Source organism: Streptomyces sp. NPDC030809 (assembly GCF_055572195.1).
The window spans coordinates 218546-263041 of the sequence record NZ_JBVIDV010000002.1 but is presented as its reverse complement, the minus strand read 5'-3'; the positions used below and the strand labels follow the sequence as shown (position 1 = coordinate 263041).

Sequence of the window (44496 nt, the reverse complement as noted above, 5' to 3'; positions counted from 1 at the left end):
GCCGTGGTGGTTGCCCCCTCCCCCAGGTCCTGTTCCCCCGGGGGGGGGGGGGGAGGGGGGGGGGGGGGGGGGGGGGGAGGGGGGGGGGGGGGGTCTTCCCCCCCCCCCCCCCCCTCCGGCGTCATTTCAGCGACGCGCCACCCGCAACCGCGTTACGGGGTCACGCTCTGGATCTGGACGCTGCCGTTGCCCGCCACCGTGCCGCGGGAGTTGACCAGCGAGACCTCGCCGAAGAACTGGCGGCCCTCGGGGGCCGCGCTGGCGACGAGGACGTTGGCGCCGACCGAGGCGGAGGCGCCGTTGGCCAGGTCCACCGTGGCGGCCTCGTCGACCTGGACGGTGCCCAGCGAGTCGGCGAAGTACACGTCGCGGTAGTCGTACGTGGTGCCGCCGGCGGCGACCGCGTAGCCGATGACCTTGATGGTGTAGGTGCCGGCGGCCGGGTTGGCCAGGCTCACGGCCTCCTCGGAGTCGCCGTCCGCGGAGGAGCCGACCTTCACGCCGTCCTTGTAGACCTCGAGGTCGAGGTCGGCACCCGCGTCGGACACGTTGCCGATCGCGACGTCCAGGCGCTTGGCGCCCGCACCGACGGTGACCTCGGTGGTCTGGGTCTCACCGTTGGCGATGGTGGGCTTGGCCACCTTCGCGGAGCCGAGCGGACCGCCCTTGAGCTTGCCCTGCAGGCCCGCCCAGTTGTTGGTGACGTTCCACTGGACCGGCGCCGGGGTGCCGATCTTCGCCTCGGGGATCACCTTGACCGCCGGGTCGAACGCGGCACCGAGGACCGAGATGTCCACGGTGTACGGGTTGTCGAGCAGCGGGGAGGTGCGGCGCGCCTCGACCTCGATCTCCCAGACGCCCGGCTGCGGGTTCGCGTACGAACGCAGGTCGGGGCGGCAGGTGTTGGCCGGGTTGTTGTAGTTCGGGTAGCAGTTGATCGTCGCGCTGTTCTCGACCGTGGTGCCGTACGGGTGGATCGAGATGAAGCGCGTCTGGCTGCCGGCCGCGAGACCGCCGAGGGCGACCTCGAGGGACTTCGCGCCCGCCGGGACGTTCACGAAGTACGACTTGTGGCTGTTGCGCTGGACCGAGGAGGTCTCGGAGAAGCCGAAGGACGGCTTCGCCAGCTGCTTGGCGACGACGACGGTGGAGAGGATCTGCTTGTCGATGCCCTCGGTGGTCGCGTCGTCCAGCTGCAGCAGGCCGCTGTGCACGCCGGCCGTGGCGGGCTTCGCCTCGACCTTGATGGTGACGGGCTTGTTCAGCGGCAGGGTGACGTAGTCGTAGCCGCCGACGACCTTGAAGGTGCCGTCGTTGTTCCGCCAGGACAGGTCGTGGCGGACGCCGTACTTCGGACCCGAGGTGCGGGTGACGACGACGTTGTAGACCTTCTTCTGGCCGGCCTTCAGGCCGCCCTCGCGGTCGTAGATGCCGGTGCCGAAGCCCGGCTCCTTCAGGAACTGGTCGAGCGCGGTGTCGACCGGCGCCTTCACGGTGAAGTCGTGGGCCTTCGCGCCGCGCTGGACGGAGTCCCAGGCCGCGTTCACGTCGATGAGGCCCGCGCCCTGCTCGTGCGCGCCGTAGCCCTTGATCTTCTTCGCCGTGCTGGTCAGCGCGGTGCGCAGGCCGGCCGGGGAGAGGGCGATCTTGGACTGCTTGGCGGCCGAGAGGAGCAGCGCGCCGACACCGGCGGCCTGCGGCGAGGACATCGAGGTGCCCTGCAGCATGCCGTAGCCGGCCGGGAGGGTGTAGCCGGACTCGGCGACGGGCGCACCCGGCATCCAGGTCTGGATGGTGTTGATCGAGGCACCCGGGGCGGTGATGACCGGCGCCTGGCCGCCGTCCTCACGCGGACCGCGCGAGGAGAACGGGAACATGGCGTACTTCTTGTCCACGCCGGAGCCGTAGTTGGCGGCCCAGGTCTCCTTGGAGACCGCGGCACCCACCGACAGGACCTTGTCGGCCAGGCCGGGGTCGCCGATGGTGTTGACGCCCGGGCCCGAGTTGCCGGCCGAGATGACCAGCTGGACGCCGTAGGTGTCGATGAGGCGGGTGTACAGCTGGGCGCGGGCGTTGTTGCCGTCGTTCAGCGCCGGCAGGCCGCCGATGGACATGTTGACGATGTCCACGCCGCGGTTGACGACCAGGTCGATCATGCCCTCGGTCAGCGCGACGTTGGTGCAGCCGCCGGACCAGGAGCAGGCGCGCGAGGAGACGAGCTTGGCGCCGGGCGCCTGGCCGTTCATCTTGCCGCCGAACAGGCTGTTGGCGGCGGTGATGCCGGCCACGTGGGTGCCGTGCTCGGACTCGATGATGCCGACGTTGACGAAGTCGACCTTCTTGCCGACCCAGTCACCGCCCAGCGGGTCCATCGGGACGTCCTTGCGGATCTCGATGACGAACGGGATCCGCTCGGCCACGTCGGTGGCCGGGTTGTCCGTGCCGAAGTAGCCGACCTGGTAGCCGTCCTTGTACGGCTTCATCGGCTCGTTGTCCGTGAAGTCGCCGTTCTGGTCGGTGTCCACGCGCACGGTGCCGGCGGCCGGGTCGTACAGCAGGCCGAACCTGTCGGTGGTGTCGCCGTCGCGGTTGACGTCTCCGGCCATGTCACCGGTGGCGGTGATCGACTCGGAGAAGCGGCTCCACTGGAAGTTGCCCTCCGGGGCCTTCCAGCTCTGGCCGCCCGCGGAGAAGGTGCCGCCGGCGACCGGGGTGATCTGCGCGCGCCACGTGGCGTCGGCGTCGGTCAGCGGGTCGGTCGCGGTCACCCAGTCGACGATCTTGCGCTCGCCGGTGGTGGTCTTCTGGAGCGCCGGGTGGCCGAGGTCCACACCGGAGTCCAGGATGCCGATGGTCACGCCGCGGCCGTCGGCCTGCGGGTGCGCCTTCACGAAGTCCACGGAACCGGTCTCGAAGGACGGGTTGTACGGGTTCTTCGCCGGGGTGTCCTTGCCGGGGCCCGGGTAGGCCGCGTCGGAGGTGCGCGCGACGGTGCCGTTCTCGCGCTTCGCGTCCGGACGCGGGTCCTCCAGCTTGATCTCCTGGCGCAGGTCGATGCCCGTCACGGAGGAGAGCTTGGCGGCCGCCTTGAGGGCGGCCTCCGCGCCGGCGGTCGGCAGGGTGGCGCGGACGTAGCCGAGCTCGTCGTACGTCTTGCCCACCGAGGCGCCGGCCACTGCGTCGAGCTGCCGGGCCACCTGCTCGGTGGCGCCGGGGGTGGTGGCGACCATCGCGGTGACGGTCTTCTCGCCCTTGGCCTCGGCGTCGGCGAGCAGCTTGGCGTCGTCCGAGCCGAGCTTCTCCTCGGCGGACTTCAGCGGAGCGGTGGCGGCCGGGTCGCCGGCCGTGATCGCGGCGAACGCGGGCACGGGGCCCGCCGCTGCGAGGGCGGCAACCAGGCCCGCCGCGGCCGCGACGCGCGCAGCACGTCTGGCCCCGGATATCGAACTGGGGGATTCGAGGGTCATCAGCATCCCTGATAAGTGAAAGAAACGGTCCGGATTTCGGTGCCGGATGACCGGTCAGCTTTCCGCACGTGACAGGGGTTTGGGGAGGCCTGCCGGAGACGGGTGCCCGTCATGGCGGACACCCGCCAGTGCATGGGATGCGTCAGCGGGAACGTACCGGGACGCACCGGTACGAGTCGCGGGTGTTGAAAGAGTGTCAGAAGTCGACTTGTCTACTCACTGGTCGTCGCGCGAACGGGCGTAGTGGCGCGAGGCTTTTGCCCGGTTTCCGCAGGCCGCCATCGAACACCAGCGCCGGGTCCCGTTCCGCGAGGTGTCGAAGAAGTGCAGGATGCAGGCCCCGTGCGCGCATGCGCGGATCCGGTCGGGCCCGGTGCGCAGCAGGCGCAGGTAGTCGTGGGCCGCGGTCCACGCGGGACCCCAGGCCCGGTCCTCGAACTCGGGCACCTCGCCCGGACCCTCGGCGGTCAGCGTCGGACGCAGCCGGCCGTGTCCGAGCACCTTGTCGACCAGGGCCAGGGCGGTGGGGTCGGCGGGCTCGGCGACCGCCCGGGCGAGGGCCTCGCGGGCGGTCAGCAGGTGGATGAGCGTCGGGGCGTCGGCGCGGAAGCGGTCCGCCAGTCCGGCGCTCTCCAGCCAGACGGCGAGGCCCTCCAGCCGGGTCAGCCCGGCGGCGCCCGCGAACAGGTCCTGGCGCTCGCCCTCGCGCATCCAGCGGGTGTTCAGCAGGTCCAGGGAGACGGGTTCCCCGGTCAGCGGGCGCGGGTCCCTCGTGGCGGCCATCCCGGTCTCCTGTCCGATCCTCCGACGCGGCTAACCACTCAAGCGTACGTGGCCGGTTGACGACTCGGAGACTAACCCCTAAAGTCATTTTCAGAGGTTAGAAAAAAAACCGCGGTTCGAGGCGTGCGGGACCCGCCCGTGCGCCCATCGGAGAGGGGAACCGGTCATGACGACCACCGGCACGCTGACCACCGGACACGTGGGCCTGAACGTCACCGATCTCGCACGCTCGCTCGACTTCTACCGGGAGGCCCTCGGGTTCGAGCTCCTCCGCGAGGGCAAGGAGGCCGGCCGCCGGTACGCCTTCCTCGGCCGGGACGGGACCCTCGTCCTGACCCTGTGGGAGCAGGCCGAGGGGGCCTTCTCCCCGGCCGCCGCGGGCCTGCACCACCTGGCCCTGTCCGCGGCCTCGATCGACGAGGTCCGGGCGTACGAGAGCCGGCTGCGCGCGCTGGACGTGAGGTTCGCCTACGAGGGGGTGGTGGCCCACGCCGAGGGGGCCGCCTCCGGCGGGATCTTCTTCCACGACCCCGACGGCACCCGCCTGGAGATCTCCGCCCCGGCGGGCGCCGAGGACGCGCCCGCCCCCACCGCGGGCGCCCCCACCTGCGGGTTCTTCTAAGCCGCAGCAGGCGCCCGGCAGCCGTTGCCGCCCGCCCGCACCGCACAGCCCGTGCGTGCAGCCCGTGCGCACGCAGTCCAGGCCGAGCAGAAGGAGACCGTCATGGCGGCCGCCGTCCAGTCCACCGGGCCCTACCACCAGGGCTCCCGCACCGTGCAGGACCGGGTCGGGGTCCGCGAGCTCGCCGACCACGTCGGCCGCTCGATCGGCCCGGGCATCCGGGACGTGGCCGCCGCCTTCCTCGCCGCCCGCCCGTTCCTCGTCGTCGGGGCCGCCGATGCGGCCGGCCCCGGCGGCCGGGTCTGGGCCTCCCTGCTGACCGCCGGTCCCGGCTTCGTCCGGGCCACCGGCCCGGACCGGATGTCCGTGGCCGGCGGACTCCCGGCGGGCGACCCGCTCGCCGCGGCCCTGGCCGCACCCGGCACCGCCGTCGGCACCATCGCACTCGATCCGGGCACCCGCCGCCGGATGCGCCTCAACGGAACCCTGGAGCCCACCCCGCGCGGGTTCGCGGTCACCGCGCGGCAGGTCTTCTCCAACTGCCCCAAGTACCTCCAGAAGCGGCAGCCGCTCGCCGTGGCGGAATCCGGTCCCGGCGTCGTCCGACGCGGCCGGGCCCTCACCCCGGACCAGGAGCGGGCCGTACGGGCCGCCGACACCTTCTTCATCGCGACCGCCGGACCCGACGGGGTGGACGCGAGCCACCGCGGGGGCAATCCCGGTTTCGTCGAGGTGCTCTCCCCGGCGGAGCTGGCCTGGCCTGACTACCCGGGCAACGCGATGTTCCTGACCCTCGGGAACCTGGCCGCCGACCCCCGCGCCGGACTCCTCTTCCCCGACTGGGAGACGGGCCGCACCCTCCAGCTCACCGGCCGCGCCCGCACCGCCTTCGCCCCCGACGGCTCACGCACCGTCCGCTTCACCGTCGAGGAGGCGGTGGAGGCCCTCCACCCCGGCCGGCTGCTGTGGAGCACCCCCGAGTACTCCCCGGCCAACCCCCCTGCCCACCCCCGGGCCGCCGCGCCCGCCGACCCCCGGGCCACCCCGCCTGCCAACCCCCCGGCCGAAGCCCTCTGAGCCCCCGGTCCGCCCCCGCCGCCCCTCCGGGACGGCTCACCGCGGCAGGACGACCAGGTACGCCGCCGGCTCGCGGTCGCCGGATGCGGTCAGCGCGGTCCGGATCACCGCGGCCTGCTGCTCGGCGTGGTCCCGCAGCTTGCGCGGGGTGATGTACACGACGGTCAGCCCCAGCCGCTCCAGGTGCTCCCGCTTGCGCGCGTACTCGCTCCACTGGTCGTCCCCGCCCTGCCGCGGGGCCCGCGTGTCCAGCTCCACCGCCACCGCCTGGTCCGGCCAGTACGCGTCCACCCCGCCCAGGTGCGGCCCGCCCGGCAGTCGCAGGTCCACGTTCCACAGCGGGTCCGGCAGTCCGAAGGTCCGCACCAGCTCGAACAGCCGGTCCTCGGCGATGGCGCGGCCCTCGGCCAGCAGCGAGTCCACCGCGTCCACCACGTGCGGCCGGTTCAGCAGCCGCGCCTGCGTCAGCTCGCGCACCACCGCGGCCGGCTCGCAGTGCCCGCCGCGCACCGCCTCGCTCAGCAGCCGCCGTACCGTGCCCGCGTCGTCCAGGTCGGCCACGGCATCGGCCAGCGCCCGGGCCACCGGGGCCACCGGCAGCCCGGTCACCTCCTGGGCGCGCGGCAGGGCGTGCGCCCGCACCAGGTGCACCCAGCCCACCGAGCGCAGCCGCCGGGTGCCGGGCACCAGGACGTCGATCCGGTCCAGGGCGAGCAGCGGGGGAGCGGAGGAGAACCCGTACAGGGCCAGCGCCGCCGCCCCGGTGATCATCGCCTCGCCGCCGCGGCGGGTGGCGTACAGCAGGGCCCCGTGCAGCCGCTCCTCGCTGGTGGGCACGCCCGGGTGCAGCAGGAACACCCCGGGCAGCACCTGCTGCCAGGGGCCGCCGGTCCGGCAGCGCTCGGCGGTGTCGGAGGGGGTGATGCCGTGCTGGCGCAGCTGGCTCACGCTCAGGATCCGCGGCTTGCTGCCGGTGAGGTGCTGGAGCGGGCGGGGGGCCGAAACACCCTGGAAGGTGGGGGAGTTGTGGTTCATGAATCGGAGATTCCCGTTCCCCCCGGGCCTCCTAACCGCTGTTACGCGCTCGTCGACAAATCCGGACAAGCCTGCACTAAAGTACGGGCGTTCGACTGCCGACACTGCGCAGCGGCCCGGTTCGCCGCGCACACGGGTGCGGGCGGGGCAGAGGCTTTCGCCCCCGCCCCGCCCGCACCCCTCACGGCACCCGGATCAGGCCGCGCCCCCGTCGCACGCCTGTGCGCGCAGGGCGCGGGCCAGGTCGTCGCGGGACTCCAGCACCAGGCGGCGCAGCGCCGGCGGGGCGTCCTCGTGCGCGGTCAGCCACGCGTCCGTCGCGTCCAGGGTGGCCTGACCGTCCTGGAGCGCCGGATACAGCCCGCGCACCACGTCCATGCCGATCTGGATGGAACGCTCGGCCCACACCCGCTCGATCGCCTCGAAGTACTTCGCGGCGTACGGCGCCAGCAGCTCCCGCTGCGTCGGCTGCGAGAAGCCCGCGATGGTGGCCTCCACCAGCGCGTTCGACAGCGCGTCCGACTCCACCACGCCGGCCCAGGCCTGCGCCTTCACGGCGGCCGAGGGCCGCGCGGCCAGGCAGCGCACCGAGTGCCGCTTGCCCGAGGCCGTGTCGTCGCGGGACAGCTCCTCCGCGATCCGCTCCGCGTCCGCGAGCCCGTGCGCCGCCAGCGGGGCCAGCATGTCCCAGCGCAGCTCCTGGTCCACGTCCAGCCCGTCGATCCGGGCCGAGCCGTCCAGCAGGCCCGCCAGCAGGCGGAAGTCCGCCTCCGTGGTCGCGCAGGCCGCGAAGAAGCGGGCCCACGTCAGCTGGTGCTCGGAGCCCGGCTCGGCCAGCCGCAGCTCGTGCAGCGCGCCCGCCGACAGCTCCCGGGCACCCTGCGGGCGCCACTCCGGCGCCGCGTAGTGGGTGACCGCCGTACCCGCCTGGGTGTGCAGCATCTGCAGCACGCCCACGTCGGACTCCCGGCCCGCGAAGGCCAGCACCAGCGAGACGAAGTCCCGGGCGGGCATCAGGCCGTCGCGGGTCATGTTCCACAGTGCCGACCAGCACAGCGCCCGCGCCAGCGGGTCCCGCAGGTCGCCCAGGTGCTTGCGCAGCGAGGCCAGCGAGCCCTCGTCGAAGCGGATCTTGCAGTAGGTCAGGTCCTCGTCGTTGACCAGGACCAGGTCGGGCCGCTCGGCACCCGCCAGGGCCCCTACCTCGGTGCGCGCCCCGGCCACGTCCACCTCGGCCTGCGCGTAGCGCACCAGCTCGCCCGCCTCGTGCCGGTACAGGCCCACCTGCACCCGGTGCGGGCGCAGCCGCTCGCCGTCCTGGAGCACGGCGAGCCCGGTGATCCGGCTGCCCTCGGCGTCGTACGCGACCACGGGGGTCAGCGAGTTGACCCCGGCCGTCTGGAGCCAGGCCGCCGACCACTCGGCCATGTCCCGGCCGGAGACCTCGGCCAGCACCGTCAGCAGGTCGTCCAGGGTGGTGTTCCCGTAGGCGTTGGCCTTGAAGTAGCGGCGCGCGCCCTCCAGGAAGGCGTCCCGGCCGACGTACGCGACGAGCTGCTTGAGGACGGCCGCGCCCTTGGCGTAGGTGATGCCGTCGAAGTTGAGCTTCGCGTCCTCCAGGTCGCGGATGTCGGCCGTGATCGGGTGCGTGGAGGGCAGCTGGTCGGCGCGGTAGGCCCAGGCCTTGCGGCTGTTCGCGAAGGTGACCCAGGCCTGGTCGAAGCGGGTGGCCTCGACCAGCGAGAAGGAGCCCATGAAGTCGGCGAAGGACTCCTTGAGCCACAGGTCGTCCCACCACTGCATGGTGACGAGGTCCCCGAACCACATGTGGGCCATCTCGTGCAGGATCGTGTTCGAGCGCCGCTCGTAGGAGGCCCGGGTGACCTTGCCGCGGAAGATGTACTCCTCGCGGAAGGTGACCATGCCGGGGTTCTCCATGGCGCCGAGGTTGTACTCGGGCACGAAGGCCTGGTCGTACTTCCCGAAGGGGTAGGGGAAGTCGAAGTTCTCGTGGAAGAAGTCGAACCCCTGCTTGGTGATCAGGAAGATGTCGTCCGCGTCGAAGTGCGGGGCGAGCCCCTTGCGGCACATGGCGCCCAGCGGGATCGTCAGGTCCCCGCGGGTGTAGGTGTCCGTCACGTAGTGGTACGGGCCGGCCACCACGCAGGTGATGTACGTGGAGATGGGCGCGGTCTCGGCGAACCGGCGGGTGTCGCCCTCGCGGGACTCCTCGGCGCCGTTGCTCCAGACGTGCCAGTCCGCCGGCGCGGCCACCTCGAAGCGGTAGGGGGCCTTGAGGTCCGGCTGCTCGAAGTTGGCGAAGACCCGGCGGGCGTCGGCCGGCTCGTACTGGGTGTAGAGGTAGACCTCGCCGTCCTCCGGGTCGACGAAGCGGTGCATGCCCTCGCCGGTGCGGCTGTACGCGCAGTTCGCGTCGACCACGAGGACGTTCTCGGCCGCCAGGCCGTCCAGCGCGATCCGGGCCCCGTCGAAGACGGCGGCCGGGTCCAGCTCCCGCCCGTTGAGGGTGACGGTGTTCACCGAGGGGGCCACCAGGTCCGCGAAGCTGGACGCCCCGGGCACGGCGGAGCGGAAGCGGATCGTGGTCACCGAGCGGAAGGTGCGCGGCCCGTCGGCCGGTTCGGACTCGTCCACCGCCGAACGGAGGTCGAGCGAGACCTCGTACGCGTCGACGGAGAGCAGCTCGGCCCGCTCGCGGGCTTCGTCGCGGGACAGATTCTCACCAGGCACGGGCACTCCTTCGTGCAAGTTCGCCTTCAAGGATTGATCGCCCAGATCCTCCCACGGGGAATGCGCCGGTCCTCGGGCCGGTTGGCCAGGGGGACGCCCATCCACGGCGTACGGGAACGAACACGCAGAGGAGAGACATGTCCGACACCCAGGTGCGCGAGAAGACCCCCGTCGACTTCTGGTTCGACCCGCTCTGCCCCTGGGCCTGGATGACCTCGCGCTGGATGCTGGAGGTCGAGAAGGTCCGCGACGTCGAGGTGCGCTGGCACGTGATGAGCCTCGCCGTCCTGAACGAGAACAAGCTCGACGAGCTCCCCGAGGTCTACCGCGACCTGCTCGGCGCCAAGGGCTGGGCCCCGGTCCGCGTGGTGACCGCCGCCCAGCAGAAGCACGGCGACGAGATCACCGGCAAGCTCTACACCGCCCTCGGCACGCGGATCCACAACGAGGGCCTCGGCCCGACCCGCGAGGTCATCGCCGCCGCCCTCGACGAGGTGGGCCTGCCGGCCGAGCTGCTCGCGTACGCCGACTCCGACGAGTACGACCTGGTGCTGCGCGAGTCGCACGCCGAGGGCATCGACCGGGTCGGCCAGGACGTGGGCACCCCGGTCATCTCCGTCCCCGGCTCGGACGGCAAGGACGTGGCCTTCTTCGGCCCGGTGGTCACCCCGACCCCGCGCGGCGAGGACGCGGCCCGGCTCTGGGACGGCACCCTGCTGGTCGCCGCCACCCCGGGCTTCTACGAGATCAAGCGCAGCCGCACGGCGGGCCCGTCGTTCGAGTAGGCGCGCCCGCAGTACGGGAAACCCCCCGCCGAGTCACGTCCTCGGCGGGGGGTTTCCTGTTACGCACGTCCGCCGGTGAAAGGTGAGAAGACGATCACGAGGCGGACGGTCCCGGGGGTGCGGCCGGTCAGCCCTTGGCGGGGATCAGCAGCGGGGTGTTGGCCTTGGCGTCGGCGTACCGCTTCGCCACGTCCTGCCAGTTGACGACGTTCCACATCGCCTCGATGAAGTCCACCTTCTGGTTCTTGTACTGGAGGTAGAAGGCGTGCTCCCAGGCGTCGAAGACCAGGATCGGGGTGCTGGCCACGCCCACGTTGCCCTGGTGGTCGTAGACCTGCTCGACGAGCAGGCGGCCGCTGACCGGCTCGTACGCGAGCACGCCCCAGCCGGAGCCCTGGGTGGCCGAGGAGGCGAAGGTGAGCTGCTTCTTGAAGGCGGCGAAGGAGCCGAAGGACTCGGTGATCGCGTCGGCGAGCTCGCCCACGCCGTCGGCCGCGGTGGGCTCGCCGCCGCCCTCGCCGGTCTTCGGGCTGGCCATGTTGTGCCAGTAGATGCTGTGCAGGATGTGGCCGGAGAGGTGGAAGGCCAGGTTCTTCTCCAGGCCGTTCAGCGCCGCCCAGTTCTCCTTGTCGCGGGCCTCGGCCAGCTGCTCCAGCGTGGTGTTGGCGCCGGCGACGTAGGCCGCGTGGTGCTTGTCGTGGTGCAGCTCGATGATCTGCGGGTTGATCACCGGCTCCAGCGCCGCGTAGTCGTACGGCAGTTCGGGAAGCGTGTAGATCGGCATACGTGAATCGGTCCCCTCGGCATGCTCACTGCTATTGCAATCAATGCGCAACTGCACGCTAGCAGTATCTATTCTGCTGATCATGTAAGGGTGACCTCACTCCGGCATGCCCGAAGGCCCCCGGCGCGGTGGCGCCGGGGGCCTTCGGGGGAGCGGGCGGGTTCGGGTTCAGCCGGCCGTGCGACGGGCCGCGGCCCGCTGGAGCGCGTACCCGGTGAGGGCCAGCGCGAGGGTCAGGCCGCCGGTGAAGACCACCTGCACCCGCGTGTCGGCGTCCCAGGCCATCAGGCCCAGCACCCCGGCCACCCCCGCCAGGGCCGCCCACGTCAGGTAGGGGAACCCCCACATGCGCACGACCAGCTTCTCGGGCGCCTCCCGCTCGGTCCGGCGGCGCAGCAGGAACTGGGAGACCGCGATGAACCCCCAGACGATCAGGATCACCCCGCCCACCATGTTCAGCAGCCAGGCGAACAGGGTGTCCGGGTACCAGTACGACAGCAGCACGGTGACGAAGCCGAAGCCGGAGGAGGCCAGCACCGCCCGGCGCGGGATCCCCCGCGGGGCGGCGGCCAGCGCCCGGGGCCCCTGGCCGCGGGCCACGAGCGAGTACGCCATCCGGGAGGAGCCGTAGATGTTCGCGTTCATCGCGGAGAGCAGTGCGGCCAGGATGACCACGTTCATGACCTGGGCCCCGCCCGGGACGCCCAGCCGGTCCAGGGCCGCCGCGTACGGGCCCTGCTCGGTGACGGCCGGGGAGTCCCACGGCACCAGGGTGACGACGACCAGCATCGAGCCGACGTAGACGACCGCGATCCGCCACATGGTGGTCCGCACGGCCTTGGCCACCCCGCGCACCGGGTCCTCGGACTCGGCCGCCGCGATGGTGACCGTCTCCAGCCCGCCGTAGGCGACCACCGAGGCGAGCAGTCCGACGAGCAGGCCGCCGACCCCGGTCGGCAGGAACCCGCCGTCGCCGAGCAGGTGGCTGGTGCCCGGGGCCTCGGTGCCCGGCAGCACGCCCAGCACGGCCAGCGCCCCCAGCCCCAGGAACAGGGCGATGGCCCCGATCTTCAGGGCGGCGAACCAGAACTCGAACTCGCCGAAATTGCGCACCGCGGCCAGGTTGCTGCCGCAGAAGAAGGCCATGAAGACCAGCACCCACAGCCAGGAGGGGGTGCCGGGCAGCCAGCCCTGCACGATGTGCGCCGCGCCGATCGCCTCGATGGCCACGCCCACGCACAGCAGGGTCCAGAACATCCAGCCGACGGTGAACCCGGCCCACGGTCCGATGGCCCGCTCGGCGTGCACCGAGAAGGAGCCCGAGGCGGGGTTGGCCGCGGACATCTCCCCGAGCATGCGCATCACGAACATGACGAGCAGCCCGGACGCCGCGTACGCGAGCACGATCGAGGGCCCGGCGGCCGCGATGCCGGCGCCGGAACCCACGAAGAGCCCGGCGCCGATGACCCCGCCGAGGGCGATCATCGAGAGGTGGCGCTGCTTGAGGCCGTTCGACAGCGGGGGGCCGGCGGCGGGGCCGGCCGGGGAGGCGCCGGGGGAGCCGGCCGCCGGGGCGGGGGCCGGCTTCCCCTCGGGGGGCGTGAGCGTGCTCTGGGGCATGGAGGTGCCTTGTCCGGTTGCGGTGGGACGGGGAGGTGATGCCCCAGTCTGCGCCGTGTCCGATCATCGGACGGATCTCGTCCGCTATTCGGACACCGGGATGACCGCACGTGATCGTTCCCGCACCCCGGAGCCGCCGCAGGCGCGCTCCGGACACGGCGATGCCCCCGTACCCGGCGGGTACGGGGGCATCGCACGTCAGGACGGGATGCGGGGAGTCCGCGAGCGGTCAGACCCGGCTGCTCTCGCGGGCCCCGCCGCTCTCCTCGCGGAGCCCGTGGCCCCGGTACTCCCGCCAGAACGCCACGGCCACCACCACGGCCGTCGCCCCGCCCGACCACAGCAGCTGCGGGCGGGCCGCGTCGTCGAAGAGCATCAGCACCAGCACCACGGCCATCGCCGCCAGCGCCGCCCAGGTCAGGTACGGGAACGCCCACATCCTCAGGACCAGCCGCTCGGGCGTCTCCCGCTCGATCCGGCGCCGCAGCATCAGCTGCGAGACCGCGATCAGCGCCCACACGAACAGCAGGACCGCGCCCACCGCGTTGAGCATGTAGAGGAACACCGACTTCGGCCACAGCAGGTTCAGCACTACGGACACGAAGCCGAAGGCCACCGACGCGAACACGGCCCGCCGCGGCACCCCGCCGCCCGACACCGCGAGCAGCGCCTTCGGCGCCTCCCCGCGCTCGGCCAGCGAGAAGATCATGCGCGAGGACCCGTACAGGTTGGCGTTGAGCGCCGACAGCAGGGCCACGAACACGACCACGTTCATGATCTGCCCGGCCGAGCCCACCCCGATCGAGTCGAGGACCGCCACGTACGGGCTGGAGTCCGGCTCCGCCGAGCGCCACGGCAGCAGGGTCACGATCACCAGCATCGAGCCCACGTAGAAGAAGAGGATGCGCCACACCGCACTGCGCACCGCGCGCGCCACCGAGCGCGCCGGGTCGTCCGACTCCGCGGCCGCGATGGTGACGACCTCCAGGCCGCCGAAGGCGAAGACCACGGCCAGCACCCCGGAGACCACCCCGGACCAGCCGTTCGGCAGGAAGCCGCCCTGCCCGGTGAGGTTCGCGAGGCCGACCGGGTCGGTGTCCGGCAGCACCCCGGCGATGGCCAGCGCGCCCAGCACCAGGAACAGCACGATCGCGCCCACCTTGAGGGCCGCGAACCAGAACTCGAACTCGCCGAAGTTCTTCACCGCGGCCAGGTTGCTGGCGGTGAAGAACACCATGAAGGCCAGCACCCAGGCCCACTGCGGGACCCCCGGCACCCAGCCGTGCGCGATCTTCGCCGCGCCGGTGGCCTCCACCGCGAGCACGACGACGAGCAGGAACCAGTACAGCCAGCCCACCGAGAACCCGGCCCAGCGGCCGAGCGCCCGCTCCGCGTGCACGGAGAAGGAGCCGGAGGCGGGCATCGCGGCGGACATCTCGCCCAGCATCCGCATCACCAGCATCGCCAGGGCGCCGGCGAGCAGATAGGACACGATGATCCCGGGGCCGGCCACGGAGATCCCGGCGCCGGAGCCGACGAACAGGCCGGCGCCGATCACCCCGCCCAGGCCGAGCATGGTCAGGTGGCGCTGTTTGAGGCCGTGGGACAGCGGCTCCGGGGGCAGCGGATCGTGCATGAAGGTGCTCGTACTCTCAGAAATGAGGCGGCTGTGGGGATCCGCACGATTGGCGGGATCCCACAGTCTCCCCGAGTGGTGGTCATGGACGCAAAACGGAAGTCTCACGCAACAGTGCTCGTGATGTGTATCACCCCTCCTCCGGCGTGGCGCCGCTGCTTTGTCAAATCCCCACCAACACCGGTGACCAGGCTTTGTGGCCGCGCGACGGTGATCGCCGCCGCGGGCCGCGGATAGCGTCGCGGTGTCCCTCCCCAAGCCCCTCACGCACCGGAGCACCCATGAGCACCGCTTCCGTTTCCTTCCGGCCCGGCGCCGTCCTCGCCGACCTGCTCCCCGCGAGCCGCACCCGCGAGGCCGCGCTGGTCCTCGGCGGCGCCGCGCTGATGGGCGCGGCCGCCCAGGTCTCCGTCCACGTGCCCGGGCTGATCGTGCCCGTCACCGGCCAGACCTTCGCCGCCCTGCTCGTGGGCACCGCCTTCGGCGCCCGCCGCGGCTTCCTGTCCCTGTCCCTCTACGTCCTCGCCGGGGCGGCCGGCCTGCCCTGGTTCGCGGGCGGCACCGCCGGCGCGGGCGGGGCCACCTTCGGCTACGTCCTCGGCATGCTGCTCGCCTCGGCGCTGGTCGGCGCGCTGGCCCGGCGCGGCGCCGACCGCTCCGTGCTGCGCACCGCCGGGGCGATGGCGGCCGGCTCGCTCGTCGTCTACGCCGTCGGCGTCCCCTACCTGGCGCTGGCCACGGGGATGCCCCTCGGCAAGGCCCTCGCCGTCGGCATGGTGCCCTTCCTGATCGGCGACGCCCTCAAGGCCGCCCTCGCGATGGGCCTCCTGCCCACCGCCTGGAAGCTGCTCGGCCGCCGCGGCTGACCGCCGCCCCGCCGCAACGCGAACGCCCCCGGACCACGCTGTCCGGGGGCGTTCGCGTACGTACTCACAGACCGGGAGGACCTCAGGAGGCCCGCCGGATCAGGGGTTCAGCGAGGTCTTGCGCCGGCGGTCCAGCACGAACCCGACGAGCACCACGGCGGCGGCGACCAGCGTCGAGAGGGTGACCACCTCGCGGTTCGCGTCGTCGAAGAACATGTAGCCGATCACGAAGGCGATCATCGCGGCGGTGGCCCAGGTCAGCCACGGGAACAGCCACATCTTGACGGTCAGCTTCTCCGGGGCCTCGGCCTGGAGGATCTTGCGCATGCGCAGCTGGGTCAGGCAGATGACCAGCCAGACGAAGAGCGCGATCGCACCCGAGGAGTTCAGCAGGAAGCTGAAGACCGTGTCCGGGTTGGTGTAGTTGAAGACCACCGCGACGAAGCCGAAGACCGTGGAGCCCAGGATGGCGGCCGTCGGCACGCCCCGCTTGCTCACCTTGGCGAAGGACTTGGGCGCGTCACCGCGCTCGCCCAGCGAGAAGGCCATGCGGGAGGCGGTGTAGAGGCCCGAGTTCAGGCAGGACAGCACCGCGGTCAGGACGATCACGTTCATGATCTGCCCGGCGGCCGGGATGCCGATGGAGTCGAGGGCGGCGACGTACGAGCCCTTCTCCGTGATCGACTTGTCGTTCCACGGCAGCAGGGTCAGGACCACGAAGATCGAGCCCAGGTAGAAGACGCCGATGCGCCAGATCACCGAGTTGGTGGCCTTGGTGACGGCGCGGCGCGGGTCCTCGGACTCGCCGGCGGCCAGGGTGACGATCTCGCTGCCCATGAAGGAGAAGACGACCATCAGCACACCGGTGAGGACGGAGCCCCAGCCGTTCGGCATGAAGCCGCCCGTGTCGGTGAGGTGCGCGAAGCCCGCGCCCGGGTTGTCCGAGCCCGGCAGCACGCCGAACACGGCCAGGACGCCGATGCCCACGAACGCGCCGATGGCGACGACCTTGATGCCCGCGAACCAGAACTCGAACTCGCCGTACGAGGCGACCGAGCCCAGGTTGGTGACCGTCAGGACGGCCATCACGATCAGGGCCCAGGCCCACTGCGGGACCGCCGGCACCCAGCCTTCGAGGATCACCGCACCCGCGGTGGCCTCCACGGCCAGCACGACGACCCAGAAGAACCAGTACAGCCAGCCGATGGAGAAGCCGGCCCAGCGGCCCAGCGCGCGGTCCGCGTACGCCGAGAAGGAGCCGGAGTTCGGGCTGGCCGCGGCCATCTCGCCCAGCATCCGCATGACGAAGACGACCATGGCGCCGACGAGGGCGTAGGAGATGAGGATCGCCGGGCCGGTCTTGGCGATGCCGCCGGAGGAGCCGACGAACAGGCCGGCGCCGATCACACCGCCGATCGCGATCATGGACAGGTGGCGGTTCTTGAGACCGGCCTTCAGACCGTCGGAAGACTGCGGGCCACCGGGTTCTCCGGCGTTTCCGTCTGTCTTCTGAAGGGTCGTCGTGGAGCTCATGGACGGATCCTTAAGTTCTCGGGTTGCGAGCCCCGGCATTCAATCCCGAGGGCGCGGCAGGTCGGAAGGCCCTAGTCCACTTCGTTATCCCGGGCGCAAAGGCCCGGACCTTCGCCCCAACCCTCCCCAACTGGGAACTTAGGGATTACTTGAGCTTTCCGCGTGACTTACGCGACACCCCCTGCACCCCCGCGGGGAGCGCCCGTGCCACACTCGGAGCCATGCGCGTGTACCTCGGATCCGACCATGCAGGCTTTGAGCTCAAGAACCACCTCGTGGACTGGCTCAAGAACAACGGCCACGAGCCCGTCGACTGCGGGCCCCACATCTACGACGCCGTCGACGACTACCCGCCGTTCTGCCTGCGCGCCGCGGAGAAGACCGCCGCGGACCCGGACAGCCTCGGCGTCGTGATCGGCGGCTCCGGCAACGGCGAGCAGATCGCCGCCAACAAGGTCAAGGGCGTCCGCGCCGTACTGGCCTGGAGCGTCGAGACCGCCAAGCTCGGCCGCGAGCACAACAACGCCAACGTGATCTCCGTCGGCGGCCGCATGCACACCGAGGAAGAGGCCACCGCCTTCGTCGAGGCCTTCCTCGCCACCCCGTACTCCGGCGAGGAGCGCCACACCCGCCGCATCGAGATGCTCTCCGCGTACGAGCAGACCGGCGAGCTCCCCCCGATCCCGGCCCACCACCCGCAGCAGGGCTGAGCCCCCAGCGCGAACCGTGCCACCGGCCCTCCGGCCGGTGGCACGGGCGTTCCACCCCCCGGCCGTGCCGTACAGGAGACCGCAGCCGTGCCCGAAGGCCACACCATCCACCGCCTCGCCCTGGACCACGCCGAGCGCTTCACCGGCCGCGCCGTGCGCGTCACCAGCCCCCAGGGCCGGTTCGCCGGCAGCGCCGCCCTGCTCGACGGCCGGGACCTGGCGGTCGCCGAGGCCCACGGCAAGCACCTCTTCCTCGGCTTCGGCGACCCCGCCGAGGACTGGGTCCACATCCACCTCGGCCTCTTCGGCAAGTACGGCTTCGGGCCCGCCCCCGCGCCCCCCGCGACCGACACCGTCCGCATGCGGCTCCTCAACGAGGACCACTACGCCGACCTGCGCGGCCCCACCACCTGCGCGCTGATCACCACGGCCGAGAAGAAGGCGATACACGAACGCCTCGGCCCGGACCCGCTGCGCCCCGGGGACGACCCCGACCGCGCCTGGGCCCGCATCTCCCGAAGCCGCACCACCGTCGCCGCCCTGCTCATGGACCAGAAGGTCGTCGCCGGCATCGGCAACGTCTACCGCGCCGAGGTGCTCTTCCGGCACCACATCGACCCCTACCGCGCCGGCAAGGACCTCGGCCGCGCCGAGTTCGACGCGATGTGGACCGACCTCGCCGCCCTGATGCGCGAGGGCGTCCGCAACAACCGCATCGACACCGTCCGCCCCGAGCACACGCCCGAGGCCATGGGCCGTCCGCCCCGCGTGGACGACCACGGCGGCGAGGTCTACGTCTACCGGCGCGCCGACCAGCCCTGCCACGTCTGCGGGGCCGGCATCCGCACCGCCGACCTGGCCGCCCGCAACCTCTTCTGGTGCCCGGACTGCCAGCAGCGCTGACCCCCGGCCGGCGCTGCCCTCCGGAAGCCGGTGCGCGGCCGCCGGCCTAGAACCCGTGCGGCAGCCAGGGCGCCACGTCCCCGGCGAAAGCCCGCGAGGCACGCCCCAGGGCGCCCGGGGACAGCTCCGCCACCCGCCCCGCCGCCGCCAGGGAGGCCAGCGTCACCCCGCCCAGGTACGCCGAGCCCAGCTCGCGCACCGACAGCGCCAGGTCCGCCGGGTCCGAGGTCCGCACACAGGAGGCGCCCGAGGCGTCGGCCGTGAGCCGCCACCGCCCCTCGTTCCAGGGACAGAACGCGTCCGCCACCTCGAAGACCACGTCCACCGGCACCTCGTACGCCCGCCCCGCCAGCGCCGCGCCCAGCTCCACCAGCCGCACGTGCAGCCCGTCCCGCACCCGCGGCTGCGCCCGCCGCACGTCCGTCACCAGGTGCAGCACCGGATCGTCCACCGGCCGCTTGTGCGCCCGCACCGTCCACGTCAGGTCGATCTCGAACACGTACCGCCACAGCGCCGCGTACGCCGCCGGGTCCAGCGCGTCCAGCTGGAGCACCTCCACCGACCCGGCCGAGCCCGACCACTCCCAGTCCGTCTTCACCTGGTAGCGGGCATAGCCCCGCACCCGCCCGTCCGGGCCCTCCGCGAGCACGCACGCCAGCGGCGACCGATTGCCCCGCTCCGACTCCGGATCCAGCAGCGCCTGCCGCTCCCAGCCCGGCTGCCGGGCCGGCATCCCCGGCCGCGCGGGCACCAGCGCCGCGTACACCCGTTCGCACTCCGGCAGCGCCTTCTCCGGGTCCGCCATCCGCACCCGGACCTCCTCGGCGCCCGGCGGCACCGACAGGCCCACCCGGGCCGTGTCGATCTCCACGGACAAGGCGTACGTGGCCGTCCCGTAGCCGAACCGCCCGTAGATCGCCGGATCCGAGGCCGTCAGCACGGCGAGCGGCTCACCACCCGCCCGGACGTCGTCCAGCTGGCGGCGCATCAGCGAGGTGAGCACCCCGCGCCGCCGGTGCGTGGGCGCCACGCCCACCATCGTCACCCCGGCCGCCGGCACGACCGCCCCGCCCGGCACCGACACCCGGAAGCTGAACGCCGAGGCCGAGCCCACGCACGCCTCCCCGTCCCACACCGCCAGCGAGCGCCCGGTCTCGGTCAGGTCCCGGTACAGCTCACGGCCCTCGGGGGCCTCCGGCGTCCCCCCGAACGCCACCTCCAGGTGCCGGAACCAGACGTCCCACTCCTCCGGCCGCAGCACCCGCATCTCATGTCCCATGCGCCATCCCTATCAGGGGCGATCCGCCCCCGGCGACCCGGTTTCGCCCCGTCTGCCCGCCCGGGTCGGGGGGTACCCCTGCGCACGCACAGCCAGGATGGATAGGGTCCCGAAGCAATGGCCGGAGCACGCGTGGAATCGTTCCCGGCCCGGATGCGCAAGGCTGCGCTCCGGGCCCGCACCGCCCTGCGCAAATCCGCCGTCGACTACTTCCGCGGCGACGCCTCCGACTGGCTGGCCCTCTGCGGACTGCTCGCCGCCGTCCCCGCGATCGCCTGCGGCACCCTCACCATGCCGGTCTGGTTCTCCCCCTCGGCCCTGGTCCTGCCCATCGTCGCGGGCGGCCTGCTGCTGCGGCCGGCCAGCCTCCTCGGGCTCTACGCGGCCGCGGCCGCCGCCCTGATCGTCGAGTCCGTGGTCCTCGGGCCGTACACCGGGGGACCCGGCCGGGTCACCCCCGGCACCGTGCTCGTCGTCGCCGCCTGCGGGTTCTTCGGACTGGTCATCGCCCAGTTCCGCAGCCGGGTCGGAGTGCCCTGGCGGCGCGGCGGGACCATGCTCTTCGACCTGCGCGAACGCATCCGCGTCCAGAGCAAGCTGCCCGCCCTGCCGCGCGGCTGGCACCGGGAGATGGCCCTGCGCCCGGCCGGCGGGCAGTCCTTCTCCGGGGACTTCGTCGTCGCCGCCCGCACCAACGGCGGCCGCACCCTGGAGGTCGTCCTCACCGACGTCTCCGGCAAGGGCATGGACGCCGGCTCCCGGGCCCTGCTGCTCTCCGGCGCCTTCGGCGGCCTCCTCGGCTCCCTCCCGCACCGCGACTTCCTGCCGGCCGCGAACGGCTACCTCCTGCGCCAGGACTGGGACGAGGGCTTCGCCACCTCCGTCCACCTCGTCCTCGACCTCCTGACCGGCGAGTACGAGCTCCTCTCCGCCGGCCACCTGCCCGCCCTCCAGCTCTCGGCCGGGACCGGGCGCTGGCGGGAGGTCTCGGGCGAGGGCCCGCTGCTCGGCGTCTACGACGGCGCGGAATTCGAACCCGCGACCGGCACGCTGCGGCCCGGGGACGTCCTCATGCTCTTCACGGACGGCCTGGTCGAAACCGCCGACCGCGACATCGCCGAGGGCATCGACCGCCTCACCGGGGAAGCGGACCGCTACGTCGCGTCCGGCTTCGAGGGTGCGGCCTGGCACCTGATCGAAAAAGTGGCAAAGGACGTCAACGACGACCGGGCCCTCCTCCTGATCCGCCGCTCGGCGGTCTGACCCCGGGGGCTCCCCCCCGCACCCCCGCCCCCCACGCCTCGAAACTCCCCCGGCCCAGGGGCACATCCGGCCCGTCCGGGGGGGGCACCCCCCAGCGGTAGCCGGGGGAGTTCGAGGACCGGGGTCCGGGGCGGAGCCCGAAAGCACGGGCCGGGCCACCCTTACCCGATTGGCCCGGTCGGACCACCCCCGCCGAGACCTACCGTGCCCCCATGGACCCCCAGCTCCACGCCGACCTCACCCGCCTCCCCGCCCTCCTGGACCTCGTACGCGACCACGCCGCAGGCGTACTCCGCACGGTGGACAGCCGTACCGTCGTACCCGCCCGCACCACCCCGCCCCCCGCCCCCGCTCCCCTCCCCGAGCACGGCGACGGCACCGAGGCCGCCCTGCGGGCTTTCGCCGAGCGCTGGGAGCCGCGGCTCTCCGCCAGCGCCGGCCCCCGCTACCTCGGCTTCGTGACCGGCGGGGCCACCCCCGCCGCCCTCGCCGGGGACTGGCTCACCGCCGCGCACGACCAGAACTCCAACTCCGCCCTCGACGCCGGCGGCCAGGACCTCGAACGCGAGACCGTCGGCTGGCTCCGTGAGCTCTTCGGCCTCCCCGAGGCCCACACCGGCACCTTCGTCAGCGGAGCCACCCTCTCCAACACCGCCGGCCTCGCCATCGCCCGCGAATGGCTCGGCGAGCGCCTAGGCGTGTCCCCCGCCGAGGACGGGGCCGGTGCGCTCGGCCGGGTCCGCGTGCTCTCCGGCGCCCCGCACTCCTCCATCGGCAAGGCCCTCGCGGTCCTCGGCCTCGGCCGCAGCTCCCTCGTCCCGGTCCCCACCCTCCCCGGCCGCGAGGCCGTGGACCCCGCCGCCCTGGAACGCGCGCTCGCCGACACCGCCGGCCCCTGCGTGGTCGTCGCCAACGCCGGCACCGTCAACACCGTCGACTTCGACGACCTCCGCGCCCTCGCCGCGCTCCGCCGCCGCCACGACTTCTGGCTGCACACCGACGCCGCCTTCGGCGCCTTCGCGGCCCTCTCGCCCGACCACGCCCACCTCACCGCCGGCCTCGGCGCGTCCGACTCGGTCTGCATCGACCTGCACAAGTGGCTGAACGTCCCCTACGACAGCGCCGTCCAGTTCACCCGCCGCCGCGACCTGCAGACCCGCGTCTTCCAGAACTCCGCCGCCTACCTCGGCCCGCTCGGCCCCGACCCCGACCTGGTCCACCTCACCCCGGAGAACTCCCACCGGCTGCGCGCACTCACCGCCTGGTTCACCCTCGCCGCCTACGGCCGCCGCGGCCACCGCGAGATCGTCGAACGCAACATCGAGGGGGCCCGCACCCTGGGCGCCGCCCTGGAGCGTGGAACCGCCTTCCGGCTGCTCGCCCCGGTCCGGCTCAACGTTGTCTGCTTCACCCTCGCCGGGGACCCGGCGCCGGAGCGGCTGGCCGCCCTGCGCGAGGCCGTCTCCGAGGAGGTCTTCCTCACCCCCACCGTGTACCGGGGAACCCCCGCCCTGCGCGCCGCGTTCTCCAACTGGCGGACCACGCCGGCCGATGCCGAGCGCGTGGCCGCAATCCTGCACCGGGAGGCGAAGTGACGGAAGCGGACCCGGCCCCGGCCCCGGGCCTGACCACGGCCGAGGTCGAGGCCCTGGCCCGGGCGGCCCACGCCGGGCAGACCGACAAGGCCGGCCGGCCGTACGAGGAGCACCTGAGGGCCGTGGCCGAGGGCGTGCGCGCCCGCGGGGGCACCGAGCGGCAGATCGCCGCCGCCTGGCTGCACGACTCCGTGGAGGACGCGGCCGTCGGGGAGGCCGAGCTCGCCGCGCTGGCCCTCCCGCAGGAGGTCAAGGACATGGTCCTCGCCCTCACCAAGAGGCCGGGGGAGCCGCCCGCGGAGTTCGCCGCCCGGATCCTGGCCACCCCCGGCGCCCTCCTCGTCAAGGAGGCCGATCTGGCCCACAACGCGGACCCGGCCCGGCTCGCCGTCCTCGACGCGCCCACCCGCGAGCGGCTCACCGCCAAGTACGCGGACATGCGCAGACGGCTGGGACTGGCCGCGCCCTGAGGCCCGAAATGTGCCGCGAAGTCTGCCGGTTGGCCTGAAACGCGTGTAGTCGATTCGTCACGAGGCGGATAGGCGGGGCCCGTTGGTGGCACGATGGTCCATGTGGGGGTGTGCGGGGAAGCGCACTCCCAGGCCGAGAAGGCCGATCAGGGGACGACCGAGGGTGTGATCAGTAGTGGCCATTTCGCTGTCTGTGGTGGTTCTTTTGGCCGTCATCTTGGTGGTGCTGATCCGCGGGAACCACATCAAGCCGGGTCCGGCCATCGTGGCCACCCTCTTCGGCTTCTTCCTGGCGTCCAGCTCGATCGCCCCGGACGTGAACCGGTTCCTCAAGTCGCTCAGCGACACGATCGCCAACATCAGCCTCTAGGCGGGCCGGCCCGCGCCGCCGCGGCCCTGCGCGGCGGCCCTGGGCGGACCTCGCGGCACCACGCGCAAGAGCCGGTCCCCGCTGGGCGGAGACCGGCTCTTCACGTCGTGGAGCGGGTGACGGGAATCGAACCCGCGTAGCTAGTTTGGAAGACTAGTGCTCTACCATTGAGCTACACCCGCACGCAGCACCGCAGGTCACAGGACCGCGGTACGGACAGCATCCTAGCGGGTCCCGGCGCCCGAGCGCACACCCCTTTCCCGGCCGTGCAACTCTTGCGCCCGCGCACCTCGCGGGCATGTACCCTACGTGTCGCACCGACGGGGTGTGGCGCAGCTTGGTAGCGCGTCCGCTTTGGGAGCGGAAGGTCGTCGGTTCGAATCCGGCCACCCCGACCAGCTCAGTCTCCGATGATCCGGATCATGCCCCTCCCCATGATCGCGTTGTGGGCGGCCGACCGCTTGCGGTTACTATGCAAGCTGCGTGCCCGTGTGTCTGATGTACCGGGCCCGATCCGCAGACCCGCTGAATTCGCAGCGGTCCGCAGAACCCCAGAAGTCAGCCACAAGGAGACCGAACCGTGAAGAGCGCCGTGGAGACCCTGAACCCGACCCGGGTTCGGCTCACTGTCGAGGTGCCCTTCGAGGAGCTCAAGGACAGCCTCGACGCGGCGTACAAGAAGATCAACCAGCAGGTCACGGTCAAGGGCTTCCGCAAGGGCAAGATCCCGAACCGGGTCATCGACCAGCGCTTCGGCCGCGGTGCGGTGCTGGAAGAGGCCGTCAACGACGCCCTCCCGAAGTTCTACACCGAGGCCGTGAACGAGGCCGAGGTCAACCCGCTGGGTCAGCCCGAGGTCGACATCACGGAGCTGAAGGACGGCGAGCTGCTGGCCTTCACCGCCGAGGTCGACGTCCGCCCGACCATCGAGATCCCGGACTACTCCGGCATCGAGGTCGAGGTCGACGCCGTCGAGGTCACCGACGAGGACGTCGAGAAGTCGGTCGAGCAGCTGCGCAACCGCTTCGCGTCCACCAACCCGGTCGAGCGTGCGGCCGAGGACGGCGACGTCGTGACCGTGGACCTCGAGGCCAAGGTCGACGGCGAGGTGCTCGAGGACGGCGTTGCCTCCGGCGTCTCCTACACCATCGGTTCGGGCGAGCTCCTCGACGGCATCGACGAGGCCGTCAAGGGCCTGGAGGCCGGCGGCGAGGCCACCTTCACCTCGCAGCTCAAGGGCGGCTCCGCCGAGGGCAAGGACGCCGAGATCACCGTCAAGGTGACCGCCGTGGCGGCCAAGGAGCTCCCGGAGCTCGACGACGAGTTCGCGCAGCTGGCGAGCGAGTTCGACACCCTCGACGAGCTGAAGGCCGACAGCCGCAAGCGCCTCGAGAACATGAAGCAGTTCGACCAGGCCACGCAGGCCCAGGAGCGCGTCCTGGAGAAGCTGCTGGAGCTCGTCGAGGTCCCGATCCCCGAGAAGCTCCTCGAGGACGAGATCAACACCCGCAAGCACAACCTGGAGCACCACCAGCTCGGCCAGATGGGCCTGACGCTGGAGAAGTACCTCGAGTTCCAGGGCAAGACCGTCGAGGAGTTCGACGCCGAGACCCGCGAGCAGGCGGTCAAGGGCATCAAGACGCAGTTCGTCCTGGACGAGCTCGTCAACAAGGAGAAGCTGAACGTCAACCAGGAAGAGCTCACCGAGCACCTCCTGCGCCGCGCGCAGTCCTCCGGCATGTCCCCCGACCAGTTCGCCCAGGCCGTCGTCGAGGGCGGCCAGGTCCCGATGCTCGTCGGCGAGGTCGCCCGCGGCAAGGCCCTCGCGGTCGTCGTCGAGGCCGCCAAGGTCGTCGACACCAAGGGTGAGGTCGTGGACCTCTCCGACGACGAGGACGAGGTCGAGGAGGCCGCCGCGGTCGTCGAGGCCGCCGTGGACGCCGACGCCGAGGCCGAGGCCAAGTAGGACCCCGCGGCCCCGGCCCAGGGCCAGGCCGTGACAAGGGCCCGGACGCACCGCGTCCGGGCCCTTCGGCGTCCCCTCGCGGAACGCTCGAAAGACCCCGCGTACCTTGCGCTCCCAGCGAACAGTTCGGGAAGCGGGATGGCGTTGTCCGACCTGCGCGTTAGGGTCCATGAATACGAGGGCACTGCCCTCTGAACGAGACGCTGAGACGGCAGGTGCCGTCGGAGACGAGCAGGTGGATACGTGACGAATCTGAAGCCTTACGCCGCGGGTGAGCCGTCCATCGGTGGCGGCCTCGGCGACCATGTCTACAACCGGCTGCTCGGCGAGCGCATCGTCTTCCTCGGCCAGCAGGTCGACGACGACATCGCCAACAAGATCACCGCGCAGCTCCTCCTCCTGGCCGCCGATCCGGAGAAGGACATCTACCTGTACATCAACAGCCCCGGCGGCTCGGTGACCGCAGGCATGGCGATCTACGACACCATGCAGTTCATCCCGAACGACGTCGTCACCATCGGCATGGGCATGGCCGCCTCCATGGGCCAGTTCCTGCTGACCGGCGGCACCGCGGGCAAGCGCTTCGCGCTCCCGAACACCGACATCCTGATGCACCAGGGCTCCGCCGGCATCGGCGGCACCGCGTCGGACATCAAGATCCAGGCCCAGTACCTGCTGCGCACCAAGCAGCGCATGGCCGAGATCACCGCCCACCACTCGGGCCAGACCGTCGAGGCGATCATCCGCGACGGCGACCGCGACCGCTGGTTCACCGCCGAGGAGGCCAAGGAGTACGGCCTCATCGACGACATCATCTCGGCCGCGTCCCTCGCTCCGGGCGGCGGCGGCACCGGGGCCTGACCCCGGCCGGTCCCGAACACGGAAAGCCCCAGCCCGCAGAACGCCACCAGGATGGTGAACACCCACATGCAGAACAACCTCTCCGCGAGCGGCCTCTACACCGGCGCGCAGGTGGACAACCGCTACGTCGTCCCGCGCTTCGTCGAGCGCACCTCGCAGGGCGTGCGCGAGTACGACCCGTACGCGAAGCTGTTCGAGGAGCGCGTGATCTTCCTCGGCGTGCAGATCGACGACGCCTCCGCCAACGACGTCATGGCGCAGCTGCTGTGCCTGGAGTCGATGGACCCGGACCGCGACATCTCGATCTACATCAACAGCCCCGGTGGTTCCTTCACCGCGCTGACGGCGATCTACGACACCATGCAGTTCGTGAAGCCGGACATCCAGACCGTCTGCATGGGCCAGGCGGCCTCCGCCGCCGCGGTCCTGCTGGCCGCCGGCACCCCCGGCAAGCGGATGGCCCTGCCCAACGCCCGCGTGCTGATCCACCAGCCGTCCGGCGGCACCGGCCGCGAGCAGCTCTCCGACCTGGAGATCGCGGCCAACGAGATCCTCCGCATGCGCGACCAGCTGGAGTCCATGCTGGCCAAGCACTCCTCCACGCCGATCGAGAAGATCCGCGAGGACATCGAGCGCGACAAGATCCTCACGGCCGAGGACGCGCTGGCCTACGGCCTGATCGACCAGATCGTCTCCACCCGGAAGATGAACAACGTCTGATCCTTGCGGCCCCTTGGCGTGGTCACATCGTCACGAACGGCGATGTGAACCGCGTCAAGGGGGCCCCGAGATGGGGGCCCGGCAAGGTACCGTCGGATATGAGGCACCAGGAGCGCTGAACCAAGCGTCTCCCAGGCGAAGGGGAAGCACCTCGTGGCACGCATCGGTGACGGCGGCGACCTGCTCAAGTGCTCGTTCTGCGGAAAGAGCCAGAAGCAGGTGAAGAAGCTCATCGCAGGACCCGGTGTGTACATCTGCGACGAGTGCATCGACCTCTGCAACGAGATCATCGAAGAGGAACTCGCGGAGACCTCGGAAGTGCGGTGGGAGGAACTCCCCAAGCCGCGCGAGATCTACGAGTTCCTGGAGAGCTACGTCGTCGGCCAGGAGCCGGCGAAGAAGGCGCTCTCCGTCGCTGTGTACAACCACTACAAGCGCGTCCAGGCCGGCGAGAACGGCGGCGCGCAGGGCCGTGACGACGCCATCGAGCTGGCGAAGTCCAACATCCTCCTGCTGGGTCCCACGGGCTCCGGCAAGACCCTGCTGGCCCAGACCCTGGCCCGCATGCTGAACGTCCCGTTCGCCATCGCCGACGCGACGGCGCTGACGGAGGCCGGCTATGTGGGCGAGGACGTCGAGAACATCCTGCTGAAGCTGATCCAGGCGGCCGACTACGACGTCAAGAAGGCCGAGACCGGGATCATCTACATCGACGAGATCGACAAGGTCGCGCGCAAGAGCGAGAACCCGTCGATCACGCGCGACGTGTCGGGCGAGGGCGTCCAGCAGGCCCTGCTGAAGATCCTGGAGGGCACCACCGCCTCCGTGCCTCCGCAGGGCGGCCGCAAGCACCCGCACCAGGAGTTCATCCAGATCGACACGACAAACGTGCTCTTCATCGTGGGCGGCGCCTTCGCCGGCCTGGAGAAGATCATCGAGTCGCGTGCGGGGGCCAAGGGCATCGGCTTCGGGGCGACGATCCGCTCGAAGCGGGAGATCGAGGCCAGCGACCAGTTCCAGGAGGTCATGCCGGAGGACCTGGTGAAGTTCGGGATGATCCCGGAGTTCATCGGCCGCCTGCCCGTCATCACCTCGGTCCACAACCTGGACCGCGAGGCCCTCCTCCAGATCCTCGTCGAGCCGCGCAACGCGCTGGTCAAGCAGTACCAGCGGCTGTTCGAACTCGACGGCGTCGAGCTGGACTTCGAGCGCGGCGCGCTGGAGGCCATCGCGGACCAGGCCATCCTCCGCCAGACCGGCGCGCGCGGCCTGCGCGCCATCATGGAAGAGGTCCTGATGTCGGTGATGTACGAGGTCCCGTCCCGCAAGGACGTGGCCCGCGTGGTCATCACGGGCGACGTGGTCCGCTCCAACGTCAACCCGACCCTCGTCCCGCGCATCGTCCCGAAGGACCAGGGCCCGCACGAGAAGTCGGCGTAACAACTCCAGACACCGAAGGGGCGCCCCACCAACCCGGTGGGGCGCCCCTTCGGTGCGTTCGCGGTGCTACTTCTTCACGCGGGCCGTGTTGTAGAGCTTCGCGGTGTAGTCCGCGGTCTGCTCGAGGGTGTAGCCCTTGCCGTTGCCCATCAGCGCCGAGAGGTCCATGGCCGCGACCATGCCCATGGTGCTGTAGTCGCCCCAGATGCAGATGGGCATCGTGAACTCCTTGGCCAGCGGCATGCCCGAGTCCTGCTTCTTCGGCTTCATCTTGATTTCCTGGCACTTCATGACGGCGCCGCTGAAGCCGGCCGGCGTCATCGCCTTGGGGCTGCCGACCAGCTCGGCCTCCATCTCGTCGTCCTTCGCCATCTTCACCTGGGCTGCGGCGAAGTTCGCGTCGACGCTCTTCTCGGGGTCGGCGAGCTCGCCGTAGAGGCCCGAGAAGGTCAGCCCCTTGGCCGTCAGCGGGTTGCCCTTGTCACCCGACTCGTACTGCTGGCTGGCCTGCTGGGGGTTCTTGACCCCGATCGCCTCGGCCTCCTTGCGGTCCTTCTCGCTGAACTCGTTGTCCGACTTCTTCTCGGCCTTCTTGAACTCGGCGACCGCCGGAGGCGGGACCAGCTTGTAGCCCTTGGTGGCGTCCGAGATGTTGCCGCTGCCGCTCTTGCCCATCAGGAAGAACGCGCCGCCGCCGACGATCGCCAGGCCGACGATCGCCGCGACCACGATCAGGCCCGTCTTCTTCTTGGCCGGGGGCTGCATCGGAGGCATCGGGCCGCCGTACGGGGGCGCGGGGGGCTGCTGGCCGTACGGGTTCGGCTGCGGGGGCATGCCCGGCTGCTGGGGGTAGCCGTAGCCCTGCGGCGGGACGCCCTGCGGGGCCTGCTGCGGGTAGCCGTAGCCGGGCTGCGGGGCCGGCTGGCCGTACGGGTTCGGCTGGGGCTGCCCGCCGTACGGGTTCGGCTGCGGCGGCTGCCCGCCGTACGGTCCGGGCTGCTGCGGCTGGCCGCCGTACGGTCCGGGCTGGTTGTAGCTCATTACCTCGTCCCCCTGTGCAGGATCCTTTATGTGTCCCGGACATCCTGGCGGAAGGCGGCCGGCCGGGCCGCCCCGGGGCACCGGATTACCGGTTTCATAGCTGGACTGTTACCGCTCTAAACTGTGGTCCGTGACCGAGAACACGCAGACACCCAGCAGCCCCAACTCCGAACTGCCGACCACCTACGCGCCGGCCGAGGTAGAGGGGAAGCTCTACGAGCGCTGGGTAGAGCGCGGTTACTTCGAGGCCGACGCGAAGAGCGAGAAGCCCGCGTACACCATCGTCATCCCGCCGCCGAACGTCACGGGCAGCCTGCACCTGGGCCACGCCTTCGAGCACACCCTGATCGACGCCCTCACCCGCCGCAAGCGCATGCAGGGCTTCGAGACCCTGTGGCAGCCCGGCATGGACCACGCCGGCATCGCCACCCAGAACGTGGTCGAGCGTGAGCTCGCCAAGGAGGGCAAGTCCCGCCACGACCTCGGCCGCGAGGCCTTCGTCGAGCGGGTCTGGCAGTGGAAGGGCGAGTCCGGCGGCCAGATCTCCGGCCAGATGCGCCGCCTCGGCGACGGCGTCGACTGGTCCCGCGAGCGCTTCACGATGGACGAGGGCCTGTCCCAGGCCGTCCAGACCATCTTCAAGCGGCTCTACGAGGACGAGCTGATCTACCGGGCCGAGCGCATCATCAACTGGTGCCCGCGCTGCCTGACCGCGATCTCCGACATCGAGGTCGAGTACCAGGACGACGACGGCGAGCTCGTCTCGATCCGCTACGGCGAGGGCGAGGACTCCCTGGTCGTCGCGACCACCCGCGCCGAGACGATGCTCGGCGACACCGCCGTGGCCGTCCACCCGGACGACGAGCGCTACAAGCACCTCGTCGGCCGCCAGATCAAGCTGCCGCTGACCGACCGCAGCATCCCGGTCGTCGCCGACACGCACGTGGACCCCGAGTTCGGCACCGGCGCCGTCAAGGTGACCCCGGCGCACGACCCGAACGACTTCGAGATCGGCCAGCGCCACGGCCTGCCGAACCTCGCCGTCATGGACGAGCGCGCCATCATCACCGCCCCCGGCCCCTTCCAGGGCCTGGACCGCCTCGAGGCCCGTTCCGCCATCGTCGCCGCCCTGCGCGCCGAGGGCCGGATCGTCGCCGAGAAGCGCCCGTACACGCACTCCGTCGGCCACTGCTCGCGCTGCAAGACCACCATCGAGCCGCGCCTGTCGATGCAGTGGTGGGTCAAGGTCGGCCCGCTCGCGAAGGCCGCCGGCGACGCGGTCCGCGAGGGCAAGGTCAAGATCCACCCGCAGGAGATGGAGAAGCGGTACTTCGACTGGGTCGACAACCTCCACGACTGGTGCATCTCGCGCCAGCTGTGGTGGGGCCACCGCATCCCCGTCTGGTACGGCCCGAACGGCGAGGTCGTCTGCGTCGGACCGGACGAGGAGCCGCCGGCGGGCGAGGGCTGGCACCAGGACACCGACGTCCTCGACACCTGGTTCTCCTCGGGCCTGTGGCCCTTCTCCACCCTCGGCTGGCCGCAGCAGACCGAGAGCCTCGCGAAGTTCTACCCGAACTCCGTCCTGGTCACCGGCTACGACATCCTCTTCTTCTGGGTCGCCCGGATGATGATGTTCGGCCTGTACGCGATGGACGGCGTCCCGCCGTTCCACACCATCGCCCTGCACGGCATGGTCCGCGACCAGTTCGGCAAGAAGATGTCGAAGTCCTTCGGCAACGCGGTGAACCCGCTGGACTGGATGGACACCTACGGCTCCGACGCGGTCCGCTTCACGCTGGCCCGCGGTGCGAACCCGGGCGTCGACGTCCCGATCGGCGAGGACTGGGTCCAGGCCTCCCGCAACTTCGCCAACAAGATCTGGAACGCGACCCGCTTCGCGCTCATGAACGGCGCCACCATCGAGGGCGAGCTGCCGGCCCCGGAGCAGATGTCGGCGACCGACCGGTGGATCCTCTCGCGGCTGAACAAGACCGTGGCCGAGGTCGACGCCTTCTACGAGGACTACCAGTTCTCGAAGCTGTCGGACTCGCTCTACCACTTCGCGTGGGACGAGGTCTTCAGCTGGTACGTCGAGCTGTCGAAGACGACCTTCTTCGCGGGCGGCGAGCAGGCGCAGGTGTCCGGCCGGGTCCTCGGCGAGGTCCTCGACGTCATGCTGCGGCTGCTGCACCCGGTGGTCCCGTTCGTCACCGAGACCCTGTGGACCACCCTCACGGGCCGCGAGTCCCTGGTGATCGCCGACTGGCCGGCCGACAGCGGTTTCCGCGACGAGGCCGCCGAGGCCGAGATCGAGCTGGTCAAGGCGGTCGTCACCGAGGTCCGCCGGTTCCGCAAGGAGCAGGGCCTGCAGGACGGCCAGAAGGTCCCGGCCCGCCTGGACCTCACCGGCACCCCGCTGGCCGCGCACGAGGGTGCGATCCGCCAGCTGCTGCGCCTCCAGCCGGAGGGCGAGGCCTTCAGCGCCACCGCCACCCTGCCGGTCGCCGGTGCCACCGTGGCCCTGGACCTCTCCGGCACCATCGACGTGGCGGCCGAGCGCAAGCGCCTCGCCAAGGACCTGGCCGCCGCCGAGAAGGAGAAGCAGCAGGCCGAGGGCAAGCTCGGGAACGAGGCCTTCCTGGCCAAGGCCCCCGACAACGTCGTGGACAAGATCAAGGGCCGACTGGCCAAGGCCGAGGCGGACATCGCCCGGATCCAGGCCCAGCTGGACGCCCTGCCCGCCGCCTAGCGGACGCCCGGCAGGAAGTACGTACGCGAAGGCCCCCGCTCTTTCGGAGCGGGGGCCTTCGGGCGTTGCGGGTACGGCGGGTCCCCGGGCGGGATCAGGCGAAGCGCGCCAGGGTGAGCCCGGCCATCACGGCGTACAGCAGCAGCGGGACCAGCCAGTGCGGGAGGGCCGCCAGGCGGCGGGGCAGCCGCACCACGTGCCGGGTCACGTACCAGAACAGCGGCACGGACACCGCCCACACGAGCACGCACCACGGGCAGAGCGCGCCGATCACGTACAGGCACTGCGCGAAGAGCCACAGCACGAAGCCGAACGCGGCCGTCACCCCGGCCTGCACCAGCAGCCACAGCCGGCGGGGGAACTCCGCCCCGGCGAGCAGCGCGAGGCCCAGCCCCGCCAGCATCCCGAAGCCGGCCAGGCCCAGCAGGACGTTCGGGAAGCCCAGCACGTTGCCCTGCCAGGTGCTCATCACGTCCCCGCAGCTGACCACCGCGTTCACGTTGCACCCCGGGACGAACCGCGGGTCCTCCAGCATCCGGATGCGGTCGTACCCGAGCACGCCCGAGGCCAGCACCCCGAGCAGTCCGGAGCCGAGCAGCAACAGGGGCAGTCCCCGGCCGGACCGCCGGGGGAGGGGCACGCCGATCATTCCTCCGACGCTAGGGGGCGCAGCGCCGCGGCGGCAGGGCGGAAGGTCGCCCGCCGTATGGGTCGAATGTCCCGATCTCGGGTGCCATAAATCACTTTTTTCGGGCGCTGCGTCGGGCGGATCCGCCGGGCGGACCTTGGATGATGGAAGACATGCACGTCACGCCCCCCGCCCCGGCGATCCGACGGACCGCCGACGCGGTCCGCCGCCTGGCAGCGGGACGGCTGGGCTCCCCGCGGGCACTGGACGTGATCACCGCACTCGGCTGCTTCGGCCTGATGATGCTCGACCTGCCGGGCCTGGCCGCCGACGACAACTCCCTGAACGGCGCAACCGCCACCCTGGTGCTCGCCGCCGGCGCCTCCACGGTGCTGGTGCGGCGCCGCGCGCCCTGGGCCGGCTACCTCGCCGCCCTGGTGTTCATCGGCTGGCTCCACGAGCTCACCCTGATCCAGTTCGCCCTGTACTCCATCGGCCGCTACCGGGGCCGTGGCGCGGGCACCCTCGCCACCGCGGCCTACATCGGCTACGCCTACCTGCTCTTCAACCTGCCGGGCTGGCCCGTCGAGAAGGCCGACACCCTCAGCGGGTTCCTCAGCCTCGTCGTGCCCATCGGGGTGCTCGCCGCCGCCGTGGGCATCGCCGCCTACCGGCAGGACCTGGTCCGCGAGCTGGACCAGCAGCGGGCCGAGTCGGCCGTCTTCCGCGCGGTGCAGCAGGAGCGCACGGCGGTCGCGCGCGACGTGCACGACTTCGTGGGCCGGGAGCTGACCCTGCTGACGGTCCGCTCCGAGGTGCTCGCCCTGCGCTCGCGCGGCAGCGCGCACGAGAAGGACTTCGACGAGCTCTCGGAGACCGCGCGCCGCGCCCACCTCGTCCTCAACGACATCATCGTGCAGCGCGGGGAGCGGGCCGCGACCCCGGGGGTGGACGGACTGCCCGCGCTCGCCGAGGAGAGCGGCCGGGCCGGCTCCCCGGTCCGGCTGGCCGTGGATGAGGCCGCCCGGCACGTCTCCCCGCTGCGGCAGGCCGCGGTGTACCGGGTGGTGCAGGAGTGCCTGACCAACGCGGCCAAGCACGCCCGCGGCGCCACCGTGGACGTGACCGTCTCGGCCGAGGGTGCGCAATTGCGGATCGCCGTGCGCAACGCCGTGCCCGCGCGGACCCCGCTGCGCGCCCCGGTCTCCGCCGGCTCGGGCACGGCGAGCATGTCCGAGCGGGTGGAGAGCCTCGGCGGCACCCTCACCGCGCACCGCACCGAGAACACGTACGAGGTCGTCGCCACCCTGCCGCGCGGCTGACCGGCCGGCGGCCGGGCGGCTCCCCCGGCAGGCCGCGGCCGGCCGCCCCGCCCCGCGCCCCCGCAGACGCCCCTCAGGCCCGCGTCGCCGCCGAGAGCATCCCGAGTGCGTCGAGGTCCTCCACGCACTTGCCCGAGCCCAGGGCCACGCAGTCCAGCGGGTCGTCCGCCACGAACACCGGGATCCCCGTGGCCGAGGCCATCCTCAGGTCCAGCCCCGGCAGCAGCGCCCCGCCGCCCGTCAGCACGATCCCGTGCTCCATCACGTCCCCGGACAGCTCCGGCGGGCACTCCTCCAGCGTGGCCCGCACCGCCGCGATGACCGCCTCCACCGGCTCGTCCAGGGCGCTGCGCACGTCGAGCGCGGTCAGCTCCAGGGTCTTGGGCATCCCGCCGACCTTCTCGCGCCCGCGCACCGTGAACGTACGGGTCTCCAGCTCGGGGCGGTCGGGCACCGGCCAGGCCGAGCCCACGGCCACCTTGACGTCCTCGGCCGTGCGCTCCCCGATCAGCAGGGAGTGCTCCTTGCGCACGTAGTCCATGATCGCCGCGTCCAGCCGGTCCCCGCCCACCCGCAGCGACTGCGAGGCGACGATCCCGCCGAGCGAGATCACCGCCACTTCGGTGGTCCCGCCGCCGATGTCCACGACCATCGAACCGCGCGCCTCGGACACCGGCAGCCCCGCGCCGATCGCGGCCGCCATCGGCTCCTCGATCAGGTGCACGGACTTCGCGCCGGCCCGGGTGGAGGCGTGCACGATGGCCCGCCGCTCCACCGGGGTCACCCCGGAGGGGACGCACACCACCATCCGGGTGCGGGGCCGGCGGCCCGGCACCGCCTTGCGCACGAAGTGCCGGATCATCTCCTCGGCGGCCTCGTAGTCGCAGATCACCCCGTCCTTCAGGGGCCGGATCGCGGTGATCGAGCCGGGGGTGCGGCCGATGGTCTCCTTGGCCTCCGTGCCGACGGCCAGCGCCGTGGTCGTGCCCGCCCGCACGGCGACCACGGAGGGTTCGTTCAGGACGATCCCGTGCCCCCGTGCGTAGACCAGGGTGTTCGCGGTCCCCAGGTCTATCCCTATGTCGCGGCCGGACCCTGTCTTGTTGCTGCTCGCCTGCGGCATTTGTTCCCCTATCCTCTGCCGCAAGGCTTGCATAACGATCAGGCAGCACCTTCCGCCGAAGGTCCCGAAACGGCCGGGTCGAAAGTCCCTGCGCCCCCCGTCCGTAGACTGGGTCCTGTGAGTGAGCAGCAGCCCGAGAGTGCCGACCGGCCCGACGAGTTCGACGAGATCGTCGCCGAGGAGACCGACCGCGACCCCGACCTGGCGGTGATCGAGGCCGGCAGCCGCACCCTGCGCGCCCAGGCCGGCCCGCCGCAGGGCGACCCCGTCCCGACCCGCCCCGCGGACCCGGAGGTGGACCGGGCCCTGCGCGAGGTGGAGCAGGAGCTGGCCGGCCGCTGGGGCGAGACCAAGCTGGACCCCTCGGTGTCCCGGATCGCCGCCCTGATGGACGTACTGGGCGAGCCGCAGCGCGCGTACCCGTCGATCCACGTCACCGGCACCAACGGCAAGACCAGTACCGCCCGCATGATCGAGGCCCTGCTGAACGCCTTCGAGCTGCGCACCGGCCGCTACACCAGCCCGCACGTGCAGTCCGTCACCGAGCGGATCAGCCTCGACGGGGCGCCCATCACCGCCGAGCGCTTCATCGACACCTACCGCGACATCCAGCCGTACGTGGAGATGGTGGACGCGAAGGAGGAGTACCGGCTGTCCTTCTTCGAGGTGCTCACCGCAATGGCCTACGCGGCCTTCGCGGACGCGCCCGTGGACGCGGCCGTGGTCGAGGTCGGCATGGGCGGCACCTGGGACGCGACGAACGTGATCGACGGCTCGGTCGCGGTCATCACCCCCATCAGCCTGGACCACACCGACCGCCTCGGCGGGACGCCCGGCGAGATCGCCCAGGAGAAGGGCGGGATCATCAAGCAGGGCGCCACGGTCATCCTGGCGCAGCAGCCGGTGGACGCCGCCCAGGTGCTGCTGAAGCGGGCCGTCGAGGTGGACGCCACCGTGGCCCGCGCCGGCATGGAGTTCGGCGTGGTCGCCCGCGAGGTCGCGGTCGGCGGCCAGCAGCTGACCCTGCGCGGGCTGGGCGGCGAGTACGAGGACGTGTTCCTGCCGCTGTACGGCGAGCACATGGCGCACAACGCGGCCGTGGCCCTGGCGGCGGTCGAGGCCTTCTTCGGGATCGGGGCGGAGCACGCCCGGCCGCTGGACGTGGACACCGTCCGCAGGGCCTTCGCCTCCGTCACCTCACCGGGCCGCATGGAGGTCGTGCGCCGGAGCCCCACCGTGGTGCTGGACGCCGCCCACAACCCGGCCGGGGCCCAGGTCACCGCCGCGGCGATCACCGAGGCCTTCGGGTTCAGCCGGCTCATCGGCGTGGTCGGCGCGAGTGACGGAAAGGACGTCCGGGGCGTCTTCGAAGCCTTCGAACCGATTTTCGCCGAGGTCGTGGTCACGGCGAACACCAGCCACCGGGCGATGGGCGCCGACGAGCTGGCCGCCATCGCCGTCGAGGTCTTCGGGCCCGACCGGGTGCAGGTCGAGCCCCGGCTCGACGACGCCCTGGAGGCGGCGATCACCCTGGCGGAGGAAGAGGCCGAGTACGGAGGGGCCGGCGTCCTGGTGACCGGCTCCGTGATCACGGTGGGCGAGGCCCGCCTGCTGCTGAAGAGGGGCTGACACATGCGCACGCTCTGTGCGAGCACCCTGATCGGCGAGTTCTTCGTCATCGGGTTCGCGGGCCTGGTCGCCATGAAGGGCGACCTGTCCCAGGCAGTGGTCTGGACGGTCTGCGGCATCGCCATGCTGCTGTCCGTCCTGCTGTGCGGGATGCTCTCGCGCCCCGGCGCGGTGCAGATCGGCTGGGCCCTGCAGATCGGGCTGGTCCTCAGCGGCTTCGTGGTCCCGACCATGTTCTTCCTGGGCGCGGTCTTCGCGGGCCTGTGGTGGTGCTCGGTCCACTACGGCCGGAAGGTGGACGAGGCGAAGGCCCGCTGGGCGGCCCAGGCCGAGGCCGCCCCCGCGCCTGACGCTGCGTGACGGCGCGGCGGGCACGCACTGTAGCCTCGTAGGACCGCACCCGTATGCCGCAAGGAGTTTCACCATGACCCAGCGCACGCTCGTCATCCTCAAGCCCGACGCGGTCCGCCGCGGGCTGGTCGGCGAGATCATCGGCCGCATCGAGCGCAAGGCCGGCTGGACCATTCCGGCGATGGAGCTGCGGACGCTCGACCAGGAAACCCTGGAGGCGCACTACGGGGAGCACAAGGGCAAGGTGTTCTACGAGCCGCTCATGGGCTTCATGGCCTCCGGCCCCGTCGTGGTCCTGGTCGTCGAGGGCGAGCGGGCCATCGAGGGCGTGCGCGGGCTGGCCGGCCCGACCGACCCGATCGCCGCGGCCCCCGGCTCCATCCGGGGCGACTTCGGCACCATCACCCGGGAGAACCTCATCCACGCATCGGATTCCGAGGAGTCCGCGGAGCGCGAGCTGAAGCTGTTCTTCCCCTCCCTCGTCTGACCTCGCGTCAGCCGAATAGCGCTCACCACCTGGGGCGACCGAAGTAATTTCGGTCGCCCTTCGGTATTCCCCGGCAGGGCCGGGAACGCATGGCCCGGACACGACGTCACCATAACGGGGGCGGGTATCCGTTCCGGCGGGAAAGCCGGAGTCCCGTCGCGCGATGTGAGCACATGCGGCACTACGATGGGGCCTCCACCCACACACCCACCTCGCCGACTCCTGACAGCAGCCGCTATCAACCGGGAAGGCCAGACGCTCCTCATGGGGAACAAGGGGAACTCAATGTCGTTCATCGGCCGTGACATGGCTGTCGACCTCGGGACCGCCAACACGCTGGTGTACGTGAGGGGCCGGGGGATCGTCCTGAACGAGCCTTCCGTCGTCGCCATCAACACGAACACCGGCGGCATTCTGGCAGTGGGCTCCGAGGCGAAGAAGATGATCGGCCGGACGCCCGGCAACATCGTCGCCGTACGCCCGCTCAAGGACGGCGTGATCGCCGACTTCGAGATCACCGAGCGGATGCTGCGGTACTTCATCCTCAAGATCCACAAGCGCCGCTACCTGGCCCGCCCGCGCGTGGTCGTCTGCGTCCCCTCCGGCATCACCGGGGTCGAGCGCCGCGCCGTCATCGAGGCCTCCACCCAGGCAGGCGCCCGCCAGGTGCACATCATCGAGGAGCCCATGGCCGCCGCGATCGGATCCGGTCTGCCGGTCCACGAGGCCACCGGCAACATGGTGGTGGACATCGGCGGCGGCACCACCGAGGTCGCCGTCATCTCCCTCGGCGGAATCGTCACGGCGCAGTCCATCCGGGTGGCGGGCGACGAGCTCGACAACGCGATCATCCAGCACATCAAGAAGGAGTACTCCCTCCTCCTCGGTGAGCGGACCGCCGAGCAGATCAAGATCACCATCGGTTCGGCCTACGACCTCGACAAGGACGAGCACACCGAGATCCGCGGCCGCGACCTGGTCTCCGGCCTGCCCAAGACCGTGGTCATCTCGGCCGCCGAGGTCCGCAAGGCCATCGAGGAGCCGGTCAACGCCATCGTGGACGCGGTCAAGACCACCCTCGACAAGTGCCCGCCCGAGCTCTCCGGCGACATCATGGACCGCGGCATCGTGCTCACCGGCGGCGGCGCCCTGCTGCGCGGCCTCGACGAGCGGCTGCGCCGCGAGACCGGCATGCCGATCCACATCGCCGAGGACCCCCTCGACTCCGTCGCGCTCGGCTCCGGCAAGTGCGTCGAGGAGTTCGAAGCCCTCCAGCAGGTCCTGGACGCCCAGCCTCGGCGTTGACAAATGCCCCCTCTCCGGGGGATATGCGGAACACACAGATCCGCCGTACGGGTGCTACCGCGCCCGTGCGGCGGATCGTTGATATACAGGCAAGAGAATTCCCAGAAGGAAGGCACGGCTGCCGCACGTGAGGGACACACGAGAGAGCCGGCTGCTCCTGGTACTGCTGGTCGCCATCGCGTTCGCGCTGATCACGGTGGACATCCGGGCGGGCGAGGAGTCGCCGGTCGACGGTGCCCGCCAGGCCGCCGCCGCGGTGTTCGGACCGGTCGAGAAGGGCGTCGCCGACGCCGTCGACCCGGTCGCCAACGCCATAGGAGCAGTACGGGACTCCGGCAAGCGCCACAACCGGATCACCGCACTCGAACGCGAGAACGCCGCGCTCAAGGCCCGGCTCGGCAGCGACGACCGCAACCGCAGCCGCATCCGCGAACTCGACGCCATGCTGAAGAAGGCCGGCGCCGGCCAGTACGGCATCAAGGGCGCCGAGGTCATCGCCATAGGAGCGGCCCAGGGCTTCTCCTGGACCGTCACCATCGACGCGGGCAGCCGCGACGGCATCCGCCGGGACATGACGGTGCTCAACGGCGACGGACTCGTCGGCCGGGTCACCACGGTCGGCCCCGACACCGCCACCGTCCTGCTCGCCAACGACCCCGACTTCACCGTCGGCACCCGCCTGGAGAAGACCGGCGAGCTGGGCTTCGCCACCGGACAGGGCGACCACGCCCTGTCCGTCCAGATGCTCAACGGCAGGGCCCGGATCGTCCCCGGCGACCGGCTCGTCACCTTCGGCTCGCACGGCAACAAGCCCTTCGTGCCGGGGGTTCCGCTCGGCGAGGTGATCCGGGTCGAACCCGCGCGCGGCGCCCTCACGCGCACCGTCTGGCTCCGCCCGTACGTCGGCTTCTCCCGCCTCGACATCGTCGGGGTGGTCGTGATGCCGCCCCGCGAGAACCCGCGGGACGCCGTGCTGCCGCCGAAGCCCGAAAAGCCCAAGCCCGCCCCGACGGTCACCGTGACGGTCACCCCCTCGGCGAGCGCCCCCGCCGGGGACGCCGGACAGCCGGCCGACGAGTAGGAGACCGCCATGCGCTTCAACCGGATCCTGCTCTCGGCCACGCTGGTCGTGGTCGCGCTCGTCGTCCAGGTCGCCGTCCTCGGCCGCCTCCAACTGCCGGGGGCCGTCCCGGACCTGGTCCTGCTCACCGTCGTCGCCCTCGCGCTCGTCTACGGGCACGTCAGCGGGGCCCTCATCGGCTTCGGCGCCGGCCTGCTCTCCGACCTCGCGCCGCCCGCCGAGCACGCCGCCGGCCGCTACGCGCTGGTGCTGTGCATCATCGGCTACGCGGCCGGGCTCGCCCGGCCCGACAACGGCCGGTTCCGCTCGGCCTGGGGCCCGATGCTCACCGTCGTGGCCGCCGCGGTCGGCTCCACCCTCATGTACGCGGGGGTCGGCGCCCTCGTCGGCGACACCGCCGCCCGGCACGTCGGCATCACCGGGCTCCTGTTCACCGCCGCCCTCTACGACCTGCTGCTCGCGCCGTTCACCGTGCCCTTCCTGATGGCGCTCGCCCGCCGGGCCGAGAACGACCCGATGGCCGTCGAGGCCAACGGCGGACCCGCCCAGGGCGCCGACGTCTCCTCCGGCTGGCTGGCCGGCGGCACCGGACTCAGCGTCGGCGGGCGGCGCAGCGGCCTGCGCATGAAGGCCGCCCGCAGCACCGCGGGCCGGGCCGGGCGGATAAAGGGCGTCAAAGGCGTGAAGAGCGCCAAGAAGCTGTGACGGGGGAGCAGGCGTGACCAACATTCCCGAGACCGGCCGCACCCCCCGGGTGCAGATCCGGCTCGTCATCATCCAAGTGATCGTCTTCTCCCTGCTGTTCACCCTCGGCGGGCGGCTCTGGTACCTCCAGATCCGCAACGGCGACGAGTACACCGACGAGGCGAAGAGCAACCACGTGCAGCGGGTGGTCCAGCCCGCCGTGCGCGGCTCGGTCCTCGACGCCCGCGGGGTCCCGCTCGCCGACAACGAGACCCGCCTCGTCGTCTCCGCCAGCCGCACCGAGCTGATGAAGATGGAGGACCGCGGCAAGGCCGTCATGACCCGCCTCGCCGACGTCCTGGGCATGGCCCCCAAGGACGTCATGGACAAGATCCGGCTCTGCGACTCCCAGACCCCGCGGCCCTGCTGGAACGGCTCCCCGTACCAGCCGATCCCGGTCACCCTCGAAGCCACCACCCAGCAGGCGCTCCAGATCCGCGAACGCCCCGAGGACTTCCCCGGCATCACCGCCGAGCCCACCGCCGTACGCCGCTACCCCGCGCCCGGCGGCGCCCGTACCGCTCAGGTCCTCGGCTACCTCTCGCCGGTCACCGACGAGGAGATCCAGAAGGCCAAGGACACCGACTCCCCGCACCTGCGCTCCGACCAGGTGGGCCGCTCCGGCATCGAGCGCACCTACGACAAGCAGCTGCGCGGCAAGGCGGCCGTCACCTCGTACGAGGTGGACAACCTCGGCCGGGTCATGGGCCAGACCCAGTCCGACCCCGGGGTCGCCGGATCGACCCTCGTCACCAGCATCGACGCCCGGGTCCAGGCCGCCGCCGAGTACGAGCTGCACAAGGCGATGAAGACCGTCCGCCAGGAGACCGACAAGATCACCGGCCGCAAGTACGAGGCCGACTCCGGTGCCGTCGTCGTCATGGAGTCCAAGACCGGCCGGGTCATCGCGATGGCCTCCCAGCCCGACTACGACCCCAACGCCTGGGTCGGCGGCATCTCCGCCAAGGACTACGCCCGGCTCACCAGCGAGAAGTCCAACTACCCGCTGCTCAACCGGGCCATCCAGGGCCAGGCCCCCGCCGGCTCCGTCTTCAAGGTGGTCTCGGCGAGCGCGGCCGTGCGCGCCGGCTACGACTTCAACGACAAGTACAACTGCAGCAGCTCGTACAGCATGGGCAACCGCAGCTTCGCGAACTTCGAGTCCAAGGGGCACGGCCCCATCACCCTCGGGGACGCGCTCAAGTACTCCTGCAACACCGTGTTCTACCGGCTCGGCCACCAGGAGTGGCAGCGCGACGGCGGCCTGAAGCCGAAGAAGAACGCGCACGACTGGTTCTACCGGACCGCCCACGAGTTCGGCTTCGGCGCCGAGACCGGCATCGACGTGCCCAACGAGGTCCGCGGCCGCATCCCCGACCGCCGGTGGAAGAAGAACTTCTGGGAGGCCAACAAGGACGCCTGGTGCAAGCAGGGGAAGAAGGGCGGCACGTACGTCGAGCAGATCGCCTACGAGAGCTGCCTCGAAGGCAACCAGCTGAAGGCCTTCGACAGCATCAACTTCTCCATCGGCCAGGGCGACGTCCTCATCACCCCCATCCAGCTGGCCACCGTGTACGCCGCCATCAGCAACGGCGGCACCCTCTACACCCCGTCCATCGGCAAGGCCGTCATCAGCCCCGACGGCAAGAAGGTCGAGGAGATCAGGCCCCGGTCCCACGGCCGGCTCCCCGTGGACGCCCAGACCATCCGCGACCTCGACAAGGGCCTGCGCTCCGTCGTCGAGCCGGGAGGCACCGCCGCCTGGCGCTTCGGCGGCTGGCCGATGGACAAGATCCCCATGCACGCCAAGACCGGCACCGCCCAGGTCTACGGCAAGCAGACCACCTCCTGGTTCGCGACGTACACCAAGGACTTCACGATCGTCATGACGATCTCCCAGGGCGGCACCGGCTCCGGGGCCTCGGGCCCCGCCGTGCGCAACATCTACGACGCGATGTACGGGCTCGACAAGAGCGGCAAGCAGGACCTCCGGAAGGCCCTGCTGCCGCGGCCCCAGCCCGGACTCCCCAAGATCGACAAGGACGGCTCCATCGACGCGCCGCAGGTCCGGCCGTACGTCCCGGTGCCCGAGGAGCCGGAGACCCAGCTCGCCGGGCCGCCCGGAGAGGTGTGGATGGGCCGGAGGGGGGACCTGTGACCGGGGCGAACAACTTCTCGGTCGCCCGGTACGCGCCCGACCGCGGACCGCTGGCCAGACTGACCGCACGCGACTCGATACTGCGCCGGCTGGACTGGCCGATACTGCTCTCCTCGCTCGCGCTGTCCTTCATCGGTGCGCTCCTCGTGTGGTCGGCCACCCGCAACCGCACCCAGCTCAACCAGGGCGACCCGTACTACTTCCTGCTGCGGCACGCCCTGAACACCGGCATCGGGCTGGTGCTGATGATCGGCACGGTCTGGCTCGGCCACCGCACCCTGCGGGGCGCGGTGCCGGTGCTCTACGGGCTCTCCCTCGTGCTGGTCCTGGCCGTGCTCACCCCCCTCGGGGCCACGATCAACGGCGCGCACGCGTGGATCGTGATCGGCGGCGGCTTCTCGCTCCAGCCCAGCGAGTTCTGCAAGATCACGATCATCCTGGGCATGGCCATGCTGCTGGCCGCCCGGGTGGACGCGGGGGACCTGGAGCACCCCGACCACCGGACCGTGGTCAAGGCCCTGTGCCTGGCCGCCGCGCCCATGGGCATCGTCATGCTGATGCCCGACCTCGGCTCGGTCATGGTGATGGTGGTGATCGTCCTCGGGGTGCTGCTGGCCTCCGGGGCCTCCAACCGCTGGGTCTTCGGACTGCTCGGCTCCGGGGTGGTCGGGGCGGTCCTCATCTGGCAGCTCGGGGTGCTGGACGAGTACCAGATCAACCGCTTCGCGGCCTTCGCCAACCCGGAGCTCGACCCGGCCGGCGTGGGCTACAACACCAACCAGGCGCGGATCGCGATCGGTTCGGGCGGGCTGCTGGGCTCCGGGCTGTTCAAGGGCTCGCAGACCACCGGCCAGTTCGTGCCCGAGCAGCAGACGGACTTCGTCTTCACCGTGGCGGGGGAGGAGCTGGGCTTCGTGGGCGCCGGGCTGATCCTGGTGCTGCTGGGCGTGGTCCTGTGGCGGGCCTGCCTGATCGCCCGCGAGACCACCGAGCTGTACGGGACGATCGTGGCGGCCGGGATCATCGCCTGGTTCGCCTTCCAGTCCTTCGAGAACATCGGCATGACCCTCGGGATCATGCCGGTGGCGGGCCTGCCGCTGCCGTTCGTGTCGTACGGCGGCTCCTCGATGTTCGCCGTGTGGGTGGCCATCGGCCTGCTCCAGTCGATCAAGGTGGAGCGGCCCCTGTCCGCGTAGCTCCGTGCGGCTCCGCGCAGCTCCGTGCGGCTCCGTCAGGCGACGTGCAGGCCCGGGGGGGGGGGGGGGGGGGGGGGGGGGGGGGGGGGGGGGGGGGGGGGGGGGGAGGGGGTGGGGGGGGGGGGGGGGTAGGTGTGGTGGGG

General features: G+C 71.5%; 36 protein-coding genes and 2 tRNA genes. 25 read left to right on the top strand and 13 right to left on the bottom strand.

The window, feature by feature from the left end; all coding sequences use genetic code 11:
• Nucleotides 1-152 precede the first annotated feature (152 nt).
• Both ACZ407_RS03855 and ACZ407_RS03850 read right to left on the bottom strand, forming a co-directional pair.
• Nucleotides 153-3467: a S8 family serine peptidase gene (locus ACZ407_RS03855; RefSeq protein WP_468125220.1), complete on the bottom strand. Its 3315-nt coding sequence runs from the start codon at nt 3465-3467 to the stop codon at nt 153-155.
• A 216-nt stretch (nt 3468-3683) separates the two neighbouring features.
• Nucleotides 3684-4250, bottom strand: a complete 567-nt coding sequence (locus ACZ407_RS03850) for a CGNR zinc finger domain-containing protein (RefSeq protein WP_468125218.1) — start codon at nt 4248-4250, stop codon at nt 3684-3686.
• 166 nt (nt 4251-4416) lie between these two features.
• Here ACZ407_RS03850 and ACZ407_RS03845 point away from each other — a divergent pair, with 166 nt between their 5' ends.
• Both ACZ407_RS03845 and ACZ407_RS03840 read left to right on the top strand, forming a co-directional pair.
• Nucleotides 4417-4872, top strand: a complete 456-nt coding sequence (locus tag ACZ407_RS03845) for a VOC family protein (protein WP_468125217.1) — start codon at nt 4417-4419, stop codon at nt 4870-4872.
• 102 nt (nt 4873-4974) lie between these two features.
• Nucleotides 4975-5949: a pyridoxamine 5'-phosphate oxidase family protein gene (locus ACZ407_RS03840; protein WP_468125475.1), complete on the top strand. Its 975-nt coding sequence runs from the start codon at nt 4975-4977 to the stop codon at nt 5947-5949.
• Between the two features lie 36 nt (nt 5950-5985).
• Here ACZ407_RS03840 and ACZ407_RS03835 read toward each other — a convergent pair whose 3' ends face one another.
• Nucleotides 5986-6984 carry a hypothetical protein gene (locus ACZ407_RS03835; protein WP_468125215.1) on the bottom strand — a complete coding sequence of 333 codons (999 nt, stop codon included), beginning with the start codon at nt 6982-6984 and terminating at the stop codon, nt 5986-5988.
• Between the two features lie 195 nt (nt 6985-7179).
• A complete protein-coding gene (pepN, locus tag ACZ407_RS03830; RefSeq protein WP_468125214.1) occupies nt 7180-9735 on the bottom strand; it encodes an aminopeptidase N in 2556 nt (851 codons plus the stop codon).
• Nucleotides 9736-9872: 137 nt separating this feature from the next.
• On the opposite strand from pepN, the gene ACZ407_RS03825 reads away from it, so the two are divergent.
• Nucleotides 9873-10520, top strand: a complete 648-nt coding sequence (locus ACZ407_RS03825; protein ID WP_468125212.1) for a mycothiol-dependent nitroreductase Rv2466c family protein — start codon at nt 9873-9875, stop codon at nt 10518-10520.
• 127 nt (nt 10521-10647) lie between these two features.
• Here the strand turns inward: ACZ407_RS03825 and ACZ407_RS03820 are convergent, their stop codons facing one another.
• The 3 genes from ACZ407_RS03820 to ACZ407_RS03810 form a co-directional block, all read right to left on the bottom strand.
• The gene (locus tag ACZ407_RS03820) at nt 10648-11304 is read right to left on the bottom strand and encodes a superoxide dismutase (protein WP_468125211.1); all 657 of its coding nucleotides are present in this window, start codon (nt 11302-11304) and stop codon (nt 10648-10650) included.
• Nucleotides 11305-11472: 168 nt separating this feature from the next.
• A complete protein-coding gene (locus tag ACZ407_RS03815; RefSeq protein ID WP_468125209.1) occupies nt 11473-12924 on the bottom strand; it encodes an amino acid permease in 1452 nt (483 codons plus the stop codon).
• Nucleotides 12925-13153: 229 nt separating this feature from the next.
• A complete protein-coding gene (locus tag ACZ407_RS03810; RefSeq protein WP_468125207.1) occupies nt 13154-14560 on the bottom strand; it encodes an amino acid permease in 1407 nt (468 codons plus the stop codon).
• A gap of 281 nt (nt 14561-14841) precedes the next feature.
• On the opposite strand from ACZ407_RS03810, the gene ACZ407_RS03805 reads away from it, so the two are divergent.
• Nucleotides 14842-15426 carry a biotin transporter BioY gene (locus ACZ407_RS03805; protein WP_468125206.1) on the top strand — a complete coding sequence of 195 codons (585 nt, stop codon included), beginning with the start codon at nt 14842-14844 and terminating at the stop codon, nt 15424-15426.
• 99 nt (nt 15427-15525) lie between these two features.
• On the opposite strand, the gene ACZ407_RS03800 is transcribed toward ACZ407_RS03805, so the two are convergent.
• Nucleotides 15526-16959, bottom strand: a complete 1434-nt coding sequence (locus ACZ407_RS03800; RefSeq protein WP_468125205.1) for an amino acid permease — start codon at nt 16957-16959, stop codon at nt 15526-15528.
• Nucleotides 16960-17180: 221 nt separating this feature from the next.
• Between ACZ407_RS03800 and ACZ407_RS03795 the strand changes: the two genes are divergently transcribed.
• Entirely contained in the window at nt 17181-17669 is a 489-nt protein-coding gene (locus ACZ407_RS03795) for a ribose-5-phosphate isomerase (protein WP_468125203.1), read from the top strand.
• Nucleotides 17670-17756: 87 nt separating this feature from the next.
• Nucleotides 17757-18572: an Fpg/Nei family DNA glycosylase gene (locus ACZ407_RS03790; RefSeq protein WP_468125202.1), complete on the top strand. Its 816-nt coding sequence runs from the start codon at nt 17757-17759 to the stop codon at nt 18570-18572.
• A 46-nt stretch (nt 18573-18618) separates the two neighbouring features.
• On the opposite strand, the gene ACZ407_RS03785 is transcribed toward ACZ407_RS03790, so the two are convergent.
• On the bottom strand, nt 18619-19851 hold the full coding sequence (locus ACZ407_RS03785; protein ID WP_468125201.1) for a GNAT family N-acetyltransferase: 1233 nt from the start codon (nt 19849-19851) through the stop codon (nt 18619-18621).
• Nucleotides 19852-19968: 117 nt separating this feature from the next.
• On the opposite strand from ACZ407_RS03785, the gene ACZ407_RS03780 reads away from it, so the two are divergent.
• The 4 genes from ACZ407_RS03780 (at nt 19969) to ACZ407_RS03765 (ending at nt 23549) form a co-directional block, all read left to right on the top strand.
• Nucleotides 19969-21114 (top strand): PP2C family protein-serine/threonine phosphatase, encoded by a 1146-nt coding sequence (locus ACZ407_RS03780; RefSeq protein ID WP_468125199.1) that lies wholly within the window; start codon nt 19969-19971, stop codon nt 21112-21114.
• Nucleotides 21115-21326: 212 nt separating this feature from the next.
• The gene (locus tag ACZ407_RS03775) at nt 21327-22709 is read left to right on the top strand and encodes a pyridoxal phosphate-dependent decarboxylase family protein (RefSeq protein ID WP_468125198.1); all 1383 of its coding nucleotides are present in this window, start codon (nt 21327-21329) and stop codon (nt 22707-22709) included.
• On the top strand, nt 22706-23179 hold the full coding sequence (locus tag ACZ407_RS03770) for an HD domain-containing protein (RefSeq protein WP_468125197.1): 474 nt from the start codon (nt 22706-22708) through the stop codon (nt 23177-23179). The genes ACZ407_RS03775 and ACZ407_RS03770 overlap by 4 nt, the downstream gene beginning before the upstream one ends.
• A 175-nt stretch (nt 23180-23354) precedes the next feature.
• The gene (locus ACZ407_RS03765; protein ID WP_468125196.1) at nt 23355-23549 is read left to right on the top strand and encodes a hypothetical protein; all 195 of its coding nucleotides are present in this window, start codon (nt 23355-23357) and stop codon (nt 23547-23549) included.
• A 108-nt stretch (nt 23550-23657) separates the two neighbouring features.
• Here the strand turns inward: ACZ407_RS03765 and ACZ407_RS03760 are convergent.
• A tRNA-Gly gene (locus tag ACZ407_RS03760) sits at nt 23658-23731 on the bottom strand.
• Between the two features lie 139 nt (nt 23732-23870).
• Between ACZ407_RS03760 and ACZ407_RS03755 the strand changes: the two genes are divergently transcribed.
• The 5 genes from ACZ407_RS03755 (at nt 23871) to clpX (ending at nt 28536) form a co-directional block, all read left to right on the top strand.
• A tRNA-Pro gene (locus ACZ407_RS03755) sits at nt 23871-23947 on the top strand.
• Between the two features lie 182 nt (nt 23948-24129).
• Nucleotides 24130-25515: a trigger factor gene (gene tig, locus ACZ407_RS03750; protein ID WP_468125195.1), complete on the top strand. Its 1386-nt coding sequence runs from the start codon at nt 24130-24132 to the stop codon at nt 25513-25515.
• A 243-nt stretch (nt 25516-25758) separates the two neighbouring features.
• Nucleotides 25759-26376 (top strand): ATP-dependent Clp protease proteolytic subunit, encoded by a 618-nt coding sequence (locus ACZ407_RS03745; RefSeq protein WP_468125194.1) that lies wholly within the window; start codon nt 25759-25761, stop codon nt 26374-26376.
• Between the two features lie 51 nt (nt 26377-26427).
• Complete coding sequence (locus tag ACZ407_RS03740; RefSeq protein ID WP_468125193.1) at nt 26428-27096, top strand: ATP-dependent Clp protease proteolytic subunit; 669 nt, start codon at nt 26428-26430, stop codon at nt 27094-27096.
• 153 nt (nt 27097-27249) lie between these two features.
• Complete coding sequence (clpX, locus tag ACZ407_RS03735; protein ID WP_226732536.1) at nt 27250-28536, top strand: ATP-dependent Clp protease ATP-binding subunit ClpX; 1287 nt, start codon at nt 27250-27252, stop codon at nt 28534-28536.
• A 66-nt stretch (nt 28537-28602) separates the two neighbouring features.
• Here the strand turns inward: clpX and ACZ407_RS03730 are convergent, their stop codons facing one another.
• Nucleotides 28603-29577 carry a hypothetical protein gene (locus tag ACZ407_RS03730; protein ID WP_468125192.1) on the bottom strand — a complete coding sequence of 325 codons (975 nt, stop codon included), beginning with the start codon at nt 29575-29577 and terminating at the stop codon, nt 28603-28605.
• A gap of 130 nt (nt 29578-29707) precedes the next feature.
• Between ACZ407_RS03730 and ACZ407_RS03725 the strand changes: the two genes are divergently transcribed.
• On the top strand, nt 29708-32329 hold the full coding sequence (locus ACZ407_RS03725; protein WP_468125191.1) for a valine--tRNA ligase: 2622 nt from the start codon (nt 29708-29710) through the stop codon (nt 32327-32329).
• A 94-nt stretch (nt 32330-32423) separates the two neighbouring features.
• Here ACZ407_RS03725 and ACZ407_RS03720 read toward each other — a convergent pair whose 3' ends face one another.
• Entirely contained in the window at nt 32424-32978 is a 555-nt protein-coding gene (locus tag ACZ407_RS03720; RefSeq protein ID WP_468125189.1) for a vitamin K epoxide reductase family protein, read from the bottom strand.
• 152 nt (nt 32979-33130) lie between these two features.
• Between ACZ407_RS03720 and ACZ407_RS03715 the strand changes: the two genes are divergently transcribed.
• Complete coding sequence (locus ACZ407_RS03715; protein ID WP_468125188.1) at nt 33131-34279, top strand: sensor histidine kinase; 1149 nt, start codon at nt 33131-33133, stop codon at nt 34277-34279.
• 73 nt (nt 34280-34352) lie between these two features.
• Here the strand turns inward: ACZ407_RS03715 and ACZ407_RS03710 are convergent, their stop codons facing one another.
• A complete protein-coding gene (locus tag ACZ407_RS03710; RefSeq protein WP_468125186.1) occupies nt 34353-35402 on the bottom strand; it encodes a rod shape-determining protein in 1050 nt (349 codons plus the stop codon).
• 117 nt (nt 35403-35519) lie between these two features.
• Between ACZ407_RS03710 and folC the strand changes: the two genes are divergently transcribed.
• From folC to rodA, 8 genes are all read left to right on the top strand, one after another.
• The gene (gene folC, locus ACZ407_RS03705; RefSeq protein WP_468125184.1) at nt 35520-37031 is read left to right on the top strand and encodes a bifunctional tetrahydrofolate synthase/dihydrofolate synthase; all 1512 of its coding nucleotides are present in this window, start codon (nt 35520-35522) and stop codon (nt 37029-37031) included.
• Nucleotides 37032-37034: 3 nt separating this feature from the next.
• Nucleotides 37035-37391 carry a DUF4233 domain-containing protein gene (locus tag ACZ407_RS03700; protein ID WP_468125182.1) on the top strand — a complete coding sequence of 119 codons (357 nt, stop codon included), beginning with the start codon at nt 37035-37037 and terminating at the stop codon, nt 37389-37391.
• Nucleotides 37392-37455: 64 nt separating this feature from the next.
• Complete coding sequence (gene ndk, locus ACZ407_RS03695) at nt 37456-37869, top strand: nucleoside-diphosphate kinase (protein WP_468125181.1); 414 nt, start codon at nt 37456-37458, stop codon at nt 37867-37869.
• 285 nt (nt 37870-38154) lie between these two features.
• Nucleotides 38155-39174 carry a rod shape-determining protein gene (locus ACZ407_RS03690; RefSeq protein ID WP_125647420.1) on the top strand — a complete coding sequence of 340 codons (1020 nt, stop codon included), beginning with the start codon at nt 38155-38157 and terminating at the stop codon, nt 39172-39174.
• A 127-nt stretch (nt 39175-39301) separates the two neighbouring features.
• A complete protein-coding gene (gene mreC, locus ACZ407_RS03685) occupies nt 39302-40255 on the top strand; it encodes a rod shape-determining protein MreC (protein WP_468125179.1) in 954 nt (317 codons plus the stop codon).
• Nucleotides 40256-40264: 9 nt separating this feature from the next.
• Entirely contained in the window at nt 40265-40960 is a 696-nt protein-coding gene (mreD, locus tag ACZ407_RS03680; RefSeq protein ID WP_468125177.1) for a rod shape-determining protein MreD, read from the top strand.
• Nucleotides 40961-40973: 13 nt separating this feature from the next.
• Nucleotides 40974-43157 carry a penicillin-binding protein 2 gene (gene mrdA, locus ACZ407_RS03675; RefSeq protein ID WP_468125176.1) on the top strand — a complete coding sequence of 728 codons (2184 nt, stop codon included), beginning with the start codon at nt 40974-40976 and terminating at the stop codon, nt 43155-43157.
• On the top strand, nt 43154-44353 hold the full coding sequence (gene rodA / locus ACZ407_RS03670; RefSeq protein ID WP_468125174.1) for a rod shape-determining protein RodA: 1200 nt from the start codon (nt 43154-43156) through the stop codon (nt 44351-44353). The genes mrdA and rodA overlap by 4 nt, the downstream gene beginning before the upstream one ends.
• The last annotated feature ends 143 nt before the right edge of the window (nt 44354-44496 follow it).

Coding starts and splice junctions, on each gene's coding strand:
- ACZ407_RS03805 (WP_468125206.1), top strand. CDS start 14,842: ATGAGCACCGCTTCCGTTTCCTTCCGGCCCGGCGCCGTCCTCGCCGAC.
- ACZ407_RS03700 (WP_468125182.1), top strand. CDS start 37,035: ATGCGCACGCTCTGTGCGAGCACCCTGATCGGCGAGTTCTTCGTCATC.
- ACZ407_RS03785 (WP_468125201.1), bottom strand. CDS start 19,851: ATGGGACATGAGATGCGGGTGCTGCGGCCGGAGGAGTGGGACGTCTGG.
- ACZ407_RS03715 (WP_468125188.1), top strand. CDS start 33,131: ATGCACGTCACGCCCCCCGCCCCGGCGATCCGACGGACCGCCGACGCG.
- ACZ407_RS03710 (WP_468125186.1), bottom strand. CDS start 35,402: ATGCCGCAGGCGAGCAGCAACAAGACAGGGTCCGGCCGCGACATAGGG.
- ACZ407_RS03810 (WP_468125207.1), bottom strand. CDS start 14,560: ATGCACGATCCGCTGCCCCCGGAGCCGCTGTCCCACGGCCTCAAACAG.
- ACZ407_RS03795 (WP_468125203.1), top strand. CDS start 17,181: ATGCGCGTGTACCTCGGATCCGACCATGCAGGCTTTGAGCTCAAGAAC.
- ACZ407_RS03835 (WP_468125215.1), bottom strand. CDS start 6,984: ATGAACCACAACTCCCCCACCTTCCAGGGTGTTTCGGCCCCCCGCCCG.
- ACZ407_RS03730 (WP_468125192.1), bottom strand. CDS start 29,577: ATGAGCTACAACCAGCCCGGACCGTACGGCGGCCAGCCGCAGCAGCCC.
- ACZ407_RS03720 (WP_468125189.1), bottom strand. CDS start 32,978: ATGATCGGCGTGCCCCTCCCCCGGCGGTCCGGCCGGGGACTGCCCCTG.
- ACZ407_RS03825 (WP_468125212.1), top strand. CDS start 9,873: ATGTCCGACACCCAGGTGCGCGAGAAGACCCCCGTCGACTTCTGGTTC.
- ACZ407_RS03780 (WP_468125199.1), top strand. CDS start 19,969: ATGGCCGGAGCACGCGTGGAATCGTTCCCGGCCCGGATGCGCAAGGCT.
- ACZ407_RS03845 (WP_468125217.1), top strand. CDS start 4,417: ATGACGACCACCGGCACGCTGACCACCGGACACGTGGGCCTGAACGTC.
- ACZ407_RS03740 (WP_468125193.1), top strand. CDS start 26,428: ATGGTGAACACCCACATGCAGAACAACCTCTCCGCGAGCGGCCTCTAC.
- ndk (WP_468125181.1), top strand. CDS start 37,456: ATGACCCAGCGCACGCTCGTCATCCTCAAGCCCGACGCGGTCCGCCGC.
- mreD (WP_468125177.1), top strand. CDS start 40,265: ATGCGCTTCAACCGGATCCTGCTCTCGGCCACGCTGGTCGTGGTCGCG.
- ACZ407_RS03855 (WP_468125220.1), bottom strand. CDS start 3,467: ATGACCCTCGAATCCCCCAGTTCGATATCCGGGGCCAGACGTGCTGCG.
- ACZ407_RS03775 (WP_468125198.1), top strand. CDS start 21,327: ATGGACCCCCAGCTCCACGCCGACCTCACCCGCCTCCCCGCCCTCCTG.
- ACZ407_RS03840 (WP_468125475.1), top strand. CDS start 4,975: ATGGCGGCCGCCGTCCAGTCCACCGGGCCCTACCACCAGGGCTCCCGC.
- ACZ407_RS03815 (WP_468125209.1), bottom strand. CDS start 12,924: ATGCCCCAGAGCACGCTCACGCCCCCCGAGGGGAAGCCGGCCCCCGCC.
- ACZ407_RS03690 (WP_125647420.1), top strand. CDS start 38,155: ATGTCGTTCATCGGCCGTGACATGGCTGTCGACCTCGGGACCGCCAAC.
- ACZ407_RS03800 (WP_468125205.1), bottom strand. CDS start 16,959: ATGAGCTCCACGACGACCCTTCAGAAGACAGACGGAAACGCCGGAGAA.
- ACZ407_RS03850 (WP_468125218.1), bottom strand. CDS start 4,250: ATGGCCGCCACGAGGGACCCGCGCCCGCTGACCGGGGAACCCGTCTCC.
- ACZ407_RS03820 (WP_468125211.1), bottom strand. CDS start 11,304: ATGCCGATCTACACGCTTCCCGAACTGCCGTACGACTACGCGGCGCTG.